Genomic DNA, 57671 nt, shown 5'->3' with positions numbered 1-57671 from the left:
GCTCGGTGATCCTGCTTCAGGTGGCCTCGCTCGTCGCCGCACCGCGCGAGTCCGTCGGCCTGAACACCGGCGCGGTCGTGCTCGTGCTGGTGTACGCACTGCCCCGGTGGGGATCGGGACGCGAGATCGTACTGGGCGGCGCGGTGATCGTCGCGGCGTGCGCGCTGTGTGCCGTCACGGACGAGAGCCCGGTCGTCGAAAAGGTCGTGGGCTTCGTCTTCGCGCTGCTGCCCGGCGTGGTCGGGGCTGCGGTGCGGTTCCGGGTGACCGCTCGCGAGCGGCAGTTGGAGCAGGTACGCTCCCGCGAGCGCGAGCAGCTCGCCCGGGAACTCCACGACACGGTGGCCCACCACGTGTCCGCCATGGTGATCATCGCCCAGGCGGGCCGGGTGCTCGCGGGCACCGAGCCGTCCGCCGCGGTCGAGGCGCTGGAGGGGATCGAGGAGGAAGGGGCGCGCACGCTGGAGGAAATGCGGGCCATGGTCGCCGCGCTGCGCGACCGCGGGGCCGGCGCCGAGCTGGCGCCCCCTGCCGGCGTCGCGGATCTGGAACGCCTGGTGCGCACCCCCGGCGGTCGCATCAGGGTCGACCTGGGGCTCGACGGCGAGCTGGACACGCTGCCCCCGGCCGTGGACGCCGCCGTCTACCGGATCGTGCAGGAGTCGGTGACCAACGCGCTGCGCCACGCGGTCGACGCGACCGAGGTCGTCGTCCGGGTCGCCACGGAACGGCACGCGGTGCGGGTGAGCGTGCGGGACGACGGCCGGCGCACCGGCCGGGGCCGCGACGGCTACGGACTCACCGGACTGCGCGAGCGCGCGACCCTGATCGGCGGCACACTACGAGCCGGCCCGGGCACCGACCGGGGCTGGCATGTCGAGGCCGAACTGCCGAGAGCGAGGAGCCAGAGCGGTGTCCGTACGCGTCCTCGTCGCTGACGACCAGACGATCATCCGCACCGGGCTGCGGATCATGCTGAACGCCCAGCCCGGCATCGAGGTGGTCGGCGAGGCCGCCGACGGGCGGGAAGCGGTCCGCCTGGCCCGCGAACTGCGCCCCGACGTCTGCCTGTTCGACATCCGGATGCCCGTGCTCGACGGGATCGAGGCCACCCGGCTGGTCGCCGGCGCGGCCGTCGCCGACCCTCCGGCCGTGGTCGTCATCACCACGTTCGACCTCGACGAGTACGTCTACGGCTCGCTGCGTGCCGGCGCCCGCGGCTTCCTCCTCAAGGACACCGGACCGGACCTGCTGGCCCAGGCCGTACGGTCGGCGTCCGACGGGGAGGCGCTCATCGCGCCCAGCGTCACGGTCCGTCTGCTCCAGGCATTCGCGGACCTGCCCGCCGGCCGGCCCGCGGCCCAGCCGGTCTCACCCGTCACCGCCCGCGAGGAGCAGGTGCTCCTCGCCGTCGCTCGCGGGCTGACCAACACCGAGATCGCCGATGCGCTGCACATCAGCCTCAGCACGGTGAAGACGCATCTGGCCAGCCTGATGGCCAAACTCGGCGCCCGCAACCGGGTCGAGATCGCGATGTGGGCCTACGAAACGCGCCGTATCCTCCCCGGAACCTGAGACGGTGGCCGTGGGCGGTCCGGAGATTCAGGTGGCCGAGCAGGGCCACGCTCCTCCTTGAGCCGCTGGGGGCTGTCCCGGCTCGGTGCTCCGGCTCGGGCCGCGGCGCCGTCGACCTCTGGGGCGAGCAACGCCGAATCCGGCCAGACAGGTGGCGGAATATCGCTTTGAGGCACCAAACGATCACTGGCTGTGATCTGATCGGTTCCTGTCAGATGGATGGGTCCGATGGCGGCGGTCGATGCCTGCTGTTCGGCGCCTGGCGTGGCGAGTCCTGGCCCGGCCTGTTCCGTCGACGGTTGGGTGCTTCCAGCGGTGTCACTCGTACCGGTGGCGAGGGAGTGTGTCTCATGTCGGTGTCCGTTGCGGATCTGTTCGTCGGCCTTCCGGCTCGGAGGGGACTTCGTCCGGCACCGGGGTCTGTTCGAACTGCGAGATCTGCACGCGCTGTTGGTGGCCGGCGAGGACCGGTGCTCAAGGAGGCCCGGGCTCGGCGGGACCGACTGGCAGCGGTCGGCCGGGCGGGGCTGTCCCGGGTGAGCGGACGGCTCGGCTGACGCCGAAGTCCGTCGCGGATGCGGCGGGCGAATGAGGCCCGCCACTTGACCGGTGCGCGGTACTGCCCTGCCCTGTACACCCGAGAGCCTGGAGTCTGCGATGGCAATTCCCAATCCGGCTGATCCCCACGTGAGGGTGATCTTCGTCGGCGTCGGCCAGGGGGACTGCACCCTGATCGTCTTTCCGAACGCACCGCACGGGACCGGCGAGGTGGTGCTGATCGACTGCGGCTCGACCAAGGGTGCGAAGTGCCTCATTCCCGGACCGCCGGATCGGATTGTGGGGGCACTTGAGAACGTCCAGCACATTCTTCGTACGTTTGTTCCGGGGAGGGTGATCAACCACCTCTTCCTCACCCACGCCGACGAGGACCACTACAACCTGCTGGTCCGGGCACTTGAGGGGTTCACGGTCGGGGAGGCCTACTACACCGGGGTGTTGGAGGACTACCAGAACGACCGCGACGTGTCCAACGGAGTGAAGGGCGCCACGTACAGGTGGCTTCGGGACAAGGGTGCGCAGCCGCTTCCCGACTCGCTCGCGTTCAGCGGGCCTCCGGCCGGCGGGGGTGCCGCCACTCCTTGGCAGTACGGTAGGCCGATCGTTCCCCTGGGGGGTGGCGAGGGTCTCTATGCCGTGGCGGCCAATGCCACCGGCTCCTGCGCGAGGCGCAGCGCCCTGTGGCAGAAGTACCTGGCCCCTTCAACCGATCCGCATGAGAAGACGCGCCTCTGGAAGCAGATCTGCCGGTACGACCCGAACCCGGACAGTCTGGTCCTGGCGCTGGTCTACAAGCAGCGCGCGATGGTGTTCATGGGGGATGCGACCAGGGAGACGGAGGACTTCATCCGCGGTGCCTGGGGGACGCCCGCGTTCCTCTCCTCCGACATCACCCTCAAGATGGGGCATCACGGCAGTGACACCTCCTCCAGCGAGAGTTGGATCAAGCTGCTCAAGCCGAAGCGGCTCACCGTCAGTTCGGGCACCAAGCCCTTCAACGGTTCCGGCATCCCCAGGCTCAGCCACCTGAAGCAGGTCGAGCGGTGGTCCGGCGCCGTCCAGCCGGCCGAGCCGCACGAGTACACCTACTTCGACGACACCGCCGCACCGTCGTTCGTCGTCGACTTCACCGACCGGTCGGTCTTCACCTCACAACTGATGGTCAACCCGGACTGGACGGCCGCGATGCCGGACGACGAGCGCTTCATCTGCGGTACCTGGCACCTGACACTCGATGCCGCCGGCAACGTCATGATCGGCTACTGACGGACCACAAAGGGGACACATCATGGCGCTGACCACAGAGGAGCTCCGGCGCAGGTTCCCGGCGATCGGGGGCGAGTTCCGGCTGACAGCGGAGGAACTGGCCGTGCCGGGGACGGAGGAACTCTTCGGCACGTACCTGGGCGGCCCCCTGTCCGTGGCCGGTGTGACTGCCGCCGACCCGGAAGGCCTCAGCTTCTCCGGGGCGGTCACGATTCCCGGCGTCCCTCCGGGGGCCGCGGTGACGGTCACGTTCTCCGTGAACGCGACGGTGTCACCCCCGGTCGTGGCCGGGCTGACCCTCGACGTCACCCTGAGTACCGCCCCGGACCCGGGCGAGTGGAAGATCGACCTGCCGTACCTGCGGCTCGAAGCAGGTTTCCTCCGCGAATACGGCTTCGACCGACTGCTGTTGGTGCTGTCCGCCGAGCCCGGCGCCGGCGGCGCGGTGTCCACGTTCGCGACCGTGGGCGGCGATCTGCCGTTCGCTGCTGCCGGGGGAGTGGCGCTGAGGCTGCGGACATTGGTCCAGGAGGGTCCGGCCGCGAGCACGTACACCCTGAACGGCGAATTCTCCGGAGTGGCCTTCTCCGCCCTCGGTGACCTCGGCCAGCTCGTGCCGGGAGCGCCTTCCGAGCGCTTCAGGCTCCCCGACCTGCCGGGCCTGCCGCTTCCGGCGGCGGTCGAACTCGCGGGTCTGAGCGTCGTCTTCACCCCCGATGTCCATCGCGCGGCCGCAGGGCTGGACCCCGTGCTGGCCGCATCGGTACGGGTGAACATCCCTGCTCGCTGGTCTCTGATCCCCGGTGTGTTCGAGATCGAGGAGATCGATGCCGAGTTCGGTGTCGGGTCCCCGCGTACTGCCGGGGCGAGCGTGCACGCCCGGCTCGGCGGCGTCCTGCACATCGGCGAGACGATCGTGGGGGTGACGGTCTCCGTACCGGAACTCGACCTCAACGTCGAACTGCTCCGGCCGGTCCCGCTCGCCGACGCCCTCGCCCTGTTCCTGCCCGGTGCCCAAGTCCCCACCGGGGAGGCCGAGGCATTCAGCGCGTGGGTCAACGTGAGGTCCGAGGACTACGGCGCCGAGCTGGATCTGGCGGGCCCCTGGAGCATCGGGGACGTCTTCGCCCTCACCGGTGTCACCCTGTCCGTCCAGGGCGCCGGAACCGGCCGCCCCACCGCCAGGCTGGCCGCGGAGGCCGCGGTGGGCCGGGCCGCGCTGAGCGTCGAGGCCGGCTACGACAACGGCGTGTGGCGGTTCTCCGGCACCGCCGGGGATGTGGTCCCCGCCGAACTGTTCGCGCTCTTCGACGTGGCACCGCCCGCCGTGCTCGCCGACCTGACCGTACGCGAGACCAGGGTGTCGTTCGACAGCGGTGGCGGGGCGTTCGACCTGGTCTGCTCCTGTGCCTTTCCGCTCGGTGACGCCGATGCCGTGCTCGCCCTGGCCGTCCATCTGTCGCGCAGGGCGTCGGGCGGCTACGACAAGGACATCTCGGGGACGCTCACCGTGCAGATCCCGGACGGGCCCGGCGGCTCGCGCGCGCTGGAATTCGGCGTCGAGTACCGCGAGGACGCCGCCGGGTCGACGATCACCGGGGCCTGGTCCGCGGACGAAGGCGTTCCGCTGACGGACCTGGTGACCGCACTCGGTGTCGAACTACCCGATCTGCCCGAGGTGTTGCGGCCCGTGCTCACCGCGCTCTCGGTGCGGTACGACTCGGCGACGGGTCAGGTGCTGATGACGGCTTCGACCGAGCGAACGGGCTGGGTCCACGTCAGCCGTCCCGGTGCCGGTGCAGGTGCCCCACGGGTCGACGCGGCCGCGGTGAGGGTCCGCCTGGGGGCGCGCGCGTCGGATCTGCCGCTGGTCGGCGAGGCGATTCCGCCCGGTGCGGACCTTGTCGTCGACGGTATCGCCTTCACCTCGGCGCCGACCGGGTGGACCGCGGCGCAGGCCGGCGCGGTCAACGATGCGTTGAACCGGCTCGATTCCGCTGCGGAGCGCCGGTTGCCGCGCTTTGCCGCCGGGCCGGCGGCCGGGCCGGGCATCGCCGTCCAGGTCGAGCTGAGCATCAGCGGGGTGCGGCAGGAGCCGCTGGTCCTGCCGATCACCACGGGGCCCGGCGGCACGCTCGTGGCCGCCTCCCGAGGCCCGGTCACCGTGCACGCGGCGTCGGACGAGAGCTGGTCACGCGACCTCGACCTGACGCTCGGGGCGGTGCGGATCTCGCGGATCGGCGTCGGCTTCGCGGACGGGCAGGTCTTCGTCGCGCTGGACGCGGTCCTGTCGGTGGGCCCGGTCCGGTTGGTGCTGATGGGCCTCGGGCTGGGGTTCGACGGGGAGTTGAGCGTATCGCCGCGGTTGCGCGGGGCGGGCGTGCAGTTGGACAAGCCGCCGCTGAAGATCAGCGGCATGGTGGAGCGCCGCACCGGGCCGGAGGTCGCCCCGGGGCTGAAGGAGCAGTTCATCGGGCTCGCCTCGATCGAGACCGGGTTCTTCGCCCTGAACGCCGCCGGGTCCTACGCCAAGGCCGTGGACGGCTGGTCGTCGATGTTCCTGTTCGGCGAGATCTCGGGCGGCGAGCGCGGGCTGTTCGGGCCGCCGCCGTTCCGGGTGATCGCCGTCTCGCTCGGCTTCGGTGTCAACAGCACGGTCCGCACACCGAGGATCGACGAGGTCGGCGGGTTCCCGCTGGTGAACCGGCTGGACGGCGGCGGCAGCGGTGACACCCCGGAGCAGGTGCTGGAGAAGCTCGCCGGCCCCGGCGGCTGGATCACGCCCCGCGAGGGCCAGTACTGGGGAGCGGGCGGGATCGAGTTCAGCTCGTTCGAGTTCATCCGCTCCCGCGCGCTGCTGCTGGTCGAGGGCGGCCAGTCGTGGAAGGTGCTGCTGATCGGGCGCACCACGATCGACCTGCCGCGCAGCAAGGCCGCCACGAGGCCGATCGCCCGGGTCGTCATCGACCTGGCCATCGGCTACCGCCAGGACCAGGGCCTGTTCTCGATGGACGCGGTCATCGCGCCCGGCTCGTACGTCATCGACCCGGCGGCCGAGCTCACCGGCGGCCTGTCCTTCTACATCTGGGGCCAGGACCGTACCGCGGCCGGGGGCGGCAAGGGCTTCGTGTTCACCCTGGGCGGCTACCACCCGCGCTTCAAGCGGCCCGCCTACTACCCCGACCCGCCGCGCGTGGGCTGGCGGTGGGCGATCGGCCCGGTGGCGATCCGCGGCAGGGTCTACGCGGCGCTCACCGACGGAGCGTTCATGGCCGGCGGCGAGCTGGCCGCGAACTACGACAAGGGGCACGGCATCCAGTTGCAGGCGTGGTTCACGGCCTGGCTGGACGCGCTGGTGCAGTGGAAGCCGTTCTACTTCGACCTGTCGATGGGCCTGAGCATCGGGGTCGCGGCCACCGTCAAGGTGCTGTTCATCCGGGTGCGGGTCTCGCTGTCGGTCGGGGTGTCGCTGGACCTGTGGGGTCCGCCGATCGGCGGCCGGGCCAGGATCAAGGTCTGGTTCATCAGCTTCACCGTCGAGTTCGGCACCGGCCGGGACGGTGTGCCGGCGATCGACTGGGGGGAGTTCAGCGTCCAGCTGCCCGCCCCGCTGTCCATCGCCCCGCTGTCCGGGTTGCTGGTCGACGTCGACCCCGAGGAGACCGCGATCCGGTCTGCGACGGGGGAGCCGTTGCTGGTCTCCATGGACGGATTCGCCGTCCGCACCGAGGCCGCCGTCCCCGCCAGCCGCATCGTCTTCAACGGCAGGAGCTTCGCGGGAGCCGAGGACGCCACCATCGACATCCGGCCGATGGGGCCCAAGGGGCAGGGCGTGGTCTCCGAACACCACGTCACCCTGAAGAAGTTCGACACCACCTGGACCCCGCCCGACTGGAAGATCGCCGTCTACCGGCAGGACATGCCCAAGGCGATGTGGGGCGCGCCGCTGGGCGAACCCGGCGACGTGCTGGACGGCGACGGGCTGCTCAGCGGCTGCCTGGCCGGCATCACCTTCGAGATCCCCCGGCCCGAGCTGGGCCCAGCGGTCGGCTGGGTCGACGCCGAGGCCCTGGAGGCCGACGGGCTCCCGGACGCGCCGATCCCGCTGCTGGGAACGGCGCCGGAGGGGCCGCCGTCCGTCCCGGACGACGAGGGCCAGGGCAGCATCGGCGCCATCGTCGACCCGGCCTCCGGCATCGCCGCGAAGACCACCGCGGCCCACCGCGCCTCGGTGCACGCCGCGCTGGCCGGATTCGGCCTCGCCCCCGGCACCGACGAGCCGCTGACCCGCTACCCGGACCTCGCGAAGACCGCGTTCACCAACGCGCCCATGACCACCACAGCCGAGAGGTGAACCGACGTTGAGCGGCACCGAAGACCTCCGCGTCGCCTTCCACGACTACCGTCGCCCGCTGGCCCCCGCCGGCGTCTACACGCTCACGGCGGAGCACCGCCTGACCAAGGACGGCAGCCGGGTCGACGTGAACCCGGCCATCCCGGCCAGCACGCAGCAGTTCGAGATCCGCGCGGTCCGGTTCGTCCTGGACCCCTCGTCCGTGCACGCCCACTACCCGGCCGAGGGCGCCGCCGGCGACTTCGGCCGCACCCTGCCGCACATCACCCTGGACCGCTCCGTCCTGCCCTGGGAGCGGCTGCTGAAGGCCCGCGCGGTGCCCGAGCAGGCCCCTTGGCTCGCGCTGATGGTGTTCCGGGCAGGTGAACTACCCGACGATCCGGAGGGTTTGGGCCGGACCACCACCCGTACGGTCGCAGAGCTGCGCAGCCCCGGCGAGGGCATCCTCGGCCCGGACCTCAGCGACGCGGGCATCACCCCGGGCATCGCGGCCAGCCGCTGCCAGAGCGTCGACGTCCCGGCCGGGCTGTTCACCGCGCTGGTGCCGCGGGAGGAGGAACTCAACTACCTCGCCCACGTCCGCGACGTCTCCACCCGGCCGCAACTCCTGGACGACGGTGAGATCCTGACCGAGGGCCAGTACGCCGTGCTGGCCGCCAACCGCTTCCCCCGGCAGCCCGGCACCTACACCGCGCACCTGGTCTCCCTGGAGGGCTTCAACGGCAGGCTCGACCCCGGCCAACTCCCGGGGAACGTCCGGTTCGTGCGGCTGTGCGTGCTGCACTCCTGGACGTTCACCAGCGACCCGGCCGGCACCCGGGACCCGGCGGCCCTGCTGAGCAACCTCGTCGCACCCGCCCGCGCCGACCGGGAGAACCTGGCGTTGCGTCTGCGCCCGAGCCCGAGCGCGGCGGCCCGCTCCACCGCGGACGCCGAGCGGTACGCCCGCCGTCGCCTGCACCTGGGCTACACCCCGCTGCCGTACCGGCTGCTGTCGGGGGAGACCACCTACGGCTGGTACCGCGGACCGTTCGTCCCCGTGATCGCCGCCGAGACCCGCGACTTCGCCCGCGACACCCCGAAGACCACCGCCGACCACGCGCTGATCTACGAGCCGGAGCACGGCCTGTTCGACGTCTCCTACGCCGCCGCCTGGACGCTGGGCCGGACCCTGGCGCTCAGCGACCCCGACTACAGCGAGGAGATGACCCGCGCGCGGCGCGAACTGGCCAACACCGCAGCCACCATGATGGCCCTGGCCACCGCCGGCCCGGCGCTCGCCGCCGCCGACCCCGCCGACCTGGACGGGCGCACCCTGAGGGAACTGGCCGCCCCCGGCTTCGCCGCGAGTCTGCTCGACGCGCTCGCCCGCCCCCTGGCCCCGCACGGCCGGGCCCCGGTCCCGGCCCGTCGCAGCCGCCGTACCCGCCTCACGCAGCAGAGCGCCCACGCCGTCCTCGCGGCCGGACCCCGGGCAGCGGCCCTGCGGGCCACCGCCGAGCGCCACACCCGCACCCTGCCGGCCTGGCTGGACGAGCTGACCCTGCTGCGCCGGGTGCCGTTCAACTACCTGGTGCCCAACCCCGCGATGCTCCCCCCGGAATCGATCCGGCTGTTCCGCATCGACGAGAACTGGATCGAGGCACTGCTCGCCGGAGCCCGCGACGTCGGCGTCCACACCTCCCTGGACGCACTCGTCGACACCGCGCTCACCGCCGCCGTCGACAGCCGCCGCACCCGCATCCGCACCGGGACGACCGGCCGGGCCGGGCTGCTGATCCGCTCCGAACTCGTCGAAGCCTGGCCGGTGTTCGACATCCTCGCCACCACCGCAGGCGCCGCGGTCAGGGAACTGCGCCGCGACCACCTCGCCCCCGACACCCTGCTGCTGCTCCTGGACGCCGTGCCCGACGAGATCGTCATCCGCGAGCCCGGCCAAGGCATCCACTTCGGGATCGACAGCAACGACAGCACCGGCGACAACAGCGTGATCAACCTGCGCGAGCACCGGCCCGGCCCCGACCTCGGCTACCCGCTGCGCCGCGACTACCCCGCCGCAGGCGGCCTGCTCACCAGCCATCTGCGGCTGCCCAACGGGGGCGGCGCACCGGACGTTCTCGCCCTGCGCGGCGACCGGGGCCTGGTGCCGGCGCTCGCCGCCGCCCTCGACCCCGCCCTGGGCGACCTCGCACCCGGCGAGTTCGCCCTGCAACTCGTCAACGCCCCCGTCGAGCAACGCCTGTCCCTCGACGCCCAGCCCGGCCAGGAGAGCGCCCGATGACCGACACCGACCTGATCGTTCCCGTCGAGGTCCACGCGCTGCTGGTCACCCGCGACGTGGCGAAGTTCGACGACTTCCGCCGCTGGAGCCCGCGCTACCCGTGGACGTTCTCCAAGGACCACCGCAGCAACGCCGAACCGCCCATCCAGAACTCCGAGGGCAACCCCGGGGAGGGCATCCACGTGCAGTGGCAGCTGCCCGAAGCCCTGACCACCGGGGCGATCGACTCCGCCGCCGGCGTCAGCAGCTTCCCGCTGGTGCCCAACCGCTGGCTCGTGGTGCGCTACGCCCACGTGCGCGGCGAGTTGAAGGCTGCCGGATTCCTCGTCCACAGCGACTACCTGGAGAAGGCCGACGGCGGGCCCGTCGAGTCGGCCTTCACCCCGTTCGTCGACCCGGCCTCCCCCCGGGAGAATCCCCGCGCCGACTACATCGGCCGCGTCCACCCGCTGAGCGAAGGCCCCTGGCGCGAGCCGGCCGCCCGGCCGCTGTTCCTCACCGCGATCGGCAGCGGACTGCCCGCCTTCGCCGCCTTCGCGCCGTACCACGAGGACGTCTTCCTCTTCCACGACACCCTCGCCGACCTCAAGGCCAACGACAACTACCCCCCGCCGTGCACCGTCAGCTACTGCGTGACCGGCTGGTACAGCCGGGACGACGCCGACATCCTCACCACCGCACGCGACATCGAGGGCCTGCTGCCCCCCGGCGCGGACCCCGACAGCCCGGCCGACGTGCTGCGGGCCCTGGGCTGGGCCGCCCCTGACGGCATGCCGGAGACGATCACCCGCACCCGGTACGTCGGCACCGCCCTCGGCATCCCGTGGAACCGCGAGGGCGGACACCCGGACTCGGACCGCCCCAAGGCCCAGGACGTCAAGGTCGCGATCGGGCACAGCACCGCCGACGCCGTCGCCGCCCTCGCCGACCACCAGACCGGCGACGCCGCCCTCGCCGACCAGGTCCGCGCCCTGTTCCACGGCAACCCCGACGAGCTCGACGGCCCCGACTGGCAGGTCTCCCTGGACGAGATCACCCGCCGGTCCTGGTTCAGCGGCCACGACGGCGGCGCCACTTGGCAGGTCGTCAACCGTCCCGGCGAACAGGCCGACAGCCAGGCCCCGCCGCCCGAGCAGCCGGACTGGATCGCGGTCCTCAACCGAGACCAGGACGACTACGACCAGGCCAGGCACAAACTCGCCGCTGCACAGTGGCAGCTGTGGACGCTGTGGTGGCTGCGCAACCTGCCCACCAACCGCCGCCCCCTCGACCACGAGTTCGACGAGGCAGCCTGGGACCGGCGGATCCAGGCCGTCGGTACACAGGTGGCGCAACTCGGCGCCGAGGCCGAGCGGCTGAGTGGCAAGGTCCCGCACGGCCTCACCCCCGAAGAGGTCCAGGCCGCGATCGACCGCCACGCCGAGACCGAGGGGCTTCCCGATGAGCTGGAGCTGAAGCGCGCGCCCCGACAGAGCTACCACCGCCCCGCCGACCCCGTCCTCGCGCTGACCGGCTCGGGCACCTCGCAGCCGCTCGGCCGCGACGAGGACGACCCCCTGCCCTGCCGTCTGCCCTCCGCGCTGCTCACCCGCGTGAAGATCAACAATGACTGGGCGGACGTCCCGGCCGCACCTCCGCTGCCCGCCAACACCCCGGAGGTCCCGGGCATCATCAGGGCGGTGCTCGCCGAGTTCGCCCTGCTCGACCGGGCCGTACGCACCGCGGCCACCGGCGGCACCGACACCGCGTTGCACGCGGTGGTCGCCGACCCGGCCGCCAACTCCCAGGGCCCCTGGCCCGAATACACCGGGGTGTGGTGCCAGCCCTGGCTCCCGCTCTACATCCAGTGGGAGATCAAGCACTGCGCCACCCCCTACCGGAGCCAGGACGCCACCCTCAACTGGGAGTTCGGCCTCGGCCGCGACGGCGACCCGGACCCCGACCGCTACCGGTACCGTTGGACGGGCAGGGATGCGGCCGGTGGCGACGGCGATGGCGGACGGCGCTGGAACGCCTTTGGCGGACGCGCCTTCGTCACCCCCTCCACCCGCTTCGTGCTGCGCGAGCAGACGCGGCGGCTCGCCGAGCACGCACCGCCGCAGCTCGCCCGACAACTGCGTGCCATGCGCCAGGAACTGGAGGCCATGGACGTGCTCTCCCAGGCCCTCGACGGCTTCCACGACTGGCTCGTCCAGCAGGACGGGGCCGCCCAGGCCGTCACGGATCACTCGATCCTGTCGCCGGCCGGCGAGACCAACCACGTCCCCGACGGCGCGGAAGGGCACGGCGAGCAGCGCTTCCAGCCAGTGCGGGCAGGCCAGTTCCACTTCATCGAGCTGGTCGTCATCGACCGCTTCGGACGCGTGTGCTCGCTGGTGCAGCCGACCGGCACCCAGCCCATCCAGTTCCAGCCGGTCCGCGCCGACAGCGTCGTGCCGGACCGCGACCTGTTCCCGAATCCGCCCGGCCCGCAGCGCTTCGTGCAGCTACCGCCACGGCTCGTCCAACCGGCCCGGGTCCGCCTGGACACCGTGCCGCTACGGACCGACCAACCGCCCGCGGAGGCGGCCCGGGCAGTCGACGCGGACCAACTCCCCGGCGCCGAAGCACCGGTGGCCGGCTGGCTGCTGGCCAACCACCTCGACCGGACCCTGCTGGTCTACGGCCCCGACGGGGAGCCGCTCGGCGAACTGCGCGTGGTGCGCGACGTCCGGAACACCCGCACGACGGCCTGGAACGCGCTCCCGCACGCCCCCTGCCGCCACCCGGAGGACGACGACTTCGCCGCCGCCTACCCGCATGTCGCAGCCTTCGCCCAAGGGCTGCTCGCCCACGGGCCGGAAGCCTTCGAGGCGCTGGGCAAGACGATCGACACCGCGCTCGACCACATCCTCGAACCCTCGCCCGAGGAGGACCGCTCCCCGGTCCGGCTGATCGGCCGCCCCATCGCGCTCATCCGCACCCGCCTCGGCCTGGACCTGCTGGGCGAGCCGCTGTCGGACCCGAGTTGGAAGCGCGCGCTCGTCCCGCCGGGCGAGCCCTACCCCGACCTGCGTGACCACCCCGACTACCGGGACTACCCCGACTACCGCTGGACCGTGCGCCTGGGCGACCCCGACCGACTCTCCGACGGCCTCATCGGCTACTTCGCCGCCGACGACCACGACCAGCGAACCCGCTACCACCGCTTCCACGCCGTCGATCCGAACGGCCCGGCCAACACCTATGTGACGCCGATCGGCACCGGCGCACACCTCACCCTGCCCGCCAGGCCCGCCGACCGCCCCGCCACCCACCACCTCACCCTGCTGGCCTGCCCGCACACCGCCGTCCACGCCACCACCGACATCCTCCCCGTCGCCGACGTCTCCGTGGACGCCGACACCACCCACCGGGCCCTGGCCCGCATCCGCGCCTCCTTCCGCCTCAACCCCCTGCTCGCCCCCGACCGCTTCGGCCCCCCGGCGGCGGCTGCCTCCGTCAAGGCCCAACCCGGCCACCCCGCATCGGCCATGGCGGACGGCGACCCGACCACCTCCTACGAGAGCAGCGAACCGCCGGGGGCCGACGACTGGGTCGGCCTCGACCTGCACGTCGAACGGCGGGTGGAAGCCGTCGACATCCTCCTCGGCCGTCCGGACGGCAGCGGCATCCCTTCGGCCACCGACCTGGAAGCCTCCGCCGACGGCGAGCAGTGGACCCTTCTGCGCAGCTGCACCCAGGCGACCGAGATCCACCACGCTCCCGAAGCACCGCTCACCGCGCGCTTCGTGCGGCTGCGACACACCGTCGCCGCCTCCGGTCCGTGCGCCGTCCGCGAGTTCAGCGTGCAGGCCGAGCCGTCGGACAAGTCCCTCGTCATGCCCCGCCCCGCAGCCTGGCACGGCGACTGGACCTGGGCCGAACCGATCCCCGTGGACGGCGCCGCCGGCGGCCTGCCACTGCCCGACTGGGACGAGCACCTCATCCACAACGCCGACCGGCTCTCCCACCCCGACGCGCCCCTTCCCGTCGCCCGCTCCGGCTACCTCCAACTCCAACCGCCGGCACCGGGACGGACCCGCTCCACCCCGGCCCCCGCCCCCACCCGGGCCCCGGCCCCGGCCCCGGAAGGAACCGCGTCGTGACCAGCCCCGACCCAGCACTCCTCCTCCCGTACCGCCTGGAACACACCCCGGCGACCGCCGCACAGCCCGGCGAAGTGGCCCTCAGCCGCCTCCGCCTCACCATCGGAGACGACCCGGACGGCCCCACCGGCTGGCCGGTGCGGTGCACACGGATCACCCTCGACCTCCCCACCGCCCACGGCGCAGCCGTGCCGACCGGGGAACCCGTCATCCTGCGCACCCGGCTGGACCTCGAACGCGGCCCCGGGCGCGGCCGGCAGTGGCTGGTCGAAACCGCCACCACCGACCCGGCCGCCACCCTCCTCACCCTCAGCCCCGCCGAACCCGCCCGCTTCGACGGGACCTGGGCCCTCACCCTCACCCTCGACATCAGCACGCCACTGGGCACCCAGACCCGCATCACCGAGGACACCGCGCCCGGCGACGGAAGCCCGCAGCGCCGCACCGGAACCGCCACAGCCCTGCCCAACTGACGACCCGAACCGAGGAGTTCCGAAGCCGTGACTGCCGCCGACCTCCCCATGCTGCTCCCGCCCGCCATGGTCGAGGACCCGAGCCCGCTGAACGTCTCCACCTTCGCCAAACCGGAGTACGCCAAACTGACCATCACCTACGGCAAGGGCGAGCCGAGCGGACCTTGGCCGGTGCACTGCGAATGGTTCAAGGTCCGCATCCCGACCGGCCGCCAGGCCTCCGCCCTGACCAGCGAACCGACCCTGATCCACTACGAGTTGACCGTGCCCGACGGCAAGCGGCAGTGGGCCGTCGACCGCGACACCCGCGACCCCAACCAGGTCGTCTTCACCTGCTCGCCGCCGCCGGACGAGCCCGCCGCGTTCGACGGACGCTGGAGCGTCCAGTTGGAGTTGTGGGGCATCGAGGTCAACGGCGGTGCCGGCCCGGTCGACATCGTCTGGGAGGAGTCCACCTCCACCACCGGCGCGGACGGCCCCTTCCTGGAACGCACCGGCAAGGGCATCGTCAGCAAGCGCGACGACTCCTTCTACCTGCACAGCTTCCGCCCGGCCTCCGTCGCCATCGCCCGCAACACCAAGGCCACCCTCCACTGGGAAGGCACCCCCCACGCGACGTACACCGTGTACTACCGCAAGCCGGACGGCACCCAGGGGTCGTCCACGGCCAGTGGCGGTCGCTGGACTTCCCCGGACAACCTGGTCGACGACTCCAGCTTCACCCTCGAAGCCAGGATGAGCAACGAAGTCCGCTACCTGACCACCTACATCAAGGTCAACAACCCCGACATCGCCGTCACCGCCGTGACTGCCGCCGGGGACAGCGTGTTCAACGGGCACATCAACCAGGCGGTCGGAAAGGTCCTCCGCGTCGGGGAGATCCGTGGTCCCTACAACGCCACAGCGCCCAACGAGAGGCCGCTGACCATCACGGGCGGGGCCTTGACCATCTCGAACAGCGCCACCGAATTCACCAATGCCCTCATCGTGAAGGCCGTCAGGTCGCCCGAGAACGCTGCGCTCACCATCGAGAACATGCCGGACAAGGAGAATGTCGCCAAGAAGGTGAAAGCCACGTTCCTCGACGGCGTTCTGTCCGTGACGGGGAACGGAACCTACAGCGGGGCCATCAGCACCATCAGTATTGCGGCCAGCGAGATCAACGGGCGCGGGGCCGGCGTGCTCGGCCTCAACGGCAGTGTCACGGTCAACGGCGCCCTCGCTGCCACCGGTGACGTCACCGCCGGCGGCAATGTCACTCTCGACCCCGGGGCCAACGGGTATCTCTGGCTCAAGACGGGCCGCTTCGACACCACGGCGCAGGCCACGGTGAACCTCCACGGTGGCCTCAACGCCAACGGCGGCCTGAACATGGGCGCAGGCAAGAACATCACCATTCCCCAGGGCGGTGGCGAACTCGTGGTGGCCGACGCGTTCGTCGCGAAATCCCATAATCCGGGTTATACATATCCCAAGGTGGAGGTGGGTCCGACGGGCGTTGCCACCTCCTTCACCCACAAGGGGAGGCGCGTCCTGCGAACCGGCGACCTGGTCTACCTCAAGTCGCACTGGCAGGGCAGCTATCTCAAGGCCGACGCCAACGACAGCGAACGGAAGGTCACCCGGACGACGTCCCCCGATATGAACAACGGTCGCTTCATGTGGTACTTGGACATCTCCGGATACTCGCCTGCCGCCGTGGTCGAGGAGGATGCCGAGGTCCTGGAATAGCCCGGGTTCGAGATCCTGGCACCCTGGTCGATGTTGTGTTCGAGCAGACCGGAAGGCCGTCCTCGCGGCAATGCGGGGACGGCCTCTCGTGTCGAGCGGTCCGCGGGCGGGCACTCCGCGGGCCGCCCGCCTCGATTCGTGCGGCGCAGCGCCCGGGCCCGGGCTCAGTGCGGGCGTGGCCGGTCGCCCGGCGGGTTGTCCGGATCCGCAGCGCTCAACCGGGCGACCAGCTCCCGTTTGAGCACCTTGCCGCTGGGGCCGAGGGGGAAGGCGTCCACGAACTCCACCCGGCGCGGGTACTTGTACGGCGCCATCCGCTCCCTGCTCCAGGCGACGATCTCGGCGCCGAGGGCCGGGTCCGGCGCGGTGCCGGGGCGGACCCTGACCACCGCGCACACCTCCTCGCCGTGGACGGGGTGGGGGAGTCCGACGACGGCTGCCTGGGCGATGGCCGGGTGGCGGGCCAGGACCTCCTCCACCTCGCGCGGGTAGACGTTGTACCCGCCGCGCAGCACCACGTCCTTCTTGCGGTCGACGACGGACAGGTAGCCCTCGTCGTCCTTGACGCCGAGGTCGCCCGAGCGGAACCAGCCGTCCACGATGGCCTCGGCGGTCGCCTCCGGCCGGTTCAGGTAGCCGGCCATCACGTTGTGCCCCCGGATGACGATCTCCCCCGTCTCGCCGGCGGGCACCAGCTCGATCCTGTCCTCCACGTCCGCCCTGGCGATCTCGACCTCGACGCCCCAGATCGGCCGGCCCACCGTGCCCGGTCTGAGCGGCCACGCCTTCTGGTTGTAGGCCACCACCGGAGACGTCTCGGTCAGCCCGTACCCTTCGAGGACCGGGCAGCCGAACGTCTCCCGGAACGCGTCCAGGACCGCCACCGGCAGCGCCGCGCCGCCGGAGAACGCGCGGTCGAGCGCGGGCCTGCGCGGGGCGGAGCGGGCCGCGTCGAGGAGTGCCGTGTACATCGTCGGGACCCCCATGAAGACGGTGCAGCCCTCCCGCACCATGAGGTCCAGCGCGCCCGGTCCGTCGAACCGCGGCATCAGCACCAGGGTCGCCCCCGCCCGGAAGCAGGTGTTCATGCCGCAGATCTGGCCGAAGGTGTGGAACAGCGGCAGGCAGCCGAGCAGGACGTCGTCCGCGGTGAAGTCGAACGGCGACAGCATGGTCGTGTCGACGTTCATCACCACGTTGAGATGCGTGAGCAGGGCGCCCTTGGGCCGGCCGGTGGTGCCGGAGGTGTAGAGGATCAGCGCGATGTCCCCGGGGTCGCGCGGTACCTGGCGGTCGATCGGGGTGCTCCGCGCCGCGAGCGCGTCCAGCCGCGGCGCGCGGGCGCCCCCCTCCTCCTCGTCCCCTTCTTCCATGACGGTGAGCACGGGCGTGCCGGCCGTCTCCGCCGCCTTGCCGCCCTCGGCCAGGAGCGGGGCGGCGCAGATCAGTGCCGCCGCCCCGGAGTCCTTCAGGACGTACGCGATCTCGTCCGCCCGGAGCAGGGAGTGGACCGGGACCACGACCGCGCCGAGGGCGAGCACACCGAAGTAGGCCAGCGGGAAGTGCGGTGTGTTGGGCAGCAGCAGCGCCACCTTGTCGTCGGGGCCGATGCCCCGCGCGCGCAGCGCTGCCGCGTACCTCCGCGCCCCGTCCCACAGCTCGCGGTAGGTGATCTTCCGCGTACCGGACACGACCGCCGGGTGCTCCGGCCGCCGTAGCGCGGACTCGGCGAGGATCGCCGCCACGGAGAGGGTCACGGGGTCTCACCCGCCCGCTTCCGCGGCCAGCCGCGCCTTGTCCGGTTTGCCGACGCCGGTGAGGGGCAGCGTGGGGCGGACGTGGATCCGCGCGGGGACGTGCTTGGGCGAGATGGTGGCCCGGATGTGCTCCGCCAGTTCGTCGGGGCCGGCCGTGCCCGCCTCGCGCAGCACCACGGCGGCGTGCAGGTACTCGACCCGGTCCCGGTCCTTGACGCAGAAGGCGACGGCCTGAGCCACGTCGGGATGGGCCAGGAGGGCGTTCTCCACCGTCACCGGGTGGATCTTGATGCCGTTGGTCTTGGTCACCTCGCCGATCCGGCCGCGCAGGTGGAGGTAGCCGCCGCCGTCGACGAAGCCGAGGTCACCGGTGTGCACCCAGCCGTCCCGTACGGTCCGGGCGGTGAGTTCGGGCTCGGCCACGTACTCGCTCATCGTGAAGGGCGACCGTACGCAGACCTCGCCGGTCTCGCCGGGCGGCAGGTCGCGGTGGTCGTCCGGATCGGTGATCCGGACCCAGTCGGGCATCGGGCGGCCGACCGTGACCCGCAGCCGGGGGTCGAGGTGCTCGGTGGGCGAGAGCATGCTGACGAAGCCCGCCTCGCTGGTCGCGTAGACCTGGATCAGCACGTCGCCGAAGACCTTGACCGCCTCGGCCAGTCGCTCGGGGGACGCGGGGGAGCCCACGTACGTCACCATCCGGAGACCGGACAGATCGGTCGAGCCCACCTCCGGATGGTCCATGAGCAGGTACAGCTGGGGAGGGGAGAGCAGCATCCGGGTGATCCCGTGCCGCTCGACGGCGCGCAACGCGTCGCCCGGGTCGAAGCCGTCCCGCAGGACCACCGAGCCGCCGGACGCGAGTGCGTCGTCGGCCGTGGCGCCGCTGGAGTGGCTGAGCGGGAGGAAGCCCAGGTAGACGGACCGCCAGCCCATCCGGAGTCCGGCGGAGATGAAGCCGTTGCGGGCCCGGAAGTCGAAGGCGATGCCCTTCGGCTCGCCGGTCGTGCCGCTCGTGTAGGTCACCACCGCGGGCCGGTCGGGTCCGATCTCGATGCCGGCCGGATCCAGTGCGTCCGGGTCCCCGGCGGTCAGGTCCAGGACATCGGGGCCCAGGTCGCCGAGGGCGGCCAGGGTGAGCGGAGTGCCCAGCCGCTCGCGCAGCTCACGGGCGGTCGCGAGGTTCTCCGCGTCGACGGCCAGGTACGTCGCACCGGTGTCCCGGAGGATCTTGAGCTTGGCGCCGGCGGCCAGGTGGTCCGCCGGGTCGACCGCGTTGGTGGTGTGCAGATGGACCACCGTGGCCCCGACCAGATTCGCGGCGTACCGCAGGACCAGGGTCGGGGCGGTGTTGGTGACGGTCAGGACGGCGACCACGGCGCCGCCGCCGCTCCCGCCGGCGTCCCGGTGCAGGGCCTGCGCGGCCGACCGGACCAGGGCGGTCAGCTCCGCCGCGGTCAGCGTCCTGTCGCGCCAGGACAGGACCACCTTCTCCGGTTCCGCGGAGATTACCTCAAGGATCTGGCTGACATACGTTTCGTCCGACGGCATGGGAAACTCCAGTGGTGCCGTTCCGGGGAATTTCCGCTCAGCGTACAACGCGCACCGCAGGTCCACCAGGGGTTTGAATTGAGGAATCCGGCGCGCGGGGCGTGCTGAATTGTCGCAGACCGCGCCATCGAAGTGATATTCCGCTCTGAGACAATTCCCTCTACCGGTCCGGCCCCCGCACCGGCGCAGTCCTCGGAGAAAAGGGTGGTCATGAACCATTACCTGGAGCTCTTCTCGCGGCAGATGAGGGAAGGCGGATCCCCGGAGGCGAAACGGGAGTTTCTCGAGATCGGCCGGCTCGCCGGGAAATTTCCGGCGGCCCGGAGCCTGCGGGGCGGGATCACCTCCGAGATCAGCGTGTGGTGCAGCAACGACTACCTGGGAATGGGCCAGCACCCGCTGGTCCTGGCGGCGACCCGGGAAGCCCTCGGCGAGTACGGCGCGGGCGCGGGCGGCTCCCGGAACATCGGCGGAACCAACCACTACCACGTGCTGCTGGAGAACGAACTGGCGGATCTGCACGGCAAGGAGGACGCCCTTCTCTTCACCTCCGGGTACACCGCCAATGACGGGGCCCTCACCGTCCTCGCCGGCCGGCCGGCGAACTGCGCCGTCTTCTCCGACGAGATGAACCACGCCTCGATCATCGACGGGCTCCGCCACAGCGGCGCCGAGAAGCACATCTTCCGCCACAACGACACGGCGCACCTGGAAGAGCTGATATCCGCCACCGATCCCGACCGGCCGAAGATGATCGTCATGGAGTCGGTCTACTCGATGGCGGGTGATGTCGCCCCGCTCGCCGAGATCGCCCGGATCGCCCGCGAGTACGGTGCGGTGACCTTCCTCGACGAGGTCCACGCGGTCGGGATGTACGGGCCGGAGGGAGCCGGCATCGCCGCGAGCCTGGGCATCGCGGACGAGTTCACCGTCATCATGGGGACGCTCGCCAAGGGGTTCGGCACCACCGGCGGATACATCGCCGGTCCCGCCGAGCTGGTCGACGCGGTGCGGGGCCTGTCCCGCTCCTTCATCTTCACCACCGCCCTGCCACCGGCGGTCGTGGCGGGCGCGCTCGCCGCGGTCCGGCACCTGCGCGCTTCGGACGAGGAACGCGACCGGCTCCGCGCGAACGCGCGGCTGACGCACCGGCTCCTCACGGAACGCGGAATCCCCTTCGTCTCCGACGAGTCCCACATCGTCTCGGTCTTCGTCGGGGACGACGCACTCGCCCGGCGGATCTCCGCCCTGCTGCTGGAACGCCACGGCATCTACGTGCAGGCGATCAACGCGCCGAGCGTGCGCGTCGGCCAGGAGATCCTCAGGAGCGCGCCCGGCGCCGTCCACGAGCCCGCGGCGGTGGAGGAGTTCGTCGCCGCACTGGACGGGATCTGGCGGGAGCTGGGGGTGGCCCGGACCCCGGGCCCGCAGCGGTCCGCCGAAGCCGGAGGCTGACCCGTCCCACGGGGTGCGCGCGGCTCTCCCGCGACTCCGTGACCTGCCCTTTTCCCCGTCCGCATCGTGTCGCGGCCTGCGCTATCGGGCTGCTATGCGACTTGGGCAAGATCGACGTCGCAGGTCCGGTGGCGGTACACGCCGGGCATGACGAAGGCGTCCCGGTCGGCGCGCGACCCGTGGGAGCGGGCGCGCCGCCACGGTCCCGCGACTGATGGTCCTGCTCGCCGTGAAGGAGTCCGAACACACGATGGCGCACCCCGACGGTACGGAAGCACCGCTGCTGTGGACACTGGCCGGCAGCGGCAAGGAGTCGTTGGCGGCCGGCGCGCGCGGCCTGCACGCGTACCTGGCCGGCCGTGACGACTGGAGCCCCCAGGACATCGCGTTCACCCTCGCGCACACCGCTTCCGAGGGGAGCCGGCGGGCGGCACTGGTGGCGGACGGCCGTGACGGATTCCTCCGGCGGCTGCAGGCACTCGCCGACGGCAGGAGCATGCCCGGCCTGGTGGAGGGCGCCGCAGGAGCCGGCCGCCGGGTCGCCTTCGTGTTTCCCGGACAGGGCGCGCAGTGGCCCCGGATGGCGGTGGACCTGCTGGACACCTCCACGGTGTTCCGCGACCGGATGGACGCCTGCGCGCAGGCCCTGGAACCGTTCGTCGACTGGTCGCCGATCGACGTGCTCCGCGACCCGGACGCGCCGGGCGCCCCCGCCGGGGACCGGGCCGACGTGGTGCAGCCCCTGCTGTTCGCCGTGACGGTGTCGCTCGCCGAGCTGTGGCGGTCCCACGGTGTGGAACCGGCCGCCGTGCTCGGGCACAGCGTCGGCGAGGTCACCGCCGCCGCGGTCTGCGGCGCGCTGTCCCTGGACGACTGCGCGCGGGTGGTGGCCCTGTGGAGCCAGGCCCAGGCGACCCTGGCCGGGCAGGGCGACATGGTCTCCGTCATGGCCCCGGCCGGCGAGGTCGAGCCGCGGCTGCGCCGCTGGGACGGCCGCCTCGTCGTCGCCGCGCACAACGGCCCGCGGTCCGTGATCGTCTCCGGCGACCGCGACGCCGCGGCCGAACTCCTCGCCGACCTGGCCTCGGACGCGGTGCACGCACGGCGGATCGCGGTGGGCCTGGCCGCCCATTCCCCCCACATCGACGCGATCATCCCCCGGATGCGCGCCGACCTCGCACCGATCCGGCCCCGCACACCGCAGCTGCCCTACTACTCCGGACTGACCGGGGGACGACTGGACGTCCCGGCACTGGACGCCGACTACTGGTGCCGCAACCTGCGCAACCCGGTCAGGTTCCACCAGGCGACCGGGGCCCTGCTGCGGGACGGGTACGGCGTCCTGCTGGAGGTCAGCCCGCACACCGTGCTGACCTCCGCCCTCACGGACTGCGCGGAGGAACACGGTGCGCAGGCCGCCGTCCTCGGGACGCTGCGCCGGGACCAGGGCGGTCCGGGCCGGTTCCTGACCTCGCTCGGCGACCTGTACGTACGCGGTGTCACCCCGGAACGGGACGTGCTGTCCGCCGGCCGGCAGGCCCGGGTGCGGGAACTGCCGGCGGCTGCCCTGGCGGCGCTCGCGGAGCCCGGACCGGGGGACGCGAAGGGGCCGGGCGGTGCGGGCGGCGCAGGCGATGACCGGGATGCCGGCACCGCGTTCCGCGCGGAGCTGGCCGAAATGGACGTACCGGAGCGGCGTGCCGCGCTGGCACGGCTGGTGGGCGAGGAGACCGCCGCGCTGACCGGGCGGACCGATCCGGTCCCCGCCGACCTGGCCTTCCTCGACCTGGGATTCGACTCCGTCACCGCCGTGGAGCTGCGCAACCGGCTGAGTGCGGCGACGGGGCTGCGCATCCCGGCGACGGTCGCCTTCGACTGCCCGACACCGGCGGCCCTGACCGCGTACCTCTGCGCCGGGATCGGCGGCGAGCGGCCCGAGGGGAACCCGGACCCGGACGGGCCGGTGCGGCGGGCCGCGGACGACGACCCCGTGGTGATCGTCGGCATGGCCTGCCGCTACCCCGGCGGTGTCGGCAGCCCCGACGAACTGTGGGAGCTGGTGGCGGCAGGTGCCGACGCCGTCTCCGCGCTGCCCGACGACCGCGGCTGGGACACCGCCGGACGGTACGACCCCGCACCGGGGACGCCGGGCCGGTACTACCAGCGGGAGGCGGGTTCGCTCGCCGGTGCGGCCGAGTTCGACGCGGAGTTCTTCGGCATCTCGCCGCGCGAGGCGGCGGCGATGGACCCGCAGCAGCGGCTGCTGCTGGAGACCGCCTGGGAAGCGCTGGAGCGGGCCGGGATCGACCCGGCCACGCTGCGGCGGACCCCGACGGGCGTCTACGTCGGGGCGATGACGATGGACTACGGGCCCCCTCTCGAACAGGGCGCCGACGAGGGCGGCCACCTGCTGACCGGCAACACCGGGAGCGTCGCGTCGGGCCGACTGGCCTACACCCTCGGTCTGGAGGGAGCGGCGGTCACCGTGGACACGGCGTGCTCGTCCTCGCTGGTGGCCCTGCACCTGGCGGTGCGGGCGCTGCGGTCGGGCGAGTGCTCGCTGGCGCTGGCCGGCGGCGCGACCGTGATGTCCACGGTCGGCATGCTCGTGGAGTTCAGCCGTCAGGGCGGCCTCGCCCCGGACGGCCGCTGCAAGGCCTTCGCGGCAGCCGCCGACGGCTTCGGCCTGGCCGAGGGCGTGGGGATGCTGTTGGTGGAGCGGTTGTCGGATGCGCGGCGCAACGGGCATCCGGTGCTGGCGGTGATCCGTGGTTCGGCGGTGAACCAGGACGGTGCGAGCAATGGTCTGACGGCGCCGAACGGTCCGTCGCAGCAGCGGGTGATCCGGGCGGCGCTGGCGGACGCGGGGCTGTCGGCGTCCGAGGTGGACGTGGTGGAGGCGCACGGTACGGGGACGCGGCTGGGTGACCCGATCGAGGCTCAGGCGCTGCTGGCCACGTACGGGCAGGGCCGTCCGGCGGACCGTCCCGTGTGGATCGGCTCGCTGAAGTCCAACATCGGCCACGCCCAGGCCGCGGCCGGTGTGGCGGGGGTCATCAAGTCGGTGCTGGCGATGCGGCACGGGGTGATGCCGAAGACGCTGCACGTGGACGGCCCGACGCCCGAGGTGGACTGGTCCGCGGGGGCCGGGCGGTTGCTCACCGAGGCCCGTGGGTGGGACGACACGGGACGTCCGCGCCGGGCCGGGGTGTCCTCCTTCGGCATCAGCGGGACCAACGCCCACGTGATCCTGGAGGCTGCGCCGGCCGAGGCTCCGGTCGGGGCTCCGGTCGGGGCGGCTGAGGGTACCCGGCGTCCCGGGGCGGTGGTGTGGCCGGTGTCGGCGCGCAGTGCGGAGGCTCTGCGGGCACAGGCGGAGGCGCTGGCGGCACGGGTGGCGGCGGAGCCCGTGCTCGACCTGGCGGACGTGGGCTACTCGCTGGCGGTGGGGCGTGCGTCCTTCGAGCACCGTGCGGTGGTGGTGGGCGCGGACCGGAGCGAGTTGCTCGCCGGGGTGAAGGTGCTGGCGGAGGGGCGTTCGGCACCGGGACCGGTGGCCGGCGGTGCCGGGGTGTCGTCGGGTCGTTCGGTGCTGGTGTTCCCGGGTCAGGGGTCGCAGTGGGTGGGGATGGCCGCGGAGTTGCTGGGTGAGTCGGAGGTGTTCGCGGGGCGGATGGCGGAGTGCGGTCGGGCTCTGGCGCCTTACACCGACTGGTCGTTGGTGGATGCGTTGGGTTCGGAGCGGTTGCTGGCGCGGGTGGATGTGGTGCAGCCGGTGCTGTGGGCGGTGATGGTGTCGCTGGCGGAGGTGTGGCGTTCGTTCGGTGTGGTGGCCGATGCGGTGGTGGGTCACTCGCAGGGCGAGGTCGCGGCTGCTTGTGTGGCGGGTGGTCTGAGTCTGGAGGACGGGGCGCGGGTGGTGGCGTTGCGTTCCCGTGCGGTGGGGGCGTTGGCGGGGCGGGGCGGGATGGCGTCGGTGCCGTTGCCGGTGGAGGAGGTGCGGGGGCGTATCGCCTCGTGGGCGGGGTTGTCGGTGGCGGCGGTGAACGGTCCGTCGTCGACGGTGGTTTCGGGTGACGCGGACGCCGTGACGGAGCTGGTCGACGCGCTGGTGGGGGAGGGGGTGCGGGCGCGTCTGATCGAGGTCGACTACGCGTCGCACTCCGCGCATGTGGAGGAGGTCCGCGAGCAGTTGCTCGCCGACTTGGACGGCATCGTGCCCCGGTCCGGTTCGGTGCCGTTCTATTCGAGCGTGACGGGCGGCCTGTTGGACACGAAGTCCCTTGATGCCGGGTACTGGTACCGGAATCTGCGGGAGACCGTCGAGTTCGAGCAGGCGACCCGTGCGCTCCTCGCGGCCGGGCACCGCGTCTTCATCGAGTCCAGCCCGCACCCGGTGCTGGGCGTGGCGGTGGGGGAGTCGGTGGAGGCCGCGGGTGCGGACGCTGCGGTGCTGGGGACGTTGCGGCGTGAAGAAGGCGGCCTGGAACAGGTGCTGCGTTCGGTGGGCCGCGGGTGGGAGCGCGGACTGGCGGTGGACTGGTCGGGAGCGTTCCCGGAGGGCCGGCGGGTGGACCTGCCGACGTACGCCTTCCAGCGGCGGCGCTACTGGCTGACCGCCCCCGCCGCCGTCCCGGCCGCCCCCGCCGAAGACCGCTGGGACGACCTGGAACTGGAGGACCCCGCCCGACTCGCCGAAGTCCTCGGGGTCGGCCGTGAAGCCCTGGACGAAGTCCTGCCCGCCCTGGCGACCTGGCGCTCCGCCAGGAAGCGTGAACGGAGGGCGGAGTCCTGGCGTTACCACGTCGCCTGGGCGCCCCTGTCGGTCGCGCCGGCGGACGGCCTGCCCGGTCGCTGGCTCGCCCTGCGTCCCGAGGGCGACGACGCGGCGGCCGTCCTGGACACCCTCGGCGAGGCCGGAGCCGACCTCCTCCCGTGCGTCGTCGCCGATCCGGGCGCGACCCGCGGACAACTCGCCGCCCTGCTCACGAAGACCGCCGGGGAGCAGCCGATCGCCGGAGTGCTGTCCCTGCTGTCCTGGGAGGAGCGCCCCCACCCCGAACACCCCGACCTCCCTGGTGGTCCGGCGCTGACCCTCGCGCTGGCCCAGGCGCTGGAGGCCGCGGGCATCCCCGCCCGGCTCTGGACGCTGACGAAGGGAACGGCGGTCCTGGGCGGCGCGGAGCGGCCCGGGCACGTCGGTCAGGCCGCGTCCGCCGCCCTGGGCCGGACGCTGGCACTGGAGCACCCGCATCGCCGGGGCGGTCTGATCGACCTGCCCGAGGTGCTGGACGTTCGGGCCGCCCGCCGCTTGTGCGCGGTGCTCGCGGGAGCCGTGGCCGATGAGGAACAGGTGGCGGTGCGCTCCACCGGGGTCCACGGCCGCCGTCTGCGGCCCGCGCCGTCCGCGGCGCCGAAGCCCCGTGAGGGCGACGCGGCCGTCGGGGTGCGGACGCGACCGCGATGGCAGGGCACGGTCCTCGTCACCGGTGGCACCGGTGGCGTCGGCTCGCACACCGCGCGCTGGCTCGCGGGCCAGGGCGCGGAACGGCTGCTGTTGGTCAGCCGTCGCGGCGCCGAGGCACCCGGCGCGGACGCGCTGCGGGCGGAACTGACGGGGCTGGGCGCCGAAGTGGCCTTCGCGGCCTGCGACGTCGCGGACCCGGCCGCACTGGCGGCGCTGGTCGCCGGCATCCCGGCGCGGTACCCGCTGTCCGCCGTCATCCATGCGGCGGGCGTCCTCGACGACGGTGTGCTCGACGCGCTGGACCCCGCCCGGCTCGCCGTGGTGCTGCGGGCCAAGCTGACCGCCGCACGGAACCTGCACGAGGCCACCGCCGGGCTCGACCTGTCGGCCTTCGTGGTGTTCTCGTCGGTGATGGGCGTCGTGGGCAACGCCGGGCAGGGCAACTACGCGGCCGCCAACGCGGCCGTCGACGCACTCGTCGCCGCCCGCCGGGCCGCCGGGCTGCCCGGCACGTCCGTGGCGTGGGGCGCCTGGGCCGGGCCGGGCATGCTGGCGGACGGAGTCGCCGCGCGGCTGCGGGACTTCGGCATGCCGGTGATGGAGCCCGAGACGGCCGTCACCGCGATCGGCCGAGCACTCGCGGAGGACGACGCGCTGGTCGTGGTCGCCGATGTCGACTGGCGGCGCTTCACCACGGGCATGGGCCTGCGGTCCGCCGCCCTGCTCGACGCGATACCGGACCCGGCTGCCGCGAGGCCCGTTCCGGACACCACCGCACCGTCGCCGGCCCGCGAGGGCGGCGGCTCCGCCGATGCCCTGCGGCAGCAGATCGCCGAACTGCCGCGCCACGAGGACCGGGTCAGGACCCTCACCGAACTGGTGCGCACCCACGCGGCGACGGTCCTGCGCCACCCCGACGTCGACACGGTCCAGCCCGGAAAGGCGTTCTCCGCGCTCGGCTTCGACTCGCTGACGGCGGTGGAGCTGCGCAACCGGCTCGCCGCCGTCACCGGACTGGGCCTGCCCGCCACCGTCCTGTTCGACCACCCCACACCGTCGGCACTGGCCGACCGGCTGCTCGCGGACCTGGACCTGCCGGCCGCGGCGAGCGGCGCCGCCACCACCGCCGGCTCCGTCGGCGCGGAGGCGAGCCGGGCGGAGGAGCCCGGCAGCAAGGAACCCATCGCGATCGTCGGCATGGGCTGCCGCTTCCCCGGCGGGGTCACCCGGCCCGAGGACTTCTGGCACCTTCTCTCGAAGGGCACCGACGCCGTCGGCGACTGGCCGTCGAACCGGGGCTGGGACACCGAGGGGCTGTACGACCCGGACCCCGACCGCGCCGGAACCACGTACAGCAGGCAGGGCGGCTTCCTGCACGACGCCCCCGAGTTCGACGCGGAGTTCTTCGGCATCTCGCCGCGCGAGGCGCTGGCCATGGACCCGCAGCAGCGGCTGCTCCTGGAAACCGCCTGGGAGGCGGTCGAGGGCGCCGGGCAGGATCCGACGGCGCTGAAGGACCGGCAGGTCGGCGTCTACATCGGCACCAACGGCCAGGACTACTCCGCGCTGCTGGAGGGTGCCGAGGGAGTGTCCGAGGGGCATCTGCTGACCGGGAACACGGCCAGCGTGCTCTCGGGGCGGCTGTCCTACGTCCTCGGCCTCCAGGGGCCCTCGCTCACCGTCGACACCGCGTGCTCCTCGTCGCTGGTGGCGCTGCACCTGGCCGTGCAGGCACTGCGGCGCGGCGACTGCGAGCAGGCCCTCGCGGGCGGGGTGACGGTGATGAGCACCCCGCGGCTCTTCGTGGAGTTCAGCCGGCAGCGCGGGCTCGCCGCCGACGGACGGTGCAAGGCGTTCTCGGCGGAGGCGGACGGCACGGGCTGGGGCGAAGGCGCCGGAGTGCTGCTGCTGGAGCGCCACAGCGACGCCCTGCGCCACGGCCACCCCGTGCTCGCGCTGATCAGCGGCACCGCCGTGAACCAGGACGGCGCCAGCAACGGGCTCACCGCCCCCAACGGCCCGTCCCAGCAGCAGGTCATCCGCGCCGCCCTGGCCGACGCCGCGCTGCGTGCCGACCAGATCGACGCGATCGAGGCCCACGGCACCGGCACGAGGCTCGGCGACCCCATCGAGGCGCAGGCGCTCCAGGCCGTCCACGGACCGGCGCGCCAGGCGGACCGTCCGCTGTGGCTCGGCTCGGTGAAGTCGAACATCGGGCACACCCAGGCCGCGGCCGGGGTGGCCGGGGTGATGAAGATGGTGCTGGCCATCCGCCACGGCGAACTGCCGGGAACCCTGCACGCCGGGACGCCGAACCCGCACGTCGACTGGTCCGGCGGCGGCATCCGCCTGCTCACCGCGCGCACCCCGTGGCCGGAGACCGGGAGCCCGCGTCGGGCGGGGGTGTCGTCGTTCGGCATCAGCGGCACCAACGCCCACGCGATCATCGAGCAGGCGCCCGCCATCGCGGTCGTGCCCGCCCCGGACCGGACCGACGCCCCGGAGCGGACCGACACCCTGGAGCGGACCGACGCCCCGGCCGAGCTCGCCTCGGACACCACCGCCACCGCCACGATGGCCATCGCGGCGGTCACCGCAACTCCCACCGCCCGCCGTACCGGCCCTCCCGTGCCGCTGCTGCTCTCGGCCAGGACACCGGAGGCCCTGCGGGCGCAGGCCGGCCGACTGGTGAGCCGGCTCGATGCCGACCCGGACGTCGAACTGGCGGACGTCGCCTACTCGCTCGCCACGGGGCGAGCCCCGCTCGAACACCGGGCCGCCGTCCTGGGACGGGACCGGGCGTCCGTCCGGCGCTCGCTCACCGCACTCGCGCGCGGCACGGCAGCGGGCCGGCTGCTCACCGGCGGCGCCGTACGCTCCGGCCGGACCGCCTTCCTCTTCCCGGGACAGGGCAGCCAGCGGGCCGGCGCCGGTGCGGAGCTCTACCGTGACGACCCGGTGTTCGCCGACGCCCTCGACGAGGTGCTGACCGGCCTGGACCCGCACCTCGACCTTCCCCTGCGCGACATCCTGTTCGCCGAGCCCGGAACGCCGGATGCGGATCTGCTCGACCGCACCCGGTACACCCAGCCCGCGTTGTTCGCCCTGGAGACGGCGCTGTTCCGGCTCGTGCAGCACTGGGGCGTGCGGCCCGACCTGCTGATGGGGCACTCCGTCGGCGAACTCGCCGCCGCCCACGCGGCGGGCGTGCTGGACCTGCCCGACGCCTGCGCGCTGGTAGCGGCCCGGGGACGGCTGATGGACGGACTTCCCGGGGGCGGGGCGATGGTGGCGGTGGAGGCCACCGAGGAGGAAGTGCACCGGGCCCTGCTGGACGACCGCACCGGGCACCCCGCCCCGGAGCGGGAGGCGGGCCGGGACGCGGTGGACGTCGCCGCCGTCAACGGGCCGAGCTCCGTGGTCCTGTCCGGTGACGCGGACGCGGTTACGCGCCTGGCCGGTGCGTTCCGCTCCCGCGGACGGCGCACCCGGCGCCTGAGCGTGAGCCACGCGTTCCACTCCGCCCGGATGGACGGGATGCTCGACGCGTTCCGGGAAGTGGCCGAGTCGCTGACCTACCACGCGCCCGGCATCGAGATCGTCTCCAACCTGACCGGGCGTACGGCCACGGCCGCGGAACTCCGCTCCCCCGACCACTGGGTACGCCACGTCCGGGGCACCGTGCGCTTCCTGGACGGGGCCCGCCGGCTGCGGGCCGAGGGTGCGACGACCTACCTCGAACTCGGACCGGGCGGCGTGCTGTCCGGCATGCTCCACACCTGCCTTTCCGACCCCGTCCCCGACCCCGTCCCCGACTCCACCCCCGCCCCGGCCCCCGGCGGCCCCGGGACGGTGCCGCTGCTGCGCGACGGCCGTGGCGAGTCGGACGCTGTCCGCACCGCGCTCGCCTCGCTCCACCTGCGCGGCGTGGCGGTGGACTGGTCGGCGGGCTGGAGCGGAACCGACGTGCGGCGGGTCGACCTGCCCACCTACGCCTTCCAGCGCAGGCGCTTCTGGCCGGAAGCCGCGCTGGACCCGGCCCCCGCCGCCTGGCGCTCCCGCCGGGGGACCGCGGTCCCGGCCGGCCCCCAGCGCTACCGCATCGCCTGGGAGCCGCTCACCGCGCCCGCGGAGCCCCGCCTCTCCGGTCGCTGGCTGCTCGTCACCCCGGACGGACCCGGCGCCGAGGACACCGCACTCGCCTGCGAACAGGCTCTCGCCGGACACGGCGCCGACGTGGTCGTGATCCGGGTCGGGGCCGCCGTCGAACGCGCTGAGCTGGCCTCGCTGCTCCCGGAGTTCGGCGCCCTGGAGGGCGTCCTGTCCCTGCTGGCCCTGGCCGAGGGAACCCACCCGGGCCTGCGGACGCTCGACACCTGCCTGACCGGGACCCTGCTGCTGCTCCAGGCACTGGGCGAGAGCGGCATCGACGCGCCCCTGTGGTGCGCCACCCGCGGCGCGGTGGCGGTCCGCGGCACGGAGGAGGTCCGCCCCGAACAGGCCCAGGTGTGGGGCCTGGGCCGGGTGGCGGCACTGGAGCACCCGCGGCGCTGGGGCGGCCTGGTCGACCTGCCGGACCTGCTGGACGGGCCCGCGCTGGACGGGTTGTGCGCGGTGCTGGCCGGGCGGGACGGCGAGGACCAGGTGGCCGTACGCGCGCCGGCGCCGCTGGGCCGCCGCCTCGTCCCCGCGCCGGAGCCCGCGACACCCGCGCCCGCACCGTGGACGGTGCGCGGCACGGTCCTCGTCACCGGCGGAACCGGAGGCCTCGGCGCCCAGGTGGCGCGCTGGCTCGCGGAGCGCGGCGCGGAACACCTCGTCCTGCTCAGCCGGCGGGGCCCCGAGGCCCCCGGCGCCGACGCGCTGGTCGACGCCCTGGCGGCGCTCGGCGCCCGGAGCACCCTGCTGGCCTGCGACGTCGCCGACCGCACCGCGCTGGAACGGGTCCTGGAGCGGCTGCGCGACGAGGGCGACACCGTACGGGCCGTGGTGCACACGGCGGGACTGACCTCGGACACCGCGCTGATGGACTGCACGCCGGAGGAACTGGCCTGGCGGACGGCGGCCAAGACGCGCGGCGCGGCCCACCTCGACGCCCTGTTCGAAGGCCGCCCGCTGGACGCCTTCGTGCTGTTCTCCTCGATCTCGGGGACGTGGGGCAGCGGCGGCCAGGGCGCGTACGCGGCGGCCAACGCCTACCTGGACGGCCTCGCCGCGGCGAGGCGCGGGCGGGGCCTGCCGGCGACCTCGGTGGCCTGGGGCCCCTGGGCCGGCGCGGGCATGGCCGATGGCGCCGTGGGCGACGGCCTGCGCCGCCACGGGCTGGTGCCGATGGCCCCCGCGGCGGCGCTCTCCGCGCTCGGCCTGGCGCTGGCCCTGGACGAGGGCGAGGCGGTCGTCGTCGAGCTGGACTGGAGCCGCTTCGCGCCCACCTTCGGTTCGGTGCGGGACAGCGCGCTGCTGCGCGGCCTGCCGGCCGTCCCGGAGCCCCGGGCGGCGGACGGCGGCCCCGCTGCTGCGGACACCGCCGCCGGGTCCGGGTCCGGTACGGGCGGCGACCCGTCGTGGCTGCACCGACTGCACCGGCTGTCCGAGCCGGAGGGCCGCAAACTGCTGACGGAGCTGGTCCGCAGCGAGGCGGCAGCCGTCCTGGGACACGAGTCGGCCGCCGGCTTCCTGGCCGACCGCCCGTTCCGCGAGCTGGGCTTCGACTCGCTCACCGCCGTGGAACTCCGCAACCGGCTGGTCGAGGCCACCGCTCTGCCGCTCGCGCTCACCTCCGTCTTCGACCACCCGACGGCAGCCGTCCTCGCCGCGCACCTCTTCGCCGGGCTGAGCGGCACGGAACCGGACGCCGACGGCACGACCGGCCCGGCCGCGGCGGACCCCGCAGCCGCCGTCGGCGGCGCGGCCGGGCCCGGGGCGGCCGACGAACCCCTGGCGATCGTCTCGATGGCCTGCCGGTTCCCGGGCGGCGTCCGCTCGCCCGAGGACCTGTGGCGACTGGTGGCCGACGGCGTGGACGCGGTCGCCGCGCTGCCCGCCGACCGCGGCTGGCCGCTGGACACCCTCTACGACCCGGACCCCCTGCACCCGGGCACCTTCTACACCACCGGCGGCGGATTCCTGGACGGGGCGGCCGAGTTCGACGCGGAGTTCTTCGGGATCTCCCCGCGCGAGGCACTGGCCATGGACCCGCAGCAGCGACTGCTGCTCGAAACCAGCTGGGAGGCACTGGAGCGGGCCGGACTCGATCCCGCGTCGGTACGCGGCAGCGAGGGCGGCGTCTACGTCGGCGTCGCGGCCCAGGGCTACGGCACCGGTCCGCAGAACCCGTCCGACGAGGTCGAGGGGCACCTGCTCAGCGGCACGGTCACCAGCGTCGCCTCCGGCCGCGTGGCCTACACCCTCGGGCTCGGCGGCCCCGCCGTGACCGTGGAGACGGCCTGCTCGTCCTCGCTGGTGGCGCTGCACCTGGCCGGCCAGGCACTGCGCGCCGGCGACTGCTCGTTCGCCCTGGTCGGCGGCGCCGCGGTGATGGCGAGCCCGGACGTCTTCGTCGAGTTCAGCCGTCAGCAGGGCCTGTCACCCGACGGCCGCTGCCGCTCCTTCGCCGAGGGGGCGAACGGTACGGGCTGGGGCGAAGGGGTGGGCGTACTGCTCGTGGAACGCCTCTCCGACGCGCGCCGCCTCGGGCATCCGGTCCTCGCCCTGATCCGCGGCACCGCGGTGAACCAGGACGGCGCCAGCAACGGCCTCACCGCCCCGAGCGGCCCCGCGCAGCAGCGGGTGATCAGGGCCGCGCTGGCCACGGCGGGACTGTCCGGCGCCGAGATCGACCTGGTCGAGGCGCACGGAACCGGCACCGTGCTCGGCGACCCCATCGAGGCGCAGGCCCTCCTGGCCACCTACGGCCAGGACCGGCCCGCCGACCGCCCGCTGTGGCTGGGGTCGCTGAAGTCCAACATCGGGCACACCCAGGCCGCCGCCGGGGTCGCCGGGGTCATCAAGACGGTGCTCGCACTGCGGAACGGCGTGCTCCCCGGCACCCTGCACGCGGAGGAGGCGTCCAGCCGGGTGGACTGGTCGGCCGGCGCGGTCCGGCTGCTCGCGAACGCCCGCCCCTGGGACGCCCCGGACGGGGACCGGCCGCGCCGGGCCGGCGTCTCCGCGTTCGGCATGAGCGGCACCAACGCCCACGCCGTTCTGGAGGAGGCACCCGCCACCGACGCCCCGCTGCCCGAAGGCACGGACGGCGAACCGTCCGAGGACACCGGGACCACTGTTCCGTGGCTGCTCTCCGCCATGACCCCCGCGGCCCTGCGCCGACAGGCACGCCGACTGGGCGAGCACCTGCGGGCCGACCCCGACGGGGGCGCCGCCGGACTGGCCCGGGCGCTCGCCACCACCCGCCCCGCCCTGCCCTTCCGGGCGGCCGCCACCGGCCGCGACCGCGACGCGCTCCTCGGCTGGCTGGACGCCCTCGCGGCGGGCGAACCCGCGCCCGACGCCGTGCAGGACCGGGCGCGCGGCGGCCGTACGGCCTTCGTCTTCCCCGGCCAGGGCTCGCAGTGGGCCGGCATGGCCGTGGCGGCGCTCGACGCCTCCGAGACGTTCGCCGCCGCCATCGACGCCTGCGAACGGGCGCTCGCCCCGCACACCGACTGGTCCCTGACCGAGGTGCTGCGCGGTGCGCCCGGCGCACCGACGCTCGACCGCGTGGACGTCGTCCAGCCGGTGCTCTTCGCCGTGATGGTCGCGCTGGCCGCGCACTGGCGCGGGACCGGGATCACCCCGGACGCGGTCGTCGGGCACAGCCAGGGCGAGATCGCCGCCGCCTGCGTCGCCGGAGCGCTGTCGCTCGACGACGCGGCCCTCGTGGTGGCGCTGCGCAGCCGGGCGCTGCTGAAGCTGGCGGGACGCGGCGGCATGGTGTCGGTCGCCGCCTCCGCCGAGCGGACCACGCGCCTGCTGCCCGCCGGCGCGGGCGCGTGCGTGGCCGCGGTGAACGGCCCCGACGCCGTGGTCGTCGCCGGGGAGCCCCAGGAGCTGGCCGCCCTGCTCGCCGCCTGCGACCGGGAAGGCGTACGGGCCAAGGCGATCCCGGTGGACTACGCGGCCCACTCGGCCCAGGTCGCCGGGATCGAGGACGAACTGCGCGAAGCCCTCGCCGGGATACGCCCCCGCGCCTCGGCCGTCCCGCTCTATTCGACGGTGACCGGCGAACCCGTCGCCGGAGAATCGCTCGACGCCGCCTACTGGTACCGCAACCTGCGCGAGCCGGTCGACTTCGTCGGAGCGACCCGCGCCCTGCTGGAGGCGGGGCACACCGTGGTCGTCGAGGTAAGCCCGCATCCGGCGCTGCTCGCCGGGATCGAGGCGGTGGCCGCGGAGGCCGGGCGGGAGGTGTCGGCGGTCGGCACGCTGCGGCGCGGCGACGGCGGCCGGGACCGGCTGCTGGCCTCACTGACCGAGGCGTGGGCGGCCGGCGGCGGTCCGGTGGACTGGTCGCCCTGGACGGGGGCCCCCGGGCCGGGCGGCCCGGCACCCGTCCTGCTGCCGACGTACCCCTTCCAGCGCGACCGGTACTGGCTGTCCACTCCGGGCCGGACGGCCGCCGCCACCACCGGGGTGCCGGCCGAGGACACTTCGGAGGCCGCGGGCGACGACGACGGCACCCCCGCCGTACGACTGGCCGCCCGGCTGGCCCCGCTGGACCGGCAGGCACGCCGTCAAGCGGTACTCGACCTGGTCGTCCGGCACGCGGCCGCGGTCCTCGGCCATCCCGGAGCCGGTCCGGTGCGCCCGGAACGCTCCTTCTCCGAGGTCGGCTTCGACTCGATGCTCGCGGTGCGGTTCAGGAACGCGCTGTGCGAGGCCACCGGGCTGAGCGTCCCGCCGACGGTCGTCTTCGACCACCCGACGCCCGAGGCGCTCGCCGCCCACCTGGACGCGGAGCTGTCCGCCGCGCCCGAACCTCCCTCGCCGCTGCTGGCCGAGCTGGACCGGCTGGCCGAGCTCCTCGCGGCCGTCCCGCCCGGAGCGGCCGACACCGACGGGGTCGGCGAACGACTGGACGAACTGCTGCGCGGCTGGGGCCGGCGCGCCGGTGCGCCGGGCGGCGAGGCACCACCGCCCGGACCGGTGGACGACACCGCCGCGGTGACGGATACGGCGACAGCGGAGGAGCTGTTCGCCCTGATCGACAACGACTTCGGCAATGCCTGAGAGAGAGCTGGCACTGATGCCCGACGACAAGAAGCTGCTCGACTACCTCAGGCGCGCCACCGCGGACCTCGGTGACGCCCGGAGGCAGCTGCGCGAGGCCGAGCAGGCCCGCCACGAACCGATCGCCGTCGTCTCCATGGCCTGCCGCTATCCCGGCGGCGCCGACACGCCCGAACGACTGTGGGACCTGGTCTCCCGGGGCGCCGACGCGATCTCCGCCTGGCCGGTCAACCGCGGCTGGGACCTGGAGGGCCTCTACGACCCGGACCCCGAGCGGCCCGGTACCTCCTACACCCGCAACGGCGGCTTCCTCCACGACGCCGCCGACTTCGACGCGGAGTTCTTCGGCATCTCGCCGCGCGAGGCCCTGGCGACGGACCCCCAGCAGCGGCTGGCACTGGAGACCGCCTGGGAGGCGGTCGAGCGGGCCGGGATCGACCCCCGCACGCTGCGGCGCACCGGCACGGGCGTCTTCCTCGGGGCGATCGGCAACGGCTACGGCGCGGGCTCGCGCCACCTCCCCGATGTCCAGGGCCTGCTGGACACCGGGACCGCGAGCAGCGTGGTCTCCGGCCGGATCGCCTACACCCTGGGCCTGGAAGGGCCCGCGGTGACCGTGGACACGGCCTGCTCCTCCTCGCTGGTCGCCCTGCACCTGGCGATCCGGGCCCTGCGGGCGGGTGACTGCACGCTGGCCCTGGCCGGCGGGGTGTCGGTGATGGCGACCCCCGACGCGTTCGTGGCGTTCAGCCGCCAGCGCGCGTTGTCGGCCGACGGCCGCTGCAAGGCGTTCGGGGCCGACGCGGACGGCACCGGCTGGTCCGAGGGCGCCGGCGTCCTGCTGCTGGAGCGGCTGTCGGAGGCCCGGCGCAACGGGCACCCGGTGCTGGCCGTCATCCGGGGTTCGGCCACGAACCAGGACGGGGCGAGCAACGGGCTGACGGCGCCCAGCGGTCCGTCGCAGCAGCGGGTGATCCGGGCGGCGCTGGCGGACGCGGGGCTGTCGGCGTCCGAGGTGGACGCGGTGGAGGCGCACGGCACCGGCACCACCCTCGGCGACCCCATCGAGGCGCAGGCCCTGCTGGCCACGTACGGCCAGGGGCGGCCCGCCGAACGGCCCTTGTGGCTGGGCTCGTTGAAGTCGAACATCGGCCACACCTCGGCGGCGGCCGGAGTGGGCGGCGTCATCAAGATGGTGCTGGCGATCGAGCACGGCGAACTGCCCAGGACCCTGCACGCGGACCGGCCGACGCCCATGGTGGACTGGTCGTCGGGAGCCGTCGAGATCCTCTCCGAGGCCCGCGCCTGGGACGACACGGGACGCCCGCGCCGGGCCGGGGTGTCCGCCTTCGGCGTCAGCGGCACCAACGCCCATCTGATCCTGGAACAGGCCCCGGCGGAGGAAGCCGAACCGGCGGCCGAGAACGCGGTCGGTGGCGATGCGTACCCGCTGCCCTGGGTGCTGTCGGGGCGCACCGACGAGGCGCTGCGCGACCAGGCGGCCCGGCTGCTGGCACACCTGGGCGCCGGTCCCGGACCCCTGCGGGCCGCCGACACCGGCCGCGCCCTCGCCCTCACGCGTACCGCCTTCGAGCGGCGGGCCGTGGTGGTGGGCACCGACCCGGACCGGCTGCTCGACGGCGTGAAGGCGCTGGCGGAGGGCCGGTCGGTGCCGGGGCTGGTGCGGGGCGACGGGGTGTCGTCGGGCCGTTCGGTGCTGGTGTTCCCGGGTCAGGGTTCGCAGTGGGTGGGGATGGCTGCGGGGTTGTTGGACGAGTCGGAGGTGTTCGCGGGGCGGATGGCGGAGTGCGGTCGGGCTCTGGCGCCTTTTGTGGACTGGTCCTTGACGGATGCGTTGGGTTCGGAGCGGTTGCTGGCGCGGGTGGATGTGGTGCAGCCGGTGCTGTGGGCGGTGATGGTGTCGCTGGCGGAGGTGTGGCGTGGCTTCGGCGTCGTTCCGGACGCTGTGGTCGGTCACTCCCAGGGTGAGATCGCGGCTGCTTGTGTGGCGGGTGGGCTGAGTCTGGAGGACGGGGCGCGGGTGGTGGCGTTGCGTTCCCGTGCGGTGGGGGCGTTGGCGGGGCGGGGTGGCATGGCGTCGGTGCCGTTGCCGGCGGACGTGGCACGGGGGCGGATCGCCTCGTGGGCGGGGTTGTCGGTGGCGGCGGTGAACGGTCCGTCGTCGACGGTGGTTTCGGGTGACGCGGACGCCGTGACGGAGCTGGTCGACGCGCTGGTGGGGGAGGGGGTGCGGGCGCGTCTGATCGAGGTCGACTACGCGTCGCACTCCGCGCATGTGGAGGAGGTCCGCGAGCAGTTGCTCGCCGATCTGGACGGCGTCGTGCCCCGGTCGGGTTCGGTGCCGTTCTTCTCGACGGTGACGGGTGGCTGGCTGGACACGGAGGCCCTGGACGCCGGGTACTGGTACCGGAACCTGCGGGAGACGGTGGAGTTCGGGAGGGCCACGGAGGCGCTGCTGGGGGAGGGCTTCCGGTTCTTCGTCGAGTCCAGCCCGCACCCCGTGCTCACCTTCGGTGTCCAGCAGAGCGCCGAGGAGGCCGACACCGCCGGCTCCGCGCAGGGCCCCGCCGTGGTCCTGGGCACGTTGCGGCGCGGCGAGGGCGGCCTCGACCGCTTCCTGACGTCCCTGGGAGAGGCCCACGCGGGCGGTCTGTCGCCCGACTGGGAGCGGGTGTTCGCCGGACACCGTCCGGACGGCGTCTCCCTGCCCACCTACCCCTTCCAGCGTCGCCCGTACTGGCTGGAGGACACCGGCCCCGCGGCGGGCGTGCCGTCCGGACCGCCCTCGGAGGGCGACGACTTCTGGGAGGCCCTGGGCGGGGGCGACCTGGACCGGTTCACCACGGCCCTCGGGGTGGCGCCCGAGGACCCGCTGAACGTGGTGCTCCCCGCGCTCGCCACCTGGCGCACCGAGCGCACCGAGCGTTCGGTGGTCGACTCCTGGCGCTACCGGGTGACCTGGCGAGCCTTGCCCGAGGGCCCCCCGGTCGCACTGCACGGCAGCTGGCTCGTCCTGTCGTCGGACGGTCAGCCCGAGGGCGGGGTGCGCCGGTCGGAGGAGACCGTCCACGTCATGGAACAGGCCGGGGCCTCGGTGGTCCACGTACGGATCACCGAGGCGGAGGCGGACCGCGCCGTGCTGGCCGAGCGGGTCCGCGCGTCCCTCGGCGCGCTGCCCGGCCCGGTGACGGGAGTGCTGTCGCTGCTGGGCCTGGACGAGCGCCCGCACTCGGCGCACCCCTCCGTCCCGCTGGGCACCGCGCTCAACCTGGCCCTGGTGCAGTCCCTCGGCGACGCCGGGATCGACGCGCCCCTGTGGTGGGCGACCCGGGGCGCGGTGTCGGTCGGGGGCGCGGACACCGGGAGTGCGGTCAGCGCCGCGCAGAACCTGCTCTGGGGTCTGGGCCGGGTCGCCGCGCTGGAGTTCCCGCGGCGCTGGGGCGGTCTGATCGACCTCCCGGAGGTCCTGGACACGGACACCGCCCAGCAGCTGTGCCGGGTGCTGGGCGGCGAGGCCGGGGACGAGGACCAGGTGGCCGTGCGGGCCACCGGCTGCCACGGCCGGCGGCTGGTCCGGTCCGCCCTGGGCGACACCGCGCCGCGGCGGAGGTGGCGGCCCGGGGGAACCGTGCTGATCACCGGCGGCACCGGCGGGATCGGCGCGCAGATCGCGCGCTGGCTGGCCCGGCGGGGAGCCGGGCACCTGGTGCTGGTCAGCCGGCGCGGCGCGGACGCGCCGGGTGCGCCGGAGCTCTCCGAGGAACTGGCCGCCCTCGGCGCCCGGGTCACCCTCGCCTCGTGCGACGTCGCCGACCTGGAGGCCCTGCGCGCGCTGAAGGACGGCCTCGAACAGGACGGCCACCGGATCAGCACCGTCTTCCACGCCGCGGGCGCCGGGCTGCTGGTACCCCTGCCCGACACCGACGTGGACGAGTTCGCCGACACCCTCCACGCCAAGGCCGGCGGGGCCAGGAACCTGGACCTGCTCTTCGACCGGGACACGCTCGACGCGTTCGTGCTGTTCTCCTCCATCTCCGCGGTGTGGGGCAGCGCCGTCCACGGCGCCTACGCCGCCGCCAACGCCTATCTCGACGGCCTCGCCGAGGACCGCAGGAGCCGCGGCCTCGCCGCGACCTCCGTGGTCTGGGGGATCTGGCATCCCGAGGGCGGGGCCGGGATGGCGGCCGCACTGGTGGAGGAGACCCTGCGCGGCCACGGCGTGCTCTTCATGCCGCCCGCGGTCGCGATCACCGCGCTCCAGCAGGTCCTGGACCACGACGAGACGGTGGTCGTGGTCGCCGACGTCGACTGGGACCGCTTCGCGGCGGTCTTCACCTCGGCGCGCCCCAGCCCGCTGATCGGGGAACTGCCCGAGGTGCGCACCGCGCTGGCCGCCGAACCGGGGGCCGGCGGGACCGGGACCGGGGCCGAGGGGGCGCCCTCGGCGCTGCGCGACCGGCTGGAGCCGCTCCCGGCGGCCGAGCGGACCCGGACGCTGGTCGACCTGGTCCGGACCCACGCGGCCGCCGTCCTCGGCCACGACTCGCCGGACGCGGTCGCCCCCGGCCGTGCCTTCCGCGACCTGGGCTTCGACTCCCTGACCGCCGTGGACATGCGCAACCGGCTCAACGCCGCCACCGGCCTGCGGCTCCCGGTCACCGTCGTCTTCGACTACTCGTCGGCGACCGCGCTCGCCCGGCGCCTGGAGACCGGACTGCTGGGCGCCGTCGAGGAGCCCGCCACCGTCCGGCAGCCCCCGACGGCGGCACCCGCCGCGGACGACGACGACCCCGTCGTGATCGTCGCCATGAGCTGCCGCTACCCCGGCGGCGTCCGCACCCCCGAGGACCTGTGGCGCCTGGTCGCCGACGGGCGGGACGCCGTCTCCGGGCTGCCGTCCGACCGGGGCTGGGACCTCGACGCGCTGTACGACGCGGACCCCGACCGGCCCGGCAGGAGCTACGCCGCCGCCGGCGGATTCGTCAGGGACGCGGACCGTTTCGACCCCGGATTCTTCGGAATCTCACCGCGCGAGGCCCTGGCCATGGACCCGCAGCAGCGGCTGCTGCTCGAAACCTCCTGGGAGGCGATCGAGCGCGCCGGTATCGACCCCGCGTCCCTGCACGGCACCCCGACCGGCGTCTTCGCCGGCGCCTCCTACCAGGGCTACGGCGGCACCCTGCGCGACATCCCCGAGGAACTGGAGGGCCTGTTCATCGCCGGCATCTCCACCAGCGTCCTGTCCGGGCGGGTCGCCTACCAACTCGGCCTCCAGGGGCCCGCCGTGACCGTGGACACGGCCTGCTCCTCGTCGCTGGTGGCGGTCCACCTCGCCGCGCAGTCGCTGCGCTCGGGCGAATGCGCGCTGGCCCTGGCGGGCGGCGCCACGGTGATGGGCACCCCGCTGTCGTTCACCGGCTTCAGCCGCCAGCGCGGGCTCGCCGAGGACGGGCGCTGCAAGTCCTTCGCCGCCTCGGCGGACGGCTTCGGCATGGCCGAGGGCGTGGGCCTGCTGCTCCTGGAACGCCTCTCGGACGCCCGCCGCAACGGCCACCCGGTGCTCGCGGTGCTGCGCGGCTCGGCGATCAACCAGGACGGCGCGAGCAACGGGCTGACCGCGCCCAGCGGCCTGGCCCAGCAGCGGGTGATCCGCGACGCGCTGGCGAACGCCCGGCTGACGGCCGCCGACGTCGACGCCGTCGAGGCGCACGGCACCGGTACCCGGCTGGGCGACCCGATCGAGGCCGACGCGCTGCTGGCGACCTACGGCCAGGACCGGCCGGCCGACCGGCCGGTGCGGCTCGGATCGCTGAAGTCGAACATCGGGCACACCCAGGCCGCCGCCGGGGTCGGCGGCATCATCAAGATGGTGCTGGCCATGGCGCACGGCGAGCTGCCGCGGACCCTGCACATCGACCGGCCGTCCCCGAACGTCGACTGGACGACGGGCGCCGTCGCACTGCTGACCGAGGCCGCACCCTGGCCGGAGACCGGCCGACCGCGCCGGGCCGGAGTGTCCTCGTTCGGCCTGAGCGGCACCAACGCCCATGTCGTCATCGAGCAGCCGCCCGCCGAGCCCGACCCCGTACCCGTTGCCGGGTTGCCCGCCGTCCCGTGGGTCCTGTCCGGGCGGACCGCCGAAGCGGTGCAGGCCCAGGCGGAGCGGCTGCACGCGTACCTGACGGAACGTCCGGAGCTGTCGTCCGCCGACGTCGGCTACTCCCTGGCCACCACCAGGACCGCCTTCGAGCACCGCGCAGCCGTCGTCGGCGACGACCGCGCGACCCTGCTGGGCGGCCTGGCCGCGCTGGCCGCGGGAGAGCGCGCACCCGGCCTGGTCGAAGGCACCGTCGCCCGATCGGCCAGGACCGTCTTCGTCTTCCCCGGCCAGGGGTCCCAGTGGGCCGGCATGGCCCGGGAGCTGCTCGACCACGCCCCGGCCTTCGCCGACCGGATCGCGGCCTGTGAACGCGCCCTCGCCCCGCACCTGGACTGGTCGCTGCTCGCGGTCCTGCGGGAGGAGCCCGACGCGCCCCCGCTGGACCGGGTGGACGTGGTGCAGCCGGTGCTGTTCGCCGTGATGGTGTCGCTGGCCGAGCTGTGGCGGGCGCACGGGATCGTCCCCGACGCCGTGGTCGGCCACTCCCAGGGGGAGATCGCCGCCGCCTGCGTGGCCGGCGCGCTCTCGCTGGACGACGCGGCCCGGATCGTCGCCCTGCGCAGCCGGGCCCTGCTGGCCCTGACCGGACGCGGCGGCATGCTGTTCGTGCCGCAGCCGGTCGAAGCCGTACGCGACACACTGTCCTCCGGCTACCCGGCACTCGACGTCGCCGCAGTCAACGGGCCGACGTCGGTGACGGTCTCCGGCGACCCCGCGGCACTGGAACGACTGCGCGAGCAGTACTCCGAGGCGGGTGTGCTGACCTGGCCGGTCCCCGGCGTGACCTTCGCCGGACACTCGCCCCAGGTGGAGGAGCTCCGGGAGGAGCTGCTCACCCTCCTCGGCGGCACCGCGCCGCGGACGTCCGACATCCCGTTCTACTCCACGGTCAGCGGCGGCCCCCTGGACACCCGGGGCCTGGACGCCGCGTACTGGTACGAGAACCTGCGCCGGCCGGTGGAGTTCGGACGGGCGGTCGACGCGCTCATCGCCGACGGGCACCGCACCTTCGTCGAGTGCAGCACCCACCCCGCGCTGACCGTCTGGCTCCAGCAGGCCGTCGAGGCGGCCGGGGTCGGCGACGGAGCCGTCGTCGGCACCCTGCGCCGCACCGAGGGCGGCCCCGGCCGCTTCCTCGCCGCGCTCACCGAACTCCAGGTCCGCGGACTGCCGGTGGACTGGGGCACGGTGTTCGCCGGGAGCGGCGCGCGCAAGCGACCCCTGCCCACCTACGCCTTCCAGCAGCAGCGCTACTGGCTGGACACCACCCCCGGACGGCCCGCCGACGCCGTGACCGGCACCGACGCCGTGACCGGCACCGGCCCGGCCCACTCCGGCTTCTGGGAGGCGGTCGACCGCGGGGACCTGGACGCCCTCGCCACCACCCTGCGGGTCGAGGACGGGGAACTGAGGACCTCCCTCGCCTCCCTGGTGCCCACCCTCGCCGAGTGGGCGCGCGGCCGGGCCGGCGACCGGACCGCCGACAGCTGGCGCTACCGGGTCGCCTGGAAGCCCCTGCCGGCACCCGAGCGGCCCCGGCTCACCGGCAGCTGGCTCGTCGTCGCCCCGGCCGGCGCCGCCGACGACCCGGCCGTCGCGTTCGCCGTGGACTCCCTGCGCGAACACGGCGCCGCACCCGTCCTGGTCGAGGCGGGCCCCGACGCGACCGACCGGACCCGGTTCGCCGCACTGATCCGCGACGCCCACGGCCGCACCGACGGGCCGCCCGCCGGGATCCTGTCGCTGCTCGCCCTGGCTGAGGAACCGCACGGCGACGGATCGGCGCTTCCCCGCGGCCTCACCCTGACGGTCGCACTCCTCCAGGCCCTGGGCGACCTCGGCACCGACGCCCCGCTCTGGTGCGCCACCCGGGGCGCGGTGTCGGTCGGTCGCTCCGACCGGATCGGCAGCACGCTCCAGGCCCTGGCCTGGGGCCTCGGCGCGGTCGCCGGTGTCGAGTACCCGCAGCGCTGGGCCGGCCTGGTCGACCTGCCGCGACGGCTCGACGACCGGGCCGCGACCCGGCTCGCCGAAGCACTGACGGGCCCCGACGGCGAGGACCAGCTGGCGGTCCGCGCCACCGGCCTCTACGGCCGCAGGGTCGTCCACGCCGGACTCGGTGACACCGCCCCCGCACGCGACTGGGCACCCGGGGGCACGGTCCTGATCACCGGCGGCACCGGCGGCCTCGGCGCCCAGATCGCCCGATGGCTCGCCCGCACCGGCACCGCACACCTGCTGCTCACCAGCCGGCGCGGCGCACAGGCCCCGGGCGCCGACGCCCTGCTGGCCGAACTGCGCGGACTCGGCGCCGCCGCCACCGCGGTGGCCTGCGACGTCGCGGACCGCGACGCACTGGCGGAACTGCTCGCCGGCATTCCGGCCGAGCGCCCGCTGCGCGCCGTCCTGCACACCGCGGGCGTCCTCGACGACGGGGTGATCGACTCGATCACCCCCGAGCGCGCGGCCGGCGTCCTGCGCCCCAAGCTCGACGGCGCACGCAACCTCGACGCGCTCACCCGTGAACTCGACCTGACCGCCTTCGTGCTGTTCTCCTCGCTCGCCGGAACGCTCGGCGGGACCGGCCAGGGCAGCTACGCCGCCGCCAACGCCTACCTCGACGCCCTGGCCCGGCAGCGCCGCGACCTCGGACTGCCCGGCACCTCGGTGGCCTGGGGCCTGTGGGGCGGCGACAGCCTCGCCTCCGGAGCGGTCGCCGAACGGCTGATCCGCGACGGCCTGCCCGCCATGGATCCCGCGGTGGCCACGATCGCGCTGCGCCAGGCCCTCGACCACGACGACACGGCCGTCCTCGTCGCCGACTTCGCCTGGGACCGCTTCACGCGGGCGTTCACCGCGCTCCGGCCCAGTGCCGCGCTCGGGGACCTGCCCGAGGTACGGGCCGTACTCGCCGCCGCGGACGGGTCCCGGGGCACGGCCGACGGCGCCGAGCCGGCGGCCCTGCGGCTGACCGCACTGCCCCCGGCGGAACGGGACCGGGCCCTGCTGGACCTGGTCCGCGGCGAGGTCGCCGCCGTGCTCGGCCACCCCGGGCCCGAGGCGGTGGGACCCGACCAGGCGTTCAAGGACATCGGCTTCGACTCGCTGATCGCCGTCGAACTGCGCAACCGGATCGCCGCGGCCACCGGCCTGCGCCTGTCGGTGACCCTGGCCTTCGACTACCCCACGGCCACGGCCCTGGCCGGACACCTGCGCACCGAACTGCCGGGGGCGCCCGCCACGGAGACGCCCGACGCTCCCGGGCAGGTGCCCGCGGCTACCGCGGTGCCCGAGGACGAGGCGATCGCCGTGGTCGCCATGAGCTGCCGCTACCCCGGCGGCGTCAGCACGCCCGAGGAGTTGTGGGAGTTCGTCGCGGACGGACAGGACGCGATCACCGGCTTCCCCACCGGACGGGGCTGGGACCTGGACGGCCTCTACGACCCGGACCCGGAGCGGGTCGGCAGCACCTACGCACGGGAAGGCGGCTTCCTCCACGACGCCGACCGCTTCGACCCGGCCTTCTTCGGGATCTCCCCGCGCGAGGCGCTGACCATCGACCCCCAGCAGCGGCTGCTGCTCGAACTCTCCTGGGAGGCGATCGAACGGGCCGGCATCGACCCGCTGTCGCTCAAGGGCAGCGCGAGCGGCGTCTTCGTCGGGTGCAGCCACCACGACTACGGGTCGCGCGTCACCGAACCCTCCGAGGAGTCGGAGGGCTACCTCGGCATCGGCAGCGCGGGCAGCGTGGCGTCCGGACGGATCTCCTACAGCCTCGGCCTCGAAGGGCCCGCGGTGACCGTCGACACGGCGTGCTCCTCGTCGCTGGTCGCGGTCCACCTCGCGGCCCGGTCGCTGCGGGCCGGCGAATGCTCGCTGGCGCTCGCGGGCGGGGTGACCGTGATGTCGACACCGGGCGCGTTCGTGGAGTTCAGCCGGCAACGGGTCCTCGCCGAGGACGGCCGCTGCAAGCCGTTCGCCGCCGCCGCCGACGGCACCTCCTGGGCCGAGGGCGCCGGACTGCTCGTCCTGGAACGCCTCTCGGACGCCCGGCGCAACGGCCACCCGGTGCTCGCCCTCGTACGCGGCTCCGCCGTCAACCAGGACGGCGCCAGCAACGGCCTCACCGCCCCCAACGGACCCTCCCAGCAGCGGGTCATCCGGGCGGCCCTCGCCGACGCCGGACTGACCGCCTCCGAGGTCGACGCGGTGGAGGCGCACGGCACCGGGACCCGGCTGGGCGACCCGATCGAGGCCCAGGCCCTCCTGGCCACGTACGGCCGGGAACGCGACGCGCAGCAGCCGCTGTGGCTGGGCTCGCTGAAGTCGAACATCGGACACAGCCAGGCCGCCGCCGGAGTCGGCGGCATCATCAAGATGGTGCAGGCCATGCGGCACGGGACGCTGCCGCGCACCCTGCACGTCGACGCGCCGACACCCCACGTCGACTGGTCGGCCGGCGCCGTCCGGCTGCTCACCGACGACACCCCGTGGCCGGAGACCGGCCGCCCCCGGCGGGCCGCGGTGTCGTCGTTCGGGGTCAGCGGCACCAACGCCCACACCATCCTCGAACAGCCCACCGAACCGGTCCCGGCCGCCGGCCCCGCGCCGACCCCGGACACGCCCGCCGCCCCCGCCCTGCCCTGGCTGCTCTCCGCCCGTGGCGCGGACGCGCTGCGGGAGCAGGCCGCCCGGCTGCTCCGGCACGTGGAGAACGCCCCGACGCTCGCCACCGCGGACCTGGGCCGCTCCCTGGCGCTGAACCGCAGCGCCTTCGAGTACCGGGCGGCCCTCACCGGCACGGACCGGCCGACCCTGCTCCAGGGGCTCACCGCCCTCGCCGCCGGCGAGCCGTCGGCGGACCTGGTGACCGGTGTCGCCGGCCCGGTCGTGAAGACCGCCTTCCTGTTCCCCGGCCAGGGCAGCCAGCGCACCGGCATGGGCGCCGAGCTGTACGCGCGGTTCCCGGTCTTCGCCGACGCCTTCGACGCCGTCTGCGCGGAACTCGACCCGCTGCTCGACCACCCGCTGAGGGAGGTGATCGACGCCGCCCCCGGCGACCCCGGCCACGGCCTGCTGGACCGCACCGAGTACACCCAGCCCGCCCTGTTCGCCCTCGGCGTCGCGCTGTTCCGCCTCGTCGAGCACTGGGGCCTGCGTCCCGACCGGCTGCTCGGCCACTCCGTGGGAGAGCTGGCCGCCGCCCACGTCGCCGGGGTGTTCGCCCTGCCCGACGCCGCAAGGCTGGTGGTCGCGCGGGGACGGCTGATGCAGGCCCTCCCGGCGGGCGGCGCGATGGCCGCCCTCGCCGCCGGGGAGGAGGAGGTGCTGCCGCTGCTCGCGGGCCGCGAGGGCGCCGTCGGCCTCGCCGCGGTCAACGGCCCGGCCTCGACCGTGATCTCCGGCGACGCGGCGGCGGTGGACGGGATCGCCGCCGTGCTCGCCGCGCGCGGCCGCAAGACCCGACGGCTGCGGGTCTCCCACGCCTTCCACTCGCCCCTCATGGAGCCGATGCTCGCCGAGTTCCGCGAGGTCGCGGCACGGATCGTCCCGGGGGAGGCCGCCATCCCCGTCATCTCCGACCTGACGGGCGAGCCGGCCACCGCCGAGCAGCTCGGCTCGCCGGACTACTGGGTGGAGCACGTGCGCGGCACCGTCCGCTTCCAGGACGGCGTACGCCACCTGGAACGCGACGGCGTGACCGCGTTCCTGGAACTCGGACCCGACGGCGCGCTCACCGCCATGGGCCAGGACTGCCTGACCGGCGCCACCGGCAGCCCCGTGCTGGTGCCCCTGCTGCGCAAGGACCGGCCCGAGGCACCCGCGGCGACGGCCGCCCTGGCCCGGCTGCACGTCGCGGGCGTCCCCGTGGACTGGAACGCCGTCCACTCCGGCGGCCCGTCCCGCTCCGCCGTCGACCTGCCGACCTACGCCTTCCAGCGCGGCAGCTACTGGCTGGAGGCCGGCCCGGCCACGGCCGGCCTGCCCGCGGCCGGACTGCTGACGGTCGACCACCCGCTGCTCGGTGCCGGAACGGAACTCGCGGACTCCGACGGCTTCCTCTTCACCGGCAGGTTCTCGGTCCGCAGCCACCCCTGGCTGGCCGACCACGGCGTCTACGAGGGCGTGCTGTTCCCCGCCACCGCGTTCCTGGAACTCGCGGTCCGCGCGGGCGACCAGGTCGGGTGCGACCAGGTCGAGGAACTGACCCTGGAGGCACCGCTGGTGCTCCCGGCGGGCGGAACCGTCACGCTTCAGCTCACCGTCGGAAGCCCGGACGCCTCCGGCACCCGCCCGCTGAGCATCCACGCCCGGGCCGCCGACGACGGCCCCGACGCCCCCTGGACCCGGCACGCGAGCGGCCTGCTCACCTCCGCCGGCCGACCCGGCCCGGTGGACCCGACCGGCCCGGCGGACCTGCTCGACCCGGCAGACCCCGCGGCCTGGCCGCCGCCCGGAGCCGTCCCCCTCGACACGGAAGGCCTGTACGACCGCTTCGCGGACGGCGGCTTCGCCTACGGCCCCGCGTTCCAGGGCCTGCGCGCGGCCTGGCGGCTCGGCGACGAGGTGTACGCCGTCGCGAGCCTGCCGGAGGAGCAGCAGCCGGACGCCGCCGCGTTCGGCCTGCACCCGGCCCTGCTGGACGCCGCCCTGCACGCGCTGGTCTTCGACGTCCTGGAGGGACCCGCGCAGGGCTGGCTGCCGTTCTCCTGGAACGGGGTGCGCCTGCACGCCTCCGGCGCCGCCGAGCTCCGGTTGCGGCTGACCCCCACCGGCCGCGACGCCGTCGCCGTACGGGCGACCGACGCCACCGGGAGCCCGGTGGTCTCGGCCCGCTCCCTCGTCCTGCGGCCCGTCTCGCCCGACCGCTTCAAGGCCACCCGCACCGGACACCACGAGGATCTGTTCCGCCCCGAGTGGCAGGCTCTGCCCGAGCGCGCCGCGACGGCGGCGGGCCCGGTTCCCGACCCGGAGTCCTGGACCGTGCTCGGCACCGGGACGCCCCTGCCGCCCGGCGCCGCGCCGCTCCCCGGCCGTACGGTCGCCGACCTCGCCGCGCTGTCGGCGCTGCTCGACGCGGGCGCCCCGACGCCCCGGCTGGTGCTGGCCGCCTGCCCGCCCGCCCCGGCCCCGTACGCGCCGCCCGGCACCCTCCGCGACGCGGTCCACGACGGCCTCGGCACGGTCCTCGCCCTGCTGCGCGGCTGGCTGGCCGACGAGCGCCTGACCGGCTCCAAGCTGGTCCTGGTCACCGCGGGCGCGGTCCCGGTGACCGGCGACGACGTCCCGGACCCGGCCCTGGCCGCGCTGTGGGGCATGGTCCGCTCGGCGCAGACCGAGAACCCCGACCGCTTCGTCCTGCTGGACCTGGACGCCCCAGGGGCCCCGCCCGCCGTCATCGCCGAAGCCCTCGCGTCCGGGGAACCCCAGCTCGCGATCCGGGCCGGGGCCGTCCACACCGCCCGGCTGGCCCGCGTACCGCTGGCCGACAGCGGGCGCGCACCCGGCTGGGGCGGCGACGGAACCGTCCTGATCACCGGCGGCACCGGCGCCATCGGCGCCCACGTCGCCCGCCACCTGGCCGCCGAGCACGGCGTCCGGCACCTGCTGCTGACCAGCCGCAGCGGCCCCGCCGCCGACGGCGCGGCGGAACTCCTCGCCGAACTCGCCGCCCTGGGCGCGAACGCCGAGATCACCGCCTGCGACGCCGCCGACCGCGACGCCCTCGCGGACCTGCTGGCCGCCCTGCCCCCCGCACACCCGCTGACCGGGGTGGTGCACGCCGCGGGCGTCCTGGCCGACGGCGTCGTCGCCACCATGACGCCCGAGCAACTGGACCTCGTCCTGCGCCCCAAGGTGGACGCGGCGATCAACCTGCACGAACTCACCGCCGGCCTGGACCTGTCCGAGTTCGTCCTGTTCTCGTCCATCGCCGGAGTCTTCGGCGGCATGGGCCAGGGCAACTACGCCGCCGCCAACGCCTTCCTGGACGCACTGGCCCACCGGCGCCGCGCCGACGGGCTGCCCGGCCGCTCCCTCGCCTGGGGCCTGTGGGCCAACAGCACCGGGATGACCGGCGGGCTCACCGAGGCCGACCTGCGACGGATCGCCCGGGGCGGGATCGTCGCCTTCGACCCGGCCCGGGGGCTGGCGCTCTTCGACACGGCCGGCACCCTCGACGAGCCGGTCGTCCTCCCGCTGCGGCTCGACACCGCGGCCGTCCGCGCCCAGGCCGCCACCGGCGGCGTCCCCGCCCTGCTGCGCGGCCTGGTGCGCCCCGCCGCCCGGCGCGGCGCCGCGGGCACCGCCGCCGGCACCGGCCCCGACGGGCCCGAAGCCCTGAAGCAGCGCCTCGGCTCCCTCAACGAGACCCAGCGCGGCCGGGTCCTGCTCGACCTGGTCCGCTCCCACGCCTCCCTGGTGCTCGGCCACAGCGGCCCGGCCGCGGTCGAGCCCGGGCGCGGCCTGCTGGAGGTCGGCTTCGACTCGCTGACCGCGGTGGAACTGCGCAACCGGCTGCGCGCCGCCACCGGCCACCCCCTGCCGGCCACCCTGCTCTTCGACCACCCGACCCCGGCCGCGATCGCCGAACACCTCGCCGCCGAACTGGTCCCCGACGCCGGGCCCGGCCCGCTCCTCGGCCTCGCCGACCTGGACCGCCTGGAAGGCACCCTCGACGACGCCCTCGACGACCCGGCGGACCGCGAACGGCTCGCCGACCGGCTCCGGGAACTCCTGGGCCGCCTCGACCGGGCGGTCCCCGCGGCCGACGGCGACGGCACGGCGGCCGACTCCATCGAGGACCGCATGGACGGCGCCAGCGACGACGAACTCTTCGACCTCATCGACAACGAACTCGGCCTGTCATGACACCGACCCGACACGCGAACCAGGACGGCGGCTCCCGATGGTGAACGACGACAAGCTGAGGGACTACCTCAAGCGCGTGACGGCGGATCTGCACCACACCCGCCGACGCCTGACCGAGGCCGAGGAGGCGGGCCGCGAACCGATCGCGGTCGTCGCGATGAGCTGCCGCTACCCCGGCGGCGTACGGACCCCCGAGGACCTCTGGCGCCTGGTCATCGACGGCACCGATGCCATCACCGGATTCCCCCGCGACCGGGGCTGGGACCTGGACCACCTGGACGACCCGGAACAACTGCGCGAGGGCACCAGCCACACCGCCCTGGGCGGCTTCCTCGACGACGTCGGGCACTTCGACCCCGGATTCTTCGGGATCTCCCCGCGCGAAGCGCTCGCGATGGACCCGCAGCAGCGGCTCCTCCTGGAGACCACCTGGGAGGCGTTCGAACGGGCCGGCATCGACCCCGCGACCCTGCGGGGCAGCAGGACCGGCGTCTTCGCCGGAGTGATGTACCAGGACTACGCGGTACGGCTGCGCCAGGTCCCCGACGACGTGGCCGGCTACGTCGGCAGCGGCAGCTCCGACAGCGTCGCCTCGGGCCGCGTCGCCTACACCTTCGGCCTGGAGGGCCCGGCGGTCAGCATCGACACCGCCTGCTCCTCCTCGCTGGTCGCCATCCACCTCGCCGCCCAGGCCCTGCGGGGCGGCGACTGCACCCTGGCCCTGGCCGGGGGCGCGATGGTCATGTCGACACCGGTCCCGTTCGTGGAGATGAGCCGCCAGGGCGGCCTGGCCAGGGACGGCCGCTGCAAGTCCTTCGCGGCCGCCGCCGACGGCACCGGCTGGGGCGAGGGCGTCGGCATGCTCCTGCTGGAGCGACTCTCCGACGCCCGGCGCAACGGCCACCCGGTCCTCGCCCTGATCCGCGGCACCGCCGTCAACCAGGACGGCGCCAGCAGCAGGCTCACCGCCCCCAACGGCCCCGCCCAGCAGCGCGTCATCCGCCACGCCCTGGCCAACGCCGGACTCACCCCCGCCGACGTGGACGTGGTCGAGGCGCACGGCACCGGCACCCCGCTGGGCGACCCGATCGAGGCCCAGGCCCTGCTGGCCACCTACGGGCGGGACCGCGCGGACGGGCAGCCGCTGCTGCTCGGCTCGCTGAAGTCCAACATCGGGCACACCCAGGCGGCGGCCGGCGTCGGCGGCGTCATCAAGACCGTCCTCGCCATGCGGCACGGCACCGTCCCGCCCACCCTGCACGCGCAGGACCCGTCCCCGCAGATCGACTGGACCGCGGGCGCGGTACGCCTGGTCACCGCGAACACCCCCTGGCCCGAGACCGGACGGCCGCGCCGGGCCGCGGTGTCCTCCTTCGGCGTCAGCGGCACCAACGGACACGTCGTCCTGGAACAGGCGGACGAACCCGTCCTGGAACAGGCCGACGAACCCGCCGCCCCCGCCGTCCTCCCCTGGGTGCTCTCCGGACGCACCGCCGAAGCCCTGCGTGCCCAGGCCGCACGGCTCCGCGACCACCTCGACGCCCACCCCGGACCCGGCCCGGCCGAGGTCGGCCACGCCCTCGCGACGACCCGCGCCGCGCACGAGCACCGGGCGGTCCTGATCGGCACCCACCCCGACGAGTTCCGGGCCGGCCTCGACGCCCTGGCGGCCGGCCGCACCGCCCCCGGCACGGTCCTCGGCACCGCCGGGACCGGCGGCGAAGTCGCCCTGGTGTTCCCCGGACAGGGCTCCCAATGGGCCGGCATGGCCGTCGAACTCCTCGACTCCGCCCCCGCCTTCGCCACCCGCATCGCGGAGTGCGAGCGCGCCCTGGCCCCCTTCGTCGACTGGTCCCTGGAAGCCGTCCTGCGCGGCGCCCCCGGCACCCCGCCGACCGAACGCGTCGACGTGGTGCAGCCGGTGCTGTGGGCCGTCATGGTCTCCCTGGCCGAACTGTGGCGCTCCTACGGCATCACCCCCGGCGCCGTCATCGGCCACTCCCAGGGCGAGATCGCGGCGGCGTGCGTCGCCGGCGCCCTCTCCCTGGACGACGCCGCACGGGTCGTCGCCCTGCGCAGCCGGGCGATCCGCGCCCTGTCCGGCCGCGGCGGCATGGCCTCGGTGGCCCTGCCCGCCGAAGAGGTCGCCGAACACCTCGCCCCCTGGGACGGCCGGCTCTCCGTCGCCGCCGTCAACGGACCCGCCTCCACCGTGGTCTCCGGCGACACCGACGCGCTCGACGCGTTCCTCGACCGGACGGCGGCCCTGGACATCCGCAGCCGGCGCATCCCCGTCGACTACGCCTCGCACAGCGCCCACGTCGAGGACATCCGCACCGAACTGCTCGCCCGGCTCGACGGACTGACCCCCCGTCCGTCCGCCGTCCCCTTCTACTCCACCCTCAGCGGCGGCCTGCTGGAGGACACCACCGCCCTGGACGCCGACTACTGGTACCGCAACCTCCGCGGGACCGTCCGCTTCGAACAGGCGACCCGCGCCCTGTTCGCCGACGGCTACCAGGTCCTCCTGGAGAGCAGCCCGCACCCCGTCCTCACCGTCGGCGTCCTGGAGACCGCCGAGGACGCGGGTGCCGACGCCACCGCCGTGGGCACCCTGCGCCGTGACGACGGCGGCCCGCGCCGGTTCACCGAGTCCCTGGCCGAACTCCACCTGCGCGGAGTCTCCCCGGACTGGGACACCGTCTTCGCCGGCCGCCGCCCCGGACGGGTCGAACTGCCCACCTACGCCTTCCAGCGCGAGCCGTACTGGCTGGAGGACGGCGCCGCGCCCGTCGCCGACGTCACCTCCGCCGGACTGACCCCCGCGGGCCATCCGCTGCTGGGCGCCGTCGTGGTCCTCGCCGACAGCGACGGCCTGCTCCTCACCGGCCGCCTGTCGGCCCGCACCCACCCGTGGCTCGCCGACCACGCCGTCGGCGGCCGGGCACTGCTCCCGGGCACCGCCTTCCTGGAACTCGCGCTCCAGGCCGGAGCCCGGGTCGGCTGCCCCCGGGTCGAGGAATTCACCCTTGAGGCCCCCCTGGTACTGCCCGAACACGGCGGCACCGTGCTGCGCCTCACCGTGGGCGCCCCCGACTCCCTGGGCCACCGCCCGCTCAGCCTGCACTCCCGGCCGGACACGCCCGCCGACGGCGACCCCGACGACGACGGGTGGACCAGGCACGCCGAAGGCGTCCTGGCCCAGGACGGCGCGGAAGGAGCCGAGGCCGACGAGCCGATGCCCTGGCCGCCGCCCGGCGCCGAACCCCTCGCCCTCGACGGACTGTACGACCGCTTCGCGGCGGGCGGATTCACCTACGGTCCCGCCTTCCAGGGACTGCACGCGGCCTGGCGGCGCGGCGACGAGTTGTTCGCGGAGGCCGTCCTGCCCGCCGGGCCCGCACCCGAAGCCGCCCGCTTCGGCCTGCACCCGGCCCTGCTGGACGCGGCCCTGCACGCCACCGGCGTGCCCGGCACCCCCGGCGCGGACGCCCACCCCGAGGGACGGCTGCCGTTCTCCTGGAACGGCGTGACCCTGCACGCCACCGGCGCCGACGCGATCCGCGTCCGGCTCGCCCCGGTCGGGCCCGACGCGGTGGCGCTCGCCGTCGCCGACGCGACCGGCGCCCCCGTGGCGACCGTGGACGCGCTGGTCCTGCGGCCCGCGGGCACGGTCGGCCTCGGCGCCGACCGCGCCCCCCACGGCCGCCACCAGGACCTCTACGCGACGGAGTGGGTCACCGCCCCCCTGCGCGGCAGCGGCGCAGCGGTCCACCGCACGGCGGACCTGGCCACGCTGCTGGCCGCCGTCGACGCCGGAGCCCCGGTGCCCGAAACGGTCCTGCTCGACTGTGCGGAGCCCGCCGACACGGCCGGACCGGCCGCGGCGGTCCGCGCCGCCGTCCACCAGGCCCTCGCCGACGTCCGCACCTGGCTCGCCGACGACCGCTTCGCCGGCTCGCGCCTGGTGTTCGCCACCCGGGGCGCGGTCGGCGCCGGGGACGGGGAGGACGTCCGCAACCCCGCGCACGGCGCACTCTGGGGCCTGGTCCGCTCGGCCCGGTCCGAGCACCCCGGGCGCTTCGCCCTGCTCGACCTCGACCCCGATGCCGACGACGGGCACGGCACCTCCGCGGGCGTCGCCGCGGCCCTCGCCTCGGGAGAACCGCAGACCGCCGTCCGCGGCGACGACGTCCGCGTACCCCGGCTGGTCCGGGCCCGCAGGAACGACCCGGACCTCGCGGACGGTGCGGCAGGGCCCCTCCGGCCCTTCGACCCGGACGGCACGGTCCTCATCACCGGCGGCACCGGCCTGCTCGGCTCCCACGTCGCCCGCCGCCTGGTCACCGGCCACGGCGTCCGGCACCTGCTCCTGCTCTCCCGCAGCGGCCCGGCCGCGGCCGGAGCCGACGAACTGCGGGCCGAGCTCGCCGCGCTGGGAGCCGAGACCGCCGTCGTCGCCTGCGACGCCGCCGACCGGGCGGCCCTGGCCGCCGTACTCGCGGACCTGCCGCCCGCGCACCCGCTGACCGCCGTGGTCCACACCGCGGGCACCCTCGACGACGGCGTCGTCACCGCACTCACCCCCGAACGGGTGGACGCCGTCCTGCGCCCCAAGGTCGACGCCGCCCTCCACCTGCATGAACTGACCCGCGACCTCGACCTCACGCACTTCGTGCTCTTCTCCTCGGCCGCCGGCACCTTCGGTGGCCCCGGCCAGGCCAACTACGCCGCCGCCAACGCCTTCCTCGACGCCCTGGCCGCCCAGCGCCGGGTGGCGGGACTGGCCGGCCAGTCCCTGGCCTGGACCCTGTGGGAGCAGCCCAGCGCCCTCACCGGACACCTGGACGAGGACGACGTGCGACGCCTCGCCCGGTCCGGGATGCCGCCGCTCTCCACCGAGCGGGGGCTCGCGCTCTTCGACACCGCCCTCACCGTGGACCGGGCCGCCCTGGTCCCGATGCGCCTCGACACCGCGGCCCTGCGGTCCGCGGCGGCGGACGGCACCCTGCCGCCGCTGCTGCGCGGCCTGGTGCGCACACCGCCGCGCCGGGCGGCCACGGCTGCGGAGGCGAGGGCCGACGACAACGCCCTGCGCCTGCGCCTCGCGGCCCTCGACGGCGCCGGACGGACCCGGCTGCTCGTCGAACTCGTCCGCACCCACGCGGCAGCAGCCCTCGGCCACGCCTCCCCGGACGCCCTCGACCCCGGACGGGCCTTCCGCGAACTGGGATTCGACTCACTGGCCTCGGTGGAGCTGCGCAACCGCCTGAACGCCGCCACCGGCCTGCGACTCCCCGCCAGCCTGGTGTTCGACCACCCGACCCCGGCGGCGCTCGCGGACTTCCTGGGCGCCGGACTCACGGACACGGAAGCGGCCACGGCCGTCGTGCCCGCCGGACCCGCGAGGCCGGCCGACCGGAACCGGGACGCGGACGACGACCTGATCGCGATCGTCTCCGCGGCCTGCCGCCTGCCCGGCGGTGTCCGCTCACCCGAGGACCTGTGGCGGATGCTGGCCGAGGGCCGCGACGGCATCTCCGGGTTCCCCACCGACCGGGGCTGGAGCCCCGACACGCTCTACGACCCCGATCCCGACAGCATCGGCACCTCCGTCACCCGCCACGGCGGCTTCCTCCACGACGCGGCCGAGTTCGACGCGGAGTTCTTCGGCATCTCGCCGCGCGAGGCCCTGGCCATGGACCCGCAACAGCGGCTGCTCCTGGAAACCACCTGGGAACTCTTCGAGCGCGCGGCCATCGACCCGTCCACCCTGCGCGGCGCCCCGGTCGGCACGTACGTCGGCCTGATGCAGCAGGACTACGCCGCCCGGCTGCTGCCCTACATCCCCGAGGACGTCGAAGGATTCCTCGGCACCGGCAACTCGGGAAGCATCGTCTCCGGACGGCTGGCCTACTTCTTCGGCCTGGAAGGCCCTGCGGTCACCGTGGACACGGCGTGCTCGTCCTCGCTGGTGGCCCTGCACCTGGCGGTGCGGGCGCTGCGGTCGGGCGAGTGCTCGCTGGCGCTGGCCGGCGGCGTCAACGTGATGTGCAGCCCCGAACTGTTCGTCGAGTTCAGCCGACAGGGCGGCCTCGCCCCGGACGGCCGCTGCAAGTCCTTCGCCGCGGCGGCCGACGGGACCGCCTTCGGCGAGGGCGTGGGGATGCTGTTGGTGGAGCGGTTGTCGGACGCGCGGCGCAACGGGCATCCGGTGCTGGCGGTGGTCCGTGGTTCGGCGGTGAACCAGGACGGTGCGAGCAATGGTCTGACGGCGCCGAACGGTCCGTCGCAGCAGCGGGTGATCCGGGCGGCGCTGGCGGACGCGGGGCTGTCGGCGTCCGAGGTGGACGTGGTGGAGGCGCACGGTACGGGGACGCGGCTGGGTGACCCGATCGAGGCTCAGGCGCTGCTGGCGACGTACGGGCAGGGCCGTCCGGCGGACCGTCCCGTGTGGATCGGCTCGCTGAAGTCCAACATCGGACACGCTTCGGCTGCCGCCGGTGTGGCGGGGGTCATCAAGTCGGTGCTCGCCCTGCGGCACGGGGTGATGCCGAGGACGTTGCACGTGGACGGCCCGACGCCCGAGGTGGACTGGTCCGCGGGAGCCGGCCGGCTGCTGACGGAGGCCCGTGGGTGGGACGACACGGGACGTCCGCGCCGGGCCGGGGTGTCCTCCTTCGGCGTCAGCGGCACCAACGCCCACGTCGTCCTCGAACAGGCCCCGGCCGACCCGACAGCTTCCGCGGACACGCCCGTCGAGGGGGCAGGGACACCGGAGACCGTGCCGGCCGCC

General features: G+C 74.5%; 14 protein-coding genes (2 of these 14 running past the window's edge). 12 read left to right on the top strand and 2 right to left on the bottom strand.

Going from position 1 to position 57671, the window contains the following annotated elements; translation table 11 throughout:
- The 8 genes from ACFU74_RS00300 to ACFU74_RS00265 all read left to right on the top strand — a co-directional run.
- Positions 1–938: the 3' portion of a sensor histidine kinase gene (locus ACFU74_RS00300; protein WP_380749300.1), read on the top strand. The gene continues 235 nt to the left of window position 1, outside the view; the window shows 938 of its 1173 coding nt (coding positions 236–1173); its start codon lies beyond the left edge, outside the window; the stop codon is at positions 936–938.
- The gene (locus ACFU74_RS00295) at positions 913–1575 is read left to right on the top strand and encodes a response regulator (protein ID WP_380749297.1); all 663 of its coding nucleotides are present in this window, start codon (positions 913–915) and stop codon (positions 1573–1575) included. Before ACFU74_RS00300 ends, ACFU74_RS00295 begins: the two co-directional genes overlap by 26 nt.
- Positions 1576–2232: 657 nt before the next feature.
- The gene (locus ACFU74_RS00290; protein WP_380749294.1) at positions 2233–3399 is read left to right on the top strand and encodes a ComEC/Rec2 family competence protein; all 1167 of its coding nucleotides are present in this window, start codon (positions 2233–2235) and stop codon (positions 3397–3399) included.
- A gap of 22 nt (positions 3400–3421) precedes the next feature.
- Positions 3422–7753 carry a DUF6603 domain-containing protein gene (locus ACFU74_RS00285; protein WP_380749292.1) on the top strand — a complete coding sequence of 1444 codons (4332 nt, stop codon included), beginning with the start codon at positions 3422–3424 and terminating at the stop codon, positions 7751–7753.
- A 7-nt stretch (positions 7754–7760) separates the two neighbouring features.
- A complete protein-coding gene (locus ACFU74_RS00280; protein ID WP_380749289.1) occupies positions 7761–10034 on the top strand; it encodes a hypothetical protein in 2274 nt (757 codons plus the stop codon).
- Positions 10031–14161: a discoidin domain-containing protein gene (locus tag ACFU74_RS00275; protein WP_380749286.1), complete on the top strand. Its 4131-nt coding sequence runs from the start codon at positions 10031–10033 to the stop codon at positions 14159–14161. Before ACFU74_RS00280 ends, ACFU74_RS00275 begins: the two co-directional genes overlap by 4 nt.
- Positions 14158–14634, top strand: coding sequence for a hypothetical protein (locus tag ACFU74_RS00270; RefSeq protein WP_380749283.1), 477 nt, complete (start codon positions 14158–14160; stop codon positions 14632–14634). Before ACFU74_RS00275 ends, ACFU74_RS00270 begins: the two co-directional genes overlap by 4 nt.
- A 27-nt stretch (positions 14635–14661) precedes the next feature.
- Complete coding sequence (locus tag ACFU74_RS00265; RefSeq protein WP_380749281.1) at positions 14662–16365, top strand: hypothetical protein; 1704 nt, start codon at positions 14662–14664, stop codon at positions 16363–16365.
- A 164-nt stretch (positions 16366–16529) separates the two neighbouring features.
- Here ACFU74_RS00265 and ACFU74_RS00260 read toward each other — a convergent pair whose 3' ends face one another.
- Positions 16530–18122: a long-chain fatty acid--CoA ligase gene (locus ACFU74_RS00260; RefSeq protein WP_380749278.1), complete on the bottom strand. Its 1593-nt coding sequence runs from the start codon at positions 18120–18122 to the stop codon at positions 16530–16532.
- A gap of 6 nt (positions 18123–18128) precedes the next feature.
- Positions 18129–19673 carry a long-chain fatty acid--CoA ligase gene (locus tag ACFU74_RS00255; RefSeq protein ID WP_380749276.1) on the bottom strand — a complete coding sequence of 515 codons (1545 nt, stop codon included), beginning with the start codon at positions 19671–19673 and terminating at the stop codon, positions 18129–18131.
- A 210-nt stretch (positions 19674–19883) separates the two neighbouring features.
- Between ACFU74_RS00255 and hemA the strand changes: the two genes are divergently transcribed.
- The 4 genes from hemA to ACFU74_RS00235 all read left to right on the top strand — a co-directional run.
- Positions 19884–21128: a 5-aminolevulinate synthase gene (gene hemA, locus ACFU74_RS00250; RefSeq protein ID WP_380749273.1), complete on the top strand. Its 1245-nt coding sequence runs from the start codon at positions 19884–19886 to the stop codon at positions 21126–21128.
- A 250-nt stretch (positions 21129–21378) separates the two neighbouring features.
- Positions 21379–35823, top strand: coding sequence for a type I polyketide synthase (locus ACFU74_RS00245; RefSeq protein WP_380749270.1), 14445 nt, complete (start codon positions 21379–21381; stop codon positions 35821–35823).
- A complete protein-coding gene (locus tag ACFU74_RS00240) occupies positions 35816–50875 on the top strand; it encodes a type I polyketide synthase (RefSeq protein WP_380749267.1) in 15060 nt (5019 codons plus the stop codon). The genes ACFU74_RS00245 and ACFU74_RS00240 overlap by 8 nt, the downstream gene beginning before the upstream one ends.
- Before the next feature lie 37 nt (positions 50876–50912).
- Positions 50913–57671, top strand: the 5' portion of a protein-coding gene (locus ACFU74_RS00235; protein ID WP_380749264.1) for an SDR family NAD(P)-dependent oxidoreductase. 5037 nt of this gene lie beyond the right edge of the window; 6759 of the gene's 11796 nt are visible here — the first part of the coding sequence; the start codon lies at positions 50913–50915; its stop codon lies beyond the right edge, outside the window.

Origin of the sequence: Kitasatospora sp. NPDC057500, assembly GCF_042802195.1 — a bacterium.
Lineage (GTDB): Bacteria > Actinomycetota > Actinomycetes > Streptomycetales > Streptomycetaceae > Kitasatospora.
The sequence above is the reverse complement of the archived record's forward strand: the minus strand, read 5'-3'. Positions and strand labels throughout refer to the sequence as shown.

Coding starts and splice junctions, on each gene's coding strand:
- ACFU74_RS00290 (WP_380749294.1), top strand. CDS start 2,233: ATGGCAATTCCCAATCCGGCTGATCCCCACGTGAGGGTGATCTTCGTC.
- ACFU74_RS00285 (WP_380749292.1), top strand. CDS start 3,422: ATGGCGCTGACCACAGAGGAGCTCCGGCGCAGGTTCCCGGCGATCGGG.
- ACFU74_RS00275 (WP_380749286.1), top strand. CDS start 10,031: ATGACCGACACCGACCTGATCGTTCCCGTCGAGGTCCACGCGCTGCTG.
- ACFU74_RS00255 (WP_380749276.1), bottom strand. CDS start 19,673: ATGCCGTCGGACGAAACGTATGTCAGCCAGATCCTTGAGGTAATCTCC.
- hemA (WP_380749273.1), top strand. CDS start 19,884: ATGAACCATTACCTGGAGCTCTTCTCGCGGCAGATGAGGGAAGGCGGA.
- ACFU74_RS00245 (WP_380749270.1), top strand. CDS start 21,379: ATGGCGCACCCCGACGGTACGGAAGCACCGCTGCTGTGGACACTGGCC.
- ACFU74_RS00240 (WP_380749267.1), top strand. CDS start 35,816: ATGCCTGAGAGAGAGCTGGCACTGATGCCCGACGACAAGAAGCTGCTC.